This window comes from Rhizobium sp. RCC_161_2, assembly GCF_041355235.1.
GTDB lineage: Bacteria > Pseudomonadota > Alphaproteobacteria > Rhizobiales > Rhizobiaceae > Rhizobium.
Map to the genome: position 1 here is coordinate 1 of NZ_JBFUPL010000017.1, position 56032 is coordinate 56032.

The 56032-nt window shown below is 61.5% G+C and carries 57 protein-coding genes and 1 other RNA gene (1 of these 58 cut by a window edge); 37 read left to right on the forward strand and 21 right to left on the reverse strand.

From position 1 onward, the window contains the following. Window positions 1-332: 332 nt before the first annotated feature. Window positions 333-539, forward strand: coding sequence for a hypothetical protein (locus tag AB6803_RS29100; RefSeq protein WP_183690545.1), 207 nt, complete (start codon window positions 333-335; stop codon window positions 537-539). Between the two features lie 60 nt (window positions 540-599). Here AB6803_RS29100 and AB6803_RS29105 read toward each other — a convergent pair whose 3' ends face one another. Next, complete coding sequence (locus tag AB6803_RS29105) at window positions 600-1952, reverse strand: ATP-binding protein (RefSeq protein WP_371112144.1); 1353 nt, start codon at window positions 1950-1952, stop codon at window positions 600-602. Window positions 1953-1955: 3 nt separating this feature from the next. Continuing rightward, on the reverse strand, window positions 1956-2675 hold the full coding sequence (locus AB6803_RS29110) for a response regulator (protein WP_371112145.1): 720 nt from the start codon (window positions 2673-2675) through the stop codon (window positions 1956-1958). A gap of 344 nt (window positions 2676-3019) precedes the next feature. Here AB6803_RS29110 and AB6803_RS29115 point away from each other — a divergent pair, with 344 nt between their 5' ends. From AB6803_RS29115 to AB6803_RS29130, 4 genes are all read left to right on the forward strand, one after another. Then, window positions 3020-3856, forward strand: coding sequence for a pseudouridine synthase (locus AB6803_RS29115; protein ID WP_371112146.1), 837 nt, complete (start codon window positions 3020-3022; stop codon window positions 3854-3856). Further along, entirely contained in the window at window positions 3843-4523 is a 681-nt protein-coding gene (locus AB6803_RS29120; protein ID WP_371112147.1) for a phosphoribosyltransferase, read from the forward strand. The genes AB6803_RS29115 and AB6803_RS29120 overlap by 14 nt, the downstream gene beginning before the upstream one ends. Before the next feature lie 113 nt (window positions 4524-4636). Further along, window positions 4637-5578 (forward strand): phosphoribosylaminoimidazolesuccinocarboxamide synthase, encoded by a 942-nt coding sequence (locus AB6803_RS29125; protein WP_371112212.1) that lies wholly within the window; start codon window positions 4637-4639, stop codon window positions 5576-5578. A gap of 350 nt (window positions 5579-5928) precedes the next feature. After that, complete coding sequence (locus AB6803_RS29130) at window positions 5929-7383, forward strand: efflux transporter outer membrane subunit (protein ID WP_371112148.1); 1455 nt, start codon at window positions 5929-5931, stop codon at window positions 7381-7383. A gap of 15 nt (window positions 7384-7398) precedes the next feature. Here the strand turns inward: AB6803_RS29130 and AB6803_RS29135 are convergent, their stop codons facing one another. Further along, complete coding sequence (locus AB6803_RS29135; RefSeq protein WP_371112149.1) at window positions 7399-7566, reverse strand: hypothetical protein; 168 nt, start codon at window positions 7564-7566, stop codon at window positions 7399-7401. Between the two features lie 526 nt (window positions 7567-8092). On the opposite strand from AB6803_RS29135, the gene AB6803_RS29140 reads away from it, so the two are divergent. Continuing rightward, window positions 8093-9004 (forward strand): SH3 domain-containing protein, encoded by a 912-nt coding sequence (locus AB6803_RS29140; RefSeq protein ID WP_371112150.1) that lies wholly within the window; start codon window positions 8093-8095, stop codon window positions 9002-9004. Window positions 9005-9212: 208 nt separating this feature from the next. Here AB6803_RS29140 and AB6803_RS29145 read toward each other — a convergent pair whose 3' ends face one another. Next, window positions 9213-9455, reverse strand: a complete 243-nt coding sequence (locus AB6803_RS29145; protein WP_371112151.1) for a DUF982 domain-containing protein — start codon at window positions 9453-9455, stop codon at window positions 9213-9215. 411 nt (window positions 9456-9866) lie between these two features. On the opposite strand from AB6803_RS29145, the gene AB6803_RS29150 reads away from it, so the two are divergent. The 7 genes from AB6803_RS29150 to AB6803_RS29180 all read left to right on the forward strand — a co-directional run bounded on the left by AB6803_RS29150 (window position 9867) and on the right by AB6803_RS29180 (window position 18974). Beyond that, a complete protein-coding gene (locus AB6803_RS29150) occupies window positions 9867-10079 on the forward strand; it encodes a hypothetical protein (RefSeq protein ID WP_371112152.1) in 213 nt (70 codons plus the stop codon). Window positions 10080-10446: 367 nt separating this feature from the next. Continuing rightward, the gene (locus tag AB6803_RS29155; RefSeq protein ID WP_371112213.1) at window positions 10447-12822 is read left to right on the forward strand and encodes a transglycosylase domain-containing protein; all 2376 of its coding nucleotides are present in this window, start codon (window positions 10447-10449) and stop codon (window positions 12820-12822) included. Between the two features lie 293 nt (window positions 12823-13115). Continuing rightward, window positions 13116-15035 (forward strand): molecular chaperone DnaK, encoded by a 1920-nt coding sequence (gene dnaK / locus AB6803_RS29160; protein WP_371112153.1) that lies wholly within the window; start codon window positions 13116-13118, stop codon window positions 15033-15035. A gap of 83 nt (window positions 15036-15118) precedes the next feature. Continuing rightward, window positions 15119-16267, forward strand: a complete 1149-nt coding sequence (gene dnaJ, locus AB6803_RS29165) for a molecular chaperone DnaJ (RefSeq protein ID WP_371112154.1) — start codon at window positions 15119-15121, stop codon at window positions 16265-16267. 295 nt (window positions 16268-16562) lie between these two features. Further along, complete coding sequence (gene recF / locus AB6803_RS29170; RefSeq protein ID WP_371112155.1) at window positions 16563-17690, forward strand: DNA replication/repair protein RecF; 1128 nt, start codon at window positions 16563-16565, stop codon at window positions 17688-17690. 37 nt (window positions 17691-17727) lie between these two features. Next, window positions 17728-18498 (forward strand): molybdopterin-synthase adenylyltransferase MoeB, encoded by a 771-nt coding sequence (locus tag AB6803_RS29175; RefSeq protein ID WP_371112156.1) that lies wholly within the window; start codon window positions 17728-17730, stop codon window positions 18496-18498. Further along, window positions 18495-18974, forward strand: a complete 480-nt coding sequence (locus AB6803_RS29180) for a GNAT family N-acetyltransferase (RefSeq protein ID WP_371112157.1) — start codon at window positions 18495-18497, stop codon at window positions 18972-18974. Before AB6803_RS29175 ends, AB6803_RS29180 begins: the two co-directional genes overlap by 4 nt. On the opposite strand, the gene AB6803_RS29185 is transcribed toward AB6803_RS29180, so the two are convergent. Further along, window positions 18971-19783, reverse strand: coding sequence for a class I SAM-dependent methyltransferase (locus AB6803_RS29185; protein WP_371112158.1), 813 nt, complete (start codon window positions 19781-19783; stop codon window positions 18971-18973). The genes AB6803_RS29180 and AB6803_RS29185 overlap by 4 nt on opposite strands. Window positions 19784-19868: 85 nt before the next feature. Then, on the reverse strand, window positions 19869-20870 hold the full coding sequence (locus AB6803_RS29190; protein WP_371112159.1) for a 2-hydroxyacid dehydrogenase: 1002 nt from the start codon (window positions 20868-20870) through the stop codon (window positions 19869-19871). Window positions 20871-21060: 190 nt separating this feature from the next. On the opposite strand from AB6803_RS29190, the gene AB6803_RS29195 reads away from it, so the two are divergent. Next, window positions 21061-21600: an SH3 domain-containing protein gene (locus tag AB6803_RS29195; RefSeq protein WP_007690257.1), complete on the forward strand. Its 540-nt coding sequence runs from the start codon at window positions 21061-21063 to the stop codon at window positions 21598-21600. 86 nt (window positions 21601-21686) lie between these two features. Beyond that, window positions 21687-22298 (forward strand): cadmium resistance transporter, encoded by a 612-nt coding sequence (locus tag AB6803_RS29200; RefSeq protein ID WP_371112160.1) that lies wholly within the window; start codon window positions 21687-21689, stop codon window positions 22296-22298. Between the two features lie 98 nt (window positions 22299-22396). On the opposite strand, the gene AB6803_RS29205 is transcribed toward AB6803_RS29200, so the two are convergent. Together AB6803_RS29205 and AB6803_RS29210 are read right to left on the reverse strand one after the other, a co-directional pair. Beyond that, window positions 22397-22813: an SRPBCC family protein gene (locus AB6803_RS29205; protein ID WP_371112161.1), complete on the reverse strand. Its 417-nt coding sequence runs from the start codon at window positions 22811-22813 to the stop codon at window positions 22397-22399. A gap of 148 nt (window positions 22814-22961) precedes the next feature. Next, window positions 22962-23954 carry an adenosine kinase gene (locus AB6803_RS29210; protein WP_371112162.1) on the reverse strand — a complete coding sequence of 331 codons (993 nt, stop codon included), beginning with the start codon at window positions 23952-23954 and terminating at the stop codon, window positions 22962-22964. A 406-nt stretch (window positions 23955-24360) separates the two neighbouring features. Here AB6803_RS29210 and AB6803_RS29215 point away from each other — a divergent pair, with 406 nt between their 5' ends. Together AB6803_RS29215 and AB6803_RS29220 are read left to right on the forward strand one after the other, a co-directional pair. Then, window positions 24361-25305, forward strand: a complete 945-nt coding sequence (locus AB6803_RS29215) for an AEC family transporter (protein ID WP_007690260.1) — start codon at window positions 24361-24363, stop codon at window positions 25303-25305. A gap of 142 nt (window positions 25306-25447) precedes the next feature. After that, window positions 25448-26608, forward strand: a complete 1161-nt coding sequence (locus AB6803_RS29220; protein WP_371112163.1) for a patatin-like phospholipase family protein — start codon at window positions 25448-25450, stop codon at window positions 26606-26608. A gap of 69 nt (window positions 26609-26677) precedes the next feature. Here the strand turns inward: AB6803_RS29220 and AB6803_RS29225 are convergent, their stop codons facing one another. Further along, window positions 26678-27265, reverse strand: a complete 588-nt coding sequence (locus AB6803_RS29225) for a cytochrome c family protein (protein ID WP_371112164.1) — start codon at window positions 27263-27265, stop codon at window positions 26678-26680. A gap of 151 nt (window positions 27266-27416) precedes the next feature. Here AB6803_RS29225 and AB6803_RS29230 point away from each other — a divergent pair, with 151 nt between their 5' ends. Together AB6803_RS29230 and AB6803_RS29235 are read left to right on the forward strand one after the other, a co-directional pair. Further along, window positions 27417-28172 carry a 3-deoxy-manno-octulosonate cytidylyltransferase gene (locus AB6803_RS29230; protein ID WP_371112165.1) on the forward strand — a complete coding sequence of 252 codons (756 nt, stop codon included), beginning with the start codon at window positions 27417-27419 and terminating at the stop codon, window positions 28170-28172. 22 nt (window positions 28173-28194) lie between these two features. Next, window positions 28195-29049 (forward strand): prephenate dehydratase, encoded by an 855-nt coding sequence (locus AB6803_RS29235; protein ID WP_371112166.1) that lies wholly within the window; start codon window positions 28195-28197, stop codon window positions 29047-29049. A 216-nt stretch (window positions 29050-29265) separates the two neighbouring features. On the opposite strand, the gene AB6803_RS29240 is transcribed toward AB6803_RS29235, so the two are convergent. The 5 genes from AB6803_RS29240 to AB6803_RS29260 form a co-directional block, all read right to left on the reverse strand. Continuing rightward, window positions 29266-29634, reverse strand: a complete 369-nt coding sequence (locus AB6803_RS29240; protein ID WP_153370221.1) for a VOC family protein — start codon at window positions 29632-29634, stop codon at window positions 29266-29268. Between the two features lie 123 nt (window positions 29635-29757). Continuing rightward, window positions 29758-29988, reverse strand: coding sequence for a hypothetical protein (locus AB6803_RS29245; protein WP_371112167.1), 231 nt, complete (start codon window positions 29986-29988; stop codon window positions 29758-29760). 84 nt (window positions 29989-30072) lie between these two features. Then, a complete protein-coding gene (locus AB6803_RS29250) occupies window positions 30073-30759 on the reverse strand; it encodes a helix-turn-helix transcriptional regulator (protein ID WP_371112168.1) in 687 nt (228 codons plus the stop codon). A gap of 13 nt (window positions 30760-30772) precedes the next feature. Next, window positions 30773-31732 (reverse strand): NAD(+) diphosphatase, encoded by a 960-nt coding sequence (gene nudC, locus AB6803_RS29255; protein WP_371112169.1) that lies wholly within the window; start codon window positions 31730-31732, stop codon window positions 30773-30775. After that, on the reverse strand, window positions 31729-32139 hold the full coding sequence (locus AB6803_RS29260) for an HIT family protein (RefSeq protein WP_371112170.1): 411 nt from the start codon (window positions 32137-32139) through the stop codon (window positions 31729-31731). The genes nudC and AB6803_RS29260 overlap by 4 nt, the downstream gene beginning before the upstream one ends. A gap of 91 nt (window positions 32140-32230) precedes the next feature. Here AB6803_RS29260 and ffs point away from each other — a divergent pair. The 3 genes from ffs to AB6803_RS29275 all read left to right on the forward strand — a co-directional run bounded on the left by ffs (window position 32231) and on the right by AB6803_RS29275 (window position 34685). After that, window positions 32231-32327, forward strand: an RNA gene (ffs, locus tag AB6803_RS29265) — signal recognition particle sRNA small type. A gap of 47 nt (window positions 32328-32374) precedes the next feature. Continuing rightward, window positions 32375-34255, forward strand: a complete 1881-nt coding sequence (locus AB6803_RS29270; protein ID WP_371112171.1) for a DNA polymerase III subunit gamma/tau — start codon at window positions 32375-32377, stop codon at window positions 34253-34255. 106 nt (window positions 34256-34361) lie between these two features. After that, a complete protein-coding gene (locus AB6803_RS29275) occupies window positions 34362-34685 on the forward strand; it encodes a YbaB/EbfC family nucleoid-associated protein (RefSeq protein ID WP_007690284.1) in 324 nt (107 codons plus the stop codon). Between the two features lie 21 nt (window positions 34686-34706). Here AB6803_RS29275 and AB6803_RS29280 read toward each other — a convergent pair whose 3' ends face one another. Beyond that, entirely contained in the window at window positions 34707-35180 is a 474-nt protein-coding gene (locus AB6803_RS29280; RefSeq protein WP_371112172.1) for an Lrp/AsnC family transcriptional regulator, read from the reverse strand. A gap of 111 nt (window positions 35181-35291) precedes the next feature. On the opposite strand from AB6803_RS29280, the gene AB6803_RS29285 reads away from it, so the two are divergent. The 14 genes from AB6803_RS29285 to AB6803_RS29350 all read left to right on the forward strand — a co-directional run bounded on the left by AB6803_RS29285 (window position 35292) and on the right by AB6803_RS29350 (window position 50854). Next, window positions 35292-35828, forward strand: a complete 537-nt coding sequence (locus AB6803_RS29285; protein WP_371112173.1) for an RBBP9/YdeN family alpha/beta hydrolase — start codon at window positions 35292-35294, stop codon at window positions 35826-35828. A gap of 80 nt (window positions 35829-35908) precedes the next feature. Further along, complete coding sequence (locus AB6803_RS29290; RefSeq protein WP_371112174.1) at window positions 35909-36520, forward strand: LysE family translocator; 612 nt, start codon at window positions 35909-35911, stop codon at window positions 36518-36520. An 86-nt stretch (window positions 36521-36606) separates the two neighbouring features. Next, window positions 36607-37212, forward strand: a complete 606-nt coding sequence (gene recR, locus AB6803_RS29295) for a recombination mediator RecR (protein WP_371112175.1) — start codon at window positions 36607-36609, stop codon at window positions 37210-37212. Window positions 37213-37226: 14 nt separating this feature from the next. After that, complete coding sequence (locus AB6803_RS29300) at window positions 37227-38492, forward strand: lytic murein transglycosylase (protein WP_371112176.1); 1266 nt, start codon at window positions 37227-37229, stop codon at window positions 38490-38492. Window positions 38493-38652: 160 nt separating this feature from the next. After that, window positions 38653-39258, forward strand: a complete 606-nt coding sequence (gene rimP, locus AB6803_RS29305; RefSeq protein WP_007690292.1) for a ribosome maturation factor RimP — start codon at window positions 38653-38655, stop codon at window positions 39256-39258. Window positions 39259-39318: 60 nt separating this feature from the next. Continuing rightward, window positions 39319-40923: a transcription termination factor NusA gene (gene nusA, locus AB6803_RS29310; protein ID WP_371112177.1), complete on the forward strand. Its 1605-nt coding sequence runs from the start codon at window positions 39319-39321 to the stop codon at window positions 40921-40923. Further along, window positions 40920-41609, forward strand: a complete 690-nt coding sequence (locus AB6803_RS29315) for an RNA-binding protein (protein ID WP_371112178.1) — start codon at window positions 40920-40922, stop codon at window positions 41607-41609. Before nusA ends, AB6803_RS29315 begins: the two co-directional genes overlap by 4 nt. 101 nt (window positions 41610-41710) lie before the next feature. Further along, window positions 41711-44431 (forward strand): translation initiation factor IF-2, encoded by a 2721-nt coding sequence (gene infB / locus AB6803_RS29320; protein WP_371112179.1) that lies wholly within the window; start codon window positions 41711-41713, stop codon window positions 44429-44431. 75 nt (window positions 44432-44506) lie between these two features. Further along, window positions 44507-44926 (forward strand): 30S ribosome-binding factor RbfA, encoded by a 420-nt coding sequence (gene rbfA / locus AB6803_RS29325; RefSeq protein WP_371112180.1) that lies wholly within the window; start codon window positions 44507-44509, stop codon window positions 44924-44926. Window positions 44927-44938: 12 nt separating this feature from the next. Beyond that, window positions 44939-45871 (forward strand): tRNA pseudouridine(55) synthase TruB, encoded by a 933-nt coding sequence (truB, locus tag AB6803_RS29330; protein WP_034516916.1) that lies wholly within the window; start codon window positions 44939-44941, stop codon window positions 45869-45871. A gap of 97 nt (window positions 45872-45968) precedes the next feature. Continuing rightward, window positions 45969-46820 carry an alpha/beta fold hydrolase gene (locus AB6803_RS29335; protein ID WP_371112181.1) on the forward strand — a complete coding sequence of 284 codons (852 nt, stop codon included), beginning with the start codon at window positions 45969-45971 and terminating at the stop codon, window positions 46818-46820. A gap of 152 nt (window positions 46821-46972) precedes the next feature. Beyond that, a complete protein-coding gene (rpsO, locus tag AB6803_RS29340) occupies window positions 46973-47242 on the forward strand; it encodes a 30S ribosomal protein S15 (protein ID WP_007690305.1) in 270 nt (89 codons plus the stop codon). Window positions 47243-47622: 380 nt separating this feature from the next. After that, entirely contained in the window at window positions 47623-49755 is a 2133-nt protein-coding gene (gene pnp / locus AB6803_RS29345; RefSeq protein WP_371112182.1) for a polyribonucleotide nucleotidyltransferase, read from the forward strand. An 82-nt stretch (window positions 49756-49837) separates the two neighbouring features. Beyond that, window positions 49838-50854: a class I SAM-dependent methyltransferase gene (locus tag AB6803_RS29350; RefSeq protein WP_371112183.1), complete on the forward strand. Its 1017-nt coding sequence runs from the start codon at window positions 49838-49840 to the stop codon at window positions 50852-50854. 153 nt (window positions 50855-51007) lie between these two features. On the opposite strand, the gene AB6803_RS29355 is transcribed toward AB6803_RS29350, so the two are convergent. From AB6803_RS29355 to fabA, 5 genes are all read right to left on the reverse strand, one after another. Next, window positions 51008-51589, reverse strand: coding sequence for a dienelactone hydrolase family protein (locus tag AB6803_RS29355; RefSeq protein WP_371112184.1), 582 nt, complete (start codon window positions 51587-51589; stop codon window positions 51008-51010). A gap of 226 nt (window positions 51590-51815) precedes the next feature. Continuing rightward, window positions 51816-52406 (reverse strand): GNAT family N-acetyltransferase, encoded by a 591-nt coding sequence (locus AB6803_RS29360; RefSeq protein WP_371112185.1) that lies wholly within the window; start codon window positions 52404-52406, stop codon window positions 51816-51818. Between the two features lie 53 nt (window positions 52407-52459). Further along, entirely contained in the window at window positions 52460-53266 is an 807-nt protein-coding gene (fabI, locus tag AB6803_RS29365; protein WP_371112186.1) for an enoyl-ACP reductase FabI, read from the reverse strand. A 4-nt stretch (window positions 53267-53270) separates the two neighbouring features. Then, window positions 53271-54497 (reverse strand): beta-ketoacyl-ACP synthase I, encoded by a 1227-nt coding sequence (gene fabB / locus AB6803_RS29370; protein ID WP_371112187.1) that lies wholly within the window; start codon window positions 54495-54497, stop codon window positions 53271-53273. A gap of 52 nt (window positions 54498-54549) precedes the next feature. Beyond that, window positions 54550-55065: a 3-hydroxyacyl-[acyl-carrier-protein] dehydratase FabA gene (fabA, locus tag AB6803_RS29375; RefSeq protein ID WP_007690321.1), complete on the reverse strand. Its 516-nt coding sequence runs from the start codon at window positions 55063-55065 to the stop codon at window positions 54550-54552. Window positions 55066-55360: 295 nt separating this feature from the next. Here fabA and irrA point away from each other — a divergent pair, with 295 nt between their 5' ends. Beyond that, the gene (irrA, locus tag AB6803_RS29380; RefSeq protein WP_174015293.1) at window positions 55361-55780 is read left to right on the forward strand and encodes an iron response transcriptional regulator IrrA; all 420 of its coding nucleotides are present in this window, start codon (window positions 55361-55363) and stop codon (window positions 55778-55780) included. Window positions 55781-55793: 13 nt separating this feature from the next. On the opposite strand, the gene AB6803_RS29385 is transcribed toward irrA, so the two are convergent. Continuing rightward, window positions 55794-56032, reverse strand: the 3' end of a protein-coding gene (locus tag AB6803_RS29385) for a trimeric intracellular cation channel family protein (protein ID WP_371112188.1). It continues 397 nt past the right edge of the window; the window shows 239 of its 636 coding nt (coding positions 398-636); its start codon lies beyond the right edge, outside the window; it ends in the stop codon at window positions 55794-55796.

A 56032-nucleotide genomic window follows, 5' to 3' on the forward strand; every position in this document is an offset into this window, starting at 1 on the left:
CTCGATCAAGTCAACACCAACTCTGTAAAAATTCTGACATTTTTATAACTAATTGATTTTACAAAGGGATTTGTCGATCAACAGGGAAGTTGTTCGCTTACTTAGGTCGAGGCTGTGGAAAATCTTGTCCAACTGGTCAAAATTTTCGATTTGCAGCAGCCGAAAGACCGTTCGCAGCCTTTGAAAGGGCGGCGCGGCGCGCTTCCCACCGCCAGATCATAACATTCACCCCCTTTGCCGGAGCGTGCTGGATGACCTGGTCACCGCAAGGGCTTGTAAAAAACGGTATTCCATAAGGAATTTCTGTTATATAAGTGAGGTGGGAGGACATCATGGATACAACAAGCTCAAAGAGCATCGTCGAAGTCAGTGTCGATAGCGCCGCCGGACGGAAGGCGCTCGGTATCATGAACATGCGTCAGGCGCTGGAACTGCCTGACCTGCCGAGCCTGACCTATACCCATCCGGATCCGCGAAAGGCCGCCGCAGGGGTCGTCGTCAGCCGTCGGGAGTTGGAACGCTTCCTGACCTGCCATTGAGCGCTGATGCGCAGATGGCCCAAGTCGCGCATCAGCGCGACCCCTTTGTCGCGCGCTATTTCAAGCGGCAATCCGATCGCTCGCCGCAAGCGGCAGCAATATGATGGCATCAAGCCCGCCGCCGTTACGATCCTCCAGGCATAGCGCACCATTATGTGTATCAAGAATCTGCCGGACGATCGTCAATCCGAGACCACTTCCCCCGAGGTCGCGATTGCGCGATTCCTCCAGCCGGATGAAAGGTTCGAGCACATCCTTGCGCCGCTCTGCCGGAATGCCCGGACCACGGTCGCCGATGACGACGGCGGCATGATCGCCACGACGCTCGACACTGACATCGGCACGGGCGCCATAGCGCAGCGCATTGTCGATCAGATTGTCCACCACTCTCGCCAGCGCCGTCTGCGGTATCGTCACCGCCAGTTCTCGTCCGAGCGGTGAAAACGAGACGAGGCCCTGCGCATCCTGACGCTCGGCGACCAGGGTGCTAACGGCACCGTCGAGATCAGTGATATCTCTCCCCGCGGAAACGACGGTGCTACGGGCAAAGCCCAGCGCCTCCTCGACAAGGCGTTGCATGGCCTCGACATCGGCAATCGCCCGCTCACGATGCGGCGTATCCGGCATCAGCTCCATGCGCAGACGGAAACGGGTGAGATAGGTCCTCAGATCATGAGAGATGGCGCCGAGGATCAGGGTGCGGTTGTTGACAAGTGCGGCGATGCGCAACTGCATGCCGTTGATGGCGCGGATCAGCAAACGCAGCTCGCAGGCACCGCGCTCGGGAATATTGATCGGCTGCAGACCCTTGCCGATGGAGTTGACGGTACGCGACAATCGCGTCAGCGGCCGGGTTTCTCGCGCCACGGCGGCAATGGCAATCACCGCAACCAGCACACCGAGAAGGCCGGCAATGAAGCCCACGGGGACACCGCGCAGTCGCACGGTCGGCGTATCGGCCAGGCTGAAGACGGCAACCTTACCCCCGGCAATGCCGATCGACACTTCGATCGTCCGGTCGGGAGCGCCGACCGAAAACCAGCCCTGCGGCCGTTCGGGGAGCGAGCGCAGGCTGAAGTAGCGGTCGCCAAGCGCGATGCCGGCAAGTTCGCGAGCCAGTTTACGACCAAGAGTCGGGTCGGCCGCGTCCTCGTTTTTCGTAGGCGGCGCACCGTCGACCAGACGCAGCTCCAGACCGATCGCATTCAGAGTCAGCACCGCTTGCTCCCGCGCCTCGGGCGGGACGACATCAAGAAAGCGCACCGCCGACATGATCTGCGTCGCCCGCGATAGCTGGTGGTTGAGCGGCGAGTCCGGTTTTAAACTGGCGGCAACGAGGGCAGCAAGCTGGATGAGGAACAGCGCCACGGCAACGATCATGATGATGCGCGAAACGAGACCGAGTTTCAGCATGGCTCAGACATCCCTTACTTCGGCGGTCAACAGGTAGCCGGCATTGCGCACCGTGGTGATCAGCTGCGCGCCGTCCGGCAAATACTGCGCCAGCTTGGTACGCAGCCGCGAGACGGTCACGTCGATGGTGCGATCGAAGGGATCGGCGCCGCGCCCGCGCGTCCAGTCGAGCAATTGGTCACGCGACAGCACCCGGCGCGGCCGCTCGAGGAAGCAGACGAGCAGGTCGAACTCGGCGGTCGTCAGCCGCAACGGGCCTTCGCCTTCCATCTCGATCGCTCGGCCGTCGAGATCGACGATCAGACCGGCGAAGCTCTTGCGCCGCCGCGGGCCGCTCGGCTCTTCCGATCGCTCCGGCCCGACCCTGCGCAGGATGGCCCGGATGCGCGCCAGGAGCTCACGCGGATTGAAGGGCTTGCCGAGATAATCGTCTGCGCCCATCTCCAGGCCGAGAATGCGGTCGATATCCTCCGACTTCGCCGTCAGCATCAGGATCGGCACGCGGCTGCGCGCCCGGATGCGGCGGCAGGCCGACAGGCCGTCCTCGCCCGGCAGCATCAGATCGAGAATGATGAGATCGGGAAAGCCCCTGGCAAGCGCGCGATCCATGGCGGCGGCGCTTTCGACCGCCTCGACGGCAAAATCCTCGCGGCTGAGGAACTCCTCGAGAAGTGCTCTTATTTCACGGTCGTCCTCGACCAATAGCAGCGATGCGGAAGCCATGACACATCCATGCGAGGCAAAGGGCGTCTTTGACAACAGGGAAACGACCGGCGTTACAAACTGTAACAAATTTCCGCCTTTCTGAAAAATCCAGGAAACAGACGCCAGGCAGGTTGATCGCCGTCCCTCCGGAGCGAGGGGGCGACACCGGCCCCGATGTCGCCCTACCCGACCCCATCGCCGCTCCGGTTCTCCGACAGGGCTCGTGTCGACAAGGCGCGAGCCCTCGCCTGCCATCCTACATTTCCCCATTCTGGGATTTGCGTCGTGGCGATCCTCATGCGAAAGGATTGGCATCGTCGGGCTGGCGCGCCTGACCATGGCGACACAAGGACGAGACAAGGGTGAGCCAAAGGCATTCTCCGCAAAGATCACGCAAGCCGGCAAAGGGCCAGCAGGAGAGCGACGGCAAACGCGTGACCTTGCCGCGAGCGCTGTCGAAGCTCGGCTATTGCTCGCGCACACAGGCGGAGGCGCTGATTGCGGCCGGCCGCGTGACGGTCGACGGCCGGGAGATCACCGATCCCACGGCCTGGATCGATCTCGACCGCGCGCGGATCGCCGTCGACGGCGAGGCGATATCCGCTGAAAAGAAACTCTATTTCATGCTGAACAAGCCGCGCGGGCTGGTGACGACGCGCGACGATCCCGAAGGGCGTCCGACGGTCTATGATTGTCTCGGGGACATCGACGCCCGGCATCTGGCGCCGGTCGGGCGGCTGGACAAGGCAAGCGAAGGGCTGCTTCTCTTTACCAATGATACCGTGCTGGCGCAGGCGCTGCTCGATCCCATCAGCCATGTAGGCAAGATCTATCATGTCCAGGTCAACACCATTATGGAGCAGGAGCTGCTGGACCGGATGGAGCGCGGTGTGATCGATGACGGCGAGCTTTTGACCGCGACCGCGGCCAGCCTGCTGCGCAGCGGCGAGCGCAACGGCTGGATCGAGGTCGAGCTTAAGGAGGGCCGCAACCGGCAGATTCGCCGGATGCTGGAGGTGCTCGGCGTCGAGTGCCTGCGGCTGGTGCGCGTCGCCTTTGGCGATATCGCGCTCGGCGATCTTCCAAAGGGCGCGGTGAGAGCATTGACGGAGGCGGAGGTTCTCGGGCTTCGCCGGCGTGCCGGCATGGAAAAGACCGGACGCAACGGAACGAAGGCGGGACGCAATGCAACCCCATGATTTCTGGCAGGAGCTTCATCCGCCGCGGAGCTTTCCGACATCGGGCGAATTTCGCGATATCTACGTTGCGGAACTGCCCGACGGACGGCAATTGCGCCTGCCGATCCGCGTGCTGGCCGATGGGAAGAATGCGCTGGCGTCGCTGATTATCAATCAGGCCAGCTTTTCCGTGCAGGAGGCGCTGGCGCAAGCGCTGGCGGAACGCATCGCGGCCCATGATGTCGACGTCGTCGCCGGCCTGCCGACGCTCGGGCTGACATTGGCAAGCGCGGTCGCCCGGGCGCTCGGCCATGAGCGCTATGTGCCGCTCGGAACCTCGCGCAAGTTCTGGTACCGCGAGGAGCTGTCGGTGTCGCTGTCCTCGATCACCACGCCAAACCAGGAGAAGCGTCTTTATATAGACCCGCGCATGCTGCCGCTGTTGCAAGGGAAGCGAGTGGCGCTGATCGATGACGTCATTTCCAGCGGCGCCTCGATCGTCTCGGGCCTGGAGCTTTTGAGCGCATGCGCCATCGAACCCTTGGTCATCGGTGCCGCCATGCTGCAATCCGAGCGTTGGCGAGAACGGGTCGATGCATCGGGCAAGATATGGAGCGAGCGGATCGTCGGCGTGTTCTCGACACCGATCCTCCAAAAGGTTGAAGATGGCGGCTGGCGCCGGCCCTGATCGCCTGGTTCCGGATTTGAGGCCGCACTTTACTTGACATCGGCGGAGCACAAATTAAGGGTCCAGTCATGAAGCGTCCGCAGGGCGGATGCACGAGCCTGCTGGTGACCGTGTTGCGAATTCTCTCCGAAGCCCATTTTCCGGAACTGCCCAATTATTACCGCGGCAAGGTGCGTGAGAATTACGACCTGCCGGACGGCAGCCGCATCATCATCAGCACCGACCGGCTGAGCGCCTTCGACCGCATCCTCACCTGCATTCCGTACAAGGGCCACGTGCTGACGCAGACGGCACGCTATTGGTTCGAGGCGACCAAGGACATCTGCCCAAACCATGTCATCGCCTATCCCGACCCGAACGTCGTTGTCGGCAAGCGGCTCGACATCCTGCCGGTGGAAGTCGTCGTGCGCGGCTATCTCGCCGGCACCACCGGTACCTCGATCCTGACACTCTATAAGAAGGGTCAGCGCGAGATGTACGGCATCACGCTGCCGGACGGCATGCGCGACAACCAGATCCTGCCGACGCCGATCATCACGCCGACCAGCAAGGAATTCGACGGCGGCCATGACGAGCCGCTGACGCCGGCGCAGATCGTCGAGGGCGGGCTTCTGACAAGTGAGCAATGGCAGACCCTGTCGGACTATGCGCTGGCCTTGTTTGCGCGCGGTCAGGAAATCGCCAGCAAGCGGGGGCTGATCCTCGTCGACACCAAATATGAATTCGGCACCGATGAAAACGGCACCATCATCCTCGCCGACGAGATCCATACCCCGGACAGCAGCCGCTACTGGCTGGCCGACAGCTACCAGGACAGTTTCGACAAGGGCGCCCGCCCCGCAAGCTTCGACAAGGATTTCGTCCGCGCCTGGGTGGCTGAACGCTGCGATCCCTATAAGGACGAGATTCCGGAGATCCCGCTCGATCTCGTCGAGCAGACTTCGAAAGTTTATATCAGCGCTTACGAGGCGATCACGGGCACACCTTTCGTTCCCGACGACCGCGGCGCAACACCGCGCGACCGGGTTCGCGCAAGCCTCCAGCGCTATTTCTAAGCGCTGGCGGATCGTCGTTGCGACCGCGCCTCAGGCAAGGGGCCGCCCCAAAGTTGCATATGGCGCCAAATTCAAGGCTCCTCACCGCTCTAGGTAGCGGTCGGTAGGGTATGCTTTTTGCAACACTTTATAATTTTTTTACCAAAAGCCTGATATTTGGCACGATCCCCCATATGTTCGCCGACGAGAAATGGCAAAAGGCACTGTGCTATTGCAAAACTCGTTGCTAGATTGGCGCCGACTGCTTCGGGCCATTTGTTGTATTGCGTAGGCAGGAGCGCCGACACATATGGGGTCACGTTGACCCCGTTAATATAGTGATCATGTAAATTGAATTGTGGGATAATGTGATGGTATCCATTCGTACTGCCGCCCCCGCCCTGCTTCTTCTCCTAGCAGGTTGCGTCAGCGGCCCCGATCATAAGCCACCGGAAATGCCCCTCCCGGCCAAGTTCTCGGAGGGCGGTACGAAAATCAACGGTGATCTGGCCGGCTCCAAATGGTGGACCGCCTTCGGTGACGCGAAACTGACTGCGTTTGCCGAACAGGGACTTGCCGAAAATCTTAACATCCTGCAGGCGCTGGAACGCATCAATCAGGCACAAGCTGCGGTCGTTACAGCCGGTGCCGGCGGACTGCCGAGCCTTACGGCTTCCGGCGACCATACGACCAGCGGCCAGAAGGGCAGCCTGCGTACGCAGAGCGAAACGCAAAACACCACCACTGGCGGAGCTTCAGCCTCGTGGCTGCTCGACCTCTGGGGTCAGTATCGCCGTGCCAAGGAAGGCGCCGTCGCATCGCTCGACGCGGCCTATTCCAGCGTCGATGCCGCTCGCCTGACCTATCTGCAGGATCTGGCCAACAGCTATGTCAACGCCCGTTATTACCAGACGCTTGTCTCGATCGCGCAGGAAAACCTGAAGTCTCGCCGCGATACGCTCTCGCTGACCAAGTTCCAGCTCGACGCCGGTGCCGCTTCCCGTCTTGACGTGGTTCAGGCTGAAGGCCTCGTCAATTCGACGCTGTCGACCATTCCGGGTTTCGAGATCAGCTATCGTCAGCAGGTACATCACATTGCGACGCTGCTGAACGTGTCGTCGGCAACCGTGATCGCGCAGATGCAGGGCGGCGGCAAGCAGCCGGTGTTCCGTGGCCGCGTCAATTCCGGCGTTCCGGCCGATCTCATTCGCAACCGTCCCGACATTCGCGTCGCCGAACGCAATCTTGCCTCGGCAACGGCTCAGATCGGCGTGGCGGAAGCACAGCTGTTCCCGACGATCACGCTCAGCGGCGCTATCTCGCCGTCTTATGTCCACACTTCGTCGAGGAGTGGCAGCCTGACGACCTGGTCGTTCGGCCCGACCCTGACACTGCCGATCTTCGATGGCGGCGCGCTCCGTGCCAACGTCAAGACCGCCGAATCGTCGAGCCGCGAACAGTATATCGTCTGGCAGCAGACGGTGCGGTCGGCTGTCGAAGAGGTCGAAAACGCCCTGTCCGCCGTCAGCCGCGATGCTCAGACGGTCGCGGCGCTGCGCGCGCAGGTGAAGTCCTACCAGGAAGCCCTGCAGCTCTCGACGGCAAGCTATAAGGACGGCGCGTCCTCGCTGCTCGACGTTCTCGACGCTCAGCGTAACGTGACCACTGCTCAGCAAAGCCTGGCACAGGCTGTCCAGCAGAGCGCGATCGACTACATTTCGCTGAACGTTACGATCGGTGCCGGCTATGTTCCGGCCGAGAAGGGACCTGTTGCCGCAAAGTCGGCCAAGATCGTCAAGGTCGCCGACAAGAAGGCTGTCAACTAAAGCCTATCGCCCGGCTCAGCCGGGCGCTTCTTTCCATGAAACCGCCGCGGGCAACCGCGGCGGTTTTTCTTTGAGCACAATAAAAGCGATCAAAACAAAAATGGCGCGCTCCGCTTCCGCAAAGCACGCCACCAACAGTCCATAAACAAAAAGGCCGGAACAAACCGGCCTTTCGTCATCCATCCTCACATCAGTGCCAGTACATCCGTGGTCAAAGTGGAAAGATGGAACTGCAGCCAGATTGATCGCGAAAGGTTAACACATGGTCAACGCCACTTTCGCAACATCCAGGTAATACAAACGGCTCGCTTTAAAGCGCGCCAGCATTCATCGGCTGCATGACTGAAGCCTATATCGGGTGGGAATGCGGTGATTTCAAGACCGGCGCAATGAAAACCCCGGCACAGCGCGAAATAGTAAGAAACCCTTCTAAATATTTCCGGAGATTTTAAAGGCGCTGCGCGCACCCGTTCAAGCTGCATTCATGCAAACTCCCATAAAACTCTGGAAAAGATTGAGAGAATGGCGCCGGATCCTCCAAAATCCTATAAACGCGCCGGCTTTGATATTATCGAAACTGGAAACGGTACGCCGGATCCTGTGACCGCATCGAGCGCTTCTTGCCGGATATGCAAAGCAGGGGGCAACCACAATCGGCGCAGCCGCCGGGCAAGTCCGCAAGACCGGCGACGCGCAAGGGAGAGCATTCATGAGACACAAGCTTCTGGCCGCAATCACGCTGACCGCACTCGTTGCGCTGCCGGCGATCGCGGAAGCCGCGGAGGGTTTTGCCACCGCCAACGTCAACATGCGGTCTGGCCCCAGCACGCAATATCCGGCGGTGACCATGATTCCCGTCGGCGCGCCGCTGGAGATCAACGGCTGCCTCAACGAAACGCCCTGGTGCGATGTTTCCTTCGTCGGCGGTCGCGGCTGGGTCGCCGGCCGATACATCCAGGCGAGCTATCAATCGCGCCGCATCTATGTCGGCCCGCAATATTACCGTCCGCTCGGCATCCCCACCATCACCTTTAATTTCGATGACTATTGGGGTCGATATTATCGCGGCCGTGACTTCTACCGCGATCGCGACCGCTGGCGGCGTGGACCGGGCTGGAGCGACCGCCGCCCAGATGCGGGCTGGGATCGCCGTCCGGATCGCAACCCCGGCTGGGATAACGGGTCGGACCGGAACTGGGACCGTAACCGCGACTGGAACAACCAGCAGGACGACAACGGGGATTGGGGCCGGCAACGCCGGGATCGCAATCGTGATTGGGGAAACCAGCAGGACAATAATCAGGATTGGGGCCAACAGCGCCGGGATCGCGACCGCGATTGGAACCGGCAGCCGGACGACAATCAGGGTTGGGGTGGCAACCGGCCGGACCGCCGGCGCGACGACAACCGCCAGGACAATGAGCGGCGCCGTCCAGAACCGCAGCCGCAACAGGCCCAGCCGCAGCCGCAGCCCCAAGCGCAGCCGCAGCCACAGCCACAACGGCAGGACAACCGACGGCCGAATGCCGGCACGCCAGGGCCATACAGCCCCGACCATGTCGATCCCTGCCCGGCGTCGCAACCCGATTGCCGCATGAGCCTCAGAGGCTCCAATCGATAATCGCCTTGGTGGCGTCAAAACAACAAAGGCCAGCGACCGATGTCGCTGGCCTTTTTCGTTGATCCGCGCGGCCCGTCGACAACAGAGGATCAAGTAAAACGGGTGAACTTGGGAGAGGAAACACATGCTCGAAGGTTACGCGACAGCGCCCGGCATCAGCCGGCTCGAGGAGCTTGACGATCAGGCGGCGAGAAGGCGCCGCACTGTCTCAATGGGTTTTCAAATGCGCTTCGCGCATGGCCGAAATGAACATCTCGCGGGCTTCCTCGGCGGATTTCCGTCCGTCGATCGCAGCCCGGCAAACGCTTCTCGCAGCCACATAGAACGGACCGCGCCGATCCGGCCAGAGATTGGCCATGCAATTCAGCGCCTCGGAAGGGCCTGTCACTGTCTGGAAACTGCCTTGAACGAAGCCGATCTCGATCGGATTGCTCCATTTGATGTGTCGCATGAATACTCCTCCTCACGCGCTATCAAGTCCTTGGGACCGCCCGGCAAGACGGCCACAAGGCACCACTATAACCTCAATCAGTGCATTCGAAAATATGGAACATCGTGCGTGCGTCACATGGCAGCGAAATGATCCGAAGAGGGTAAATGCGCGGGTCGAACAGAGCACCGGCATCCTGTCTCACCATTCAAAGGGCAGCCTCGGGAAGGCTGACCTGTTCCTGAAACCGACCTACTTCTCCCGCGCGATGCGCTTGGCGTCATCGGCCGAAAAGCCGGCACGGCGGGCGAGCTGTTCTAGTCCGAAAACTCGGTCCAACATATCAACCAGCCATAATTCAAAGCGTTTCCACATAGTAAGCCTCCACCGCAGCAGACCTTGCCGTTGTAGCGATCCCGGGATGAACATCCCATGAACACCGATGCGGCCTACCAATCCGGTTCAGCGGAACAGGGGAGGCCGCTGCGCGTTCGACAGCAATTCCTGCTTGGTGGCGAAGTCGCCGAACAGCTTTTTCAGCCGGACTTCCTCGTCCTTGCAGATCCTGTGCCGCCGCGCGAAATCCTCGATACTCCAGACTTCCCGCAGCCTGGTCTCGCCGACTTTCTCTATCGCGACATGTGAACTCATTGCGTTCGCCCTCTTGTTTTTTGTGAGAAGAGAATGCCCGAGAAGAGGAAAAGTTCCTTGCACGATCCCGTCATGAAAGGACAGATCTCGCCGCCATGATCGGCGGTTGAGGATTCTTAATCCCTCCTTAAATCGCCGCATTTACAGTTCACTCGGGCTTCGACGTCTTCACGACCACTTCGTGGGCGAATGCCGGCGGCGCATAAGCGCGAAAATCATGTTCGATTTTCACGCTTATGCGCCGGTAGAAAGCGCTGGCTGCGTCCTTTGCGCGTCCCGAACGGATGGGCAGTGCGCGGTCATGACGACGCTGGCATCAATTATCGGTCCATGGAACCATCAGGGGTACGACCAGTCCGCAATGGCAGGCAAAAGCAGATCAGGCCAGAGGGTAGAACCATCCTTTTCAAGCGGTAAGGAACGTAGCGATGATGGTTTCAGCGCCGGGGAACGCATTGCCGGCGGCGGGCGCTCATCGGGACGGGAAAACTCCAGGCGCGACAACACGCCCGAACCCGACAAGCCACGCCGCTCGACCCGCCGGCGCAAGCAGCAGAAACGGCGCTCCGGCGGCGGTTTCTTCGGCTTCATCCGCTCCGCGATCTATTGGGGCATCGTGCTCAGCATCTGGGCCGGCATCGGGCTTGCGGGCCTGGTGGTCTACTACGGATCGCGCATGCCGAGCGCCAGCACCTGGGCCATTCCCGAGCGGCCGCCGAACGTCAAGATCGCCGATCTCGACGGCAGCATCATCGCCAATCGCGGCACGACCGGCGGCGAAGCCTTGGCGCTGGGCGACATGTCGCCCTACATTCCCGAGGCGCTGATCGCCATCGAGGACCGTCGCTTCTATTCCCATTTCGGCTTCGATCCGATCGGGCTTGGCCGCGCGGTGGTCACCAACGTGCTCACCGGCCATGCCGTCCAGGGTGGCTCGACGCTGACGCAGCAGCTCGCCAAGAACCTCTTCCTGTCGCCGGATCGCACGCTGGAGCGCAAGGTGCAGGAGGTGCTGCTCGCCATCTGGCTGGAGCACAAGTTCACCAAGGACCAGATCCTGGCGATGTATCTGAACCGTGTCTATTTCGGCTCGAACGCCTATGGCGTCGAGGCGGCATCGCGGCGCTACTTCAACAAATCGGCGCGTGACGTGAACCTTGGCGAAGCAGCCATGCTCGCCGGCCTCGTCAAGGCGCCGTCGAAACTATCGCCGGCCCGCGATCCCGCCGCCGCCGAAGCGCGCGCCCAACTGGTGCTGCAGGCGATGCGCGACCAGGGCTTCATCAGCGAAGCCGATATCAAGACGGCGATGTCGCAGCCGCCGACACGCGCAAAGAGCTATTGGAGCGGCGCTGAAAACTATGTGGCCGACATGGTCATGGACCAGCTTCCCAAGCTGATCGGCGGCGACGTCAAGGAAGACCTGACGGTCGACACCACCATCGACATGTCGCTGGAAGAAAAGGCCGAACAGGCACTGAACGACGTGCTCGCCAAGGACGGCAAGAAGCTCAGCGCCTCGCAAGCCTCGCTCGTTTCCGTCGACGCAACGGGCGCGATCCGCGCGCTGGTCGGCGGCCGGGACTATGCGCAGAGCCAATTCAACCGCGCCGTCACCGCCAAGCGCCAGCCGGGCTCGGCCTTCAAGCCCTTCGTCTACACCGCAGCCCTTGAAATGGGCCTGACGCCGAATTCGATCCGCAACGACGCGCCGGTGAAGATCGGCAACTGGGCACCGGAGAATTACGAGCAGAAATATAGCGGACCGGTGACGCTTGCCACCGCTGTGGCGCACTCGCTGAACACGGTCGCCGCGCAGGTTGCGACCGAAGTCGGGCCGGATCAAGTGATCAAGGTTGCCCACAGGCTCGGCATCGAATCAGACCTGCAGGCCAATGCCTCGATCGCGCTCGGTACGTCGGAAGTGTCGCTGCTGGAGCTGACCTCGGCCTATGCCTCCTTCATGAATGGCGGCTTCAAGGCGACGCCGCATGTGATCACCAAGGTGACGACGGCCTCCGGCAAGGTGCTTTACCAGGCGAATTTCGACAATCCGCCGCGGGTTCTCAACCCCGATGTCGTCACCAACATGAATGCGATGATGGCCGGCGTCATCAATTTCGGCACCGGCAAGGCCGCCCGCATTCCCGGCTGGCAGGCGGCCGGCAAGAGCGGCACGACGCAATCCTTCCGCGACGCGCTATTCGTCGGCTTCACCAGCCATCTGACGACGGGCGTCTGGTTTGGCAATGACGATGGCAAATCCATGAAGAAGGTGACGGGCGGCGGACTGCCGGCCAAGGCCTGGAAGGAATTCATGGTTGCCGCCCATAAGGGCCTGACCCCGACCCCGATCTTCGGCGGCGGTCAGATCATCGACAACGGCGTGCCCATGGCGCAATCCGCACCCGGCACCAGCCAGCCGGCGACGATCGACGGCATCATTTCCGGTACGCTCGGCGGCGATGGCGGACAGACCACGCAGCACCAGGGCCAGCCGACGCTTCAGCAACGGCCGGTGCAACAGCCGATCCCGCAGCAGAGCAATCAGACCGCAGCGAACGATGACGTCGAAGACCTGCCGCCGGCAAACCTTGCCACTGATAATAATCCCTACAGCTCCGGCCCCTACGACGCGGGTGATATTCCGCCGGCCGACGTCGGCGACAGTGCTCCGACCACGGCAGTGGTCAGGCCGCACCGCACCTCGCTTATGGACATCATTCTGGGCCGATAAGAGAGTGATTCCCGTGATTGCCGCTTGCATGGCCGAAGCAACGCTGATCTGATAGATGGTCGCCTCAATTCCCCAGGGCCGCAGGCGCAATGCGGCACTGTGGGGTTTGAGCGACAAACCATTCGTTTTGCTGGATTCCGGGTGATTTCCCGCCTTGCAGTCAGTAAAACCGCTACTTATATACGCGGCATCACCGCAGTCATGGCTGCGCAATCCTCAAGACCATCCCGTAAGGGGCTGTCAATGGAATGCCTGACAGGGGTTCCGATAGCTTGCTTCAAGGAGAGAATGACATGGCAAAAGTAATTGGTATCGACCTTGGAACGACAAATTCCTGCGTCGCCGTCATGGACGGTAAGGACGCGAAAGTCATCGAGAATGCCGAAGGCGCCCGCACCACCCCCTCAATGGTAGCCTTCACTGAAGACGGCGAACGTCTCGTCGGCCAGCCGGCCAAGCGCCAGGCGGTCACCAACCCCACCAATACCCTCTTCGCTGTGAAGCGCCTCATCGGCCGCCGCTACGAAGATCCGACCGTTGAAAAGGACAAGCACCTTGTTCCTTTCAATATCGTTCGCGGCGACAATGGCGACGCCTGGGTCGAAGCCCACGGCAAGGGCTATTCGCCCGCGCAGGTTTCCGCAATGATCCTTCAGAAGATGAAGGAAACGGCCGAAGCCTATCTCGGTGAAAAGGTCGAAAAGGCCGTCATCACCGTTCCGGCCTACTTCAACGACGCGCAGCGCCAGGCAACCAAGGATGCGGGTCGCATCGCCGGTCTTGAAGTCCTGCGCATCATCAACGAGCCGACTGCTGCCGCACTCGCCTACGGCCTCGACAAGAAGGACGGCAAGACCATCGCCGTTTACGACCTTGGCGGCGGTACCTTCGATATCTCGATCCTGGAAATCGGCGACGGCGTCTTCGAAGTGAAGTCGACCAACGGCGATACCTTCCTGGGCGGTGAAGACTTCGACATGCGTCTCGTCGAATACCTCGTTGCCGAGTTCAAGAAGGACAACGGCATCGACCTCAAGGGCGACAAGCTCGCGCTGCAGCGCCTCAAGGAAGCTGCCGAAAAGGCCAAGATCGAACTGTCTTCCGCACAGCAGACCGAAATCAACCTGCCCTTCATCACGGCAGACGCCACCGGCCCGAAGCACCTGACGCTGAAGCTGACGCGCGCCAAGCTGGAAAGCCTGGTCGATGACCTCGTGCAGCGCACCATCGCACCCTGCAAGGCAGCCCTCAAGGATGCCGGCGTTACCGCTGCCGAAATCGACGAAGTCGTTCTCGTCGGCGGCATGAGCCGCATGCCGAAGGTACAGGAAGTCGTCAAGCAGCTGTTCGGCAAGGAGCCGCACAAGGGCGTCAACCCGGATGAAGTCGTCGCACTCGGCGCCGCCATCCAGGCCGGCGTTCTGCAGGGCGACGTCAAGGACGTTCTGCTCCTCGACGTGACCCCGCTGTCGCTCGGCATCGAAACGCTGGGCGGCGTCTTCACCCGTCTGATCGAGCGCAACACGACGATCCCGACGAAGAAGTCGCAGACATTCTCGACCGCTGACGACAACCAGTCGGCCGTAACCATCCGCGTATCGCAGGGCGAGCGCGAAATGGCTGCCGACAACAAGCTGCTCGGCCAGTTCGACCTCGTCGGCCTGCCGCCGTCGCCGCGGGGCGTGCCGCAGATCGAAGTCACCTTCGATATCGACGCCAACGGCATCGTCCAGGTTTCGGCCAAGGACAAGGGCACCGGCAAGGAACAGCAGATCCGCATCCAGGCTTCCGGCGGTCTGTCCGACGCCGACATCGAGAAGATGGTCAAGGATGCCGAATCGCATGCTGCCGAAGACAAGAAGCGCCGCGAAGGCGTGGAAGCCAAGAACCAGGCCGAAAGCCTGATCCACTCCAGCGAGAAGTCGCTGAAGGACTTTGGCGACAAGGTCACCGAGGCCGATCGCAACGCGATCTCCGAGGCGATTGCAGCGCTGAAGACGGCAACCGAAGCATCCGAGCCGGACGCTGAAGACATCAAGGCCAAGACCCAGACGCTCATGGAAGTGTCCATGAAGCTCGGTCAGGCCATTTATGAGGCCCAGCAGTCGGAAGCTCCTTCCGCTGATGCCTCGGCAGGCGGCCATCACGACGACGTCGTCGATGCCGACTACGAGGAAATCAAGGACGAGGACGACCGCAAGCGGTCTGCATAAGCGCGAACCTTGATGGTTTTGCGGAAACTCAGATCCGGCTGCCTTTTGGCAGCCGGAAATCCATTTCCGGGGTCTAATCCTTAATGGCAAAAGCGGACTATTACGAGACATTGGGCGTCTCCAGGACAGCGGACGAAAAAGAGCTCAAGAGCGCTTTTCGCAAGCTGGCAATGCAATTTCATCCGGACAAGAACCCCGATGACAATGACGCCGAGCGCAAGTTCAAGGAAATCAACGAAGCCTACGAAACGCTCAAGGACCCTAACAAGCGGGCGGCCTATGATCGTTACGGCCATGCCGCGTTCGAGCATGGCGGCATGGGTGGCGGCGGTTTTGGTGGCGGCGGCTTCGGCGGCGGTGGCGGCTTCTCCGACATTTTCGAGGATATCTTCGGCGAGATGATGGGCGGCGGCCGTGGCCGCGCACGCTCCTCCGGCGGTCGCGAACGCGGCGCCGATCTTCGCTACAATATGGAAATCTCGCTCGAGGAAGCCTTTTCCGGCAAGACGGCGCAGATCCGCGTGCCCACCTCGATCACCTGCGACGTCTGCTCCGGTTCCGGCGCCAAGCCAGGCACCCAGCCGAAAACCTGCGGCACATGCCAGGGCTCGGGCCGCGTGCGCGCCGCGCAAGGCTTCTTCTCAGTCGAACGCACCTGTCCAACCTGCCACGGCCGCGGCCAGATCATTCCCGATCCCTGCGGCAAGTGCCATGGTCAGGGACGTATCACCGAAGAGCGCTCACTCTCGGTCAACATCCCCTCGGGCATCGAGGACGGCACCCGCATCCGCCTGCAGGGCGAAGGCGAAGCCGGCCTGCGCGGCGGTCCATCGGGCGATCTCTACATCTTCCTCTCCGTCAAGCCGCATGAGTTCTTCCAGCGTGATGGCGCCGATCTCTATTGCGCGGTGCCGATCTCGATGACGACGGCGGCACTTGGGGGCACCTTCGACGTTGCGACGCTCGACGGCACGAAATCGCGCGTTACCGTTCCCGAGGGCACGCAGGTTGGCAAGCAATTCCGCCTGAAAGCCAAGGGCATGCCGGTGCTGCGCTCCAGCCAGGTCGGCGATCTCTACATCCAGATCCAGATCGAAACGCCGCAGAAGCTGACCAAGCGCCAGCGCGAGCTGCTGCAGGAGTTCGAACAGATCTCCTCGAAGGACAACAATCCCGAATCAACCGGCTTCTTCGCCCGGATGAAGGATTTCTTCGACACCTTCAGCGATTAAGCAGCGAATCACACTGCTTCTCATAAACCGGCCGGTGATTCGGCCGGTTTTTTTGTTTGCAGCCGAATCACCCACCCTTGCGGTTCGAGACGGCCCTGCGGGCTTCCTCGCCATGAGGACTAACCCTCTCGTCCGACTCGCAGTTCACTCCACCCTCATCCCGAGCCCGTCGAAGAAGGACGAGGGTGGCCCCGATGCCGCTCCGAACGACCTCTGGCGAGAACAACCGGCAAAATCCTTGCGCTCGGGCGAGGTTCGGCATACCCCTCGGCATCGACACGAATCCGGATGCCCGATGCCGCACAAGGTTTTCATCTCGCGCCTGAAGCTGACCGACTTCCGCAATTATGCGGCGGCGGCGCTGACGCTTGACGAGCGGCATGTGGTGCTGACCGGCGACAACGGCGCCGGAAAGACCAATCTGATGGAAGCGGTCTCGCTGCTCTCGCCCGGGCGCGGCCTGCGGCGTGCGGCCTATGCGGATGTCGTGCGAGTCGCCGCGCCGAACGGCTTTTCGATCTTCGCCGAGCTTGAGGGCATGGAGGACAGTGTCGAGATCGGCACCGGCATCGACGCCTCCGACGAGACGACGGCGCGCAAGCTCCGGATCAACGGCACGCCGGCCAAGACTGTCGACGAGCTGACTGACCATCTGCGCGTCCTCTGGCTGACACCGGCCATGGATGGGCTGTTCACCGGCGGCTCCTCCGAGCGCCGCCGTTTTCTCGACCGGCTGGTACTGTCGCTCGATCCGGCGCATGGCCGCCGCGCCAGCGATTTCGAGCGCGCCATGCGCAGCCGCAACAAACTGCTTTCCGAAAGCCGCTTCGACCCTTCCTGGCTTGCCGGCATCGAGGAGCAGATGGCGAGCCTCGGCATTGCCATGGCGCTAGCCCGGCAGGAGATGCTCGGCCTTCTCACCCGGCTGATCGCCGAGACGCGCGAGGCGACGCCCTTCCCGTCGGCGGCGCTCGAGCTCTCCGGCTTTCTCGACGGACAATTCGACCGCCCTGCCGTCGATCTCGAGGATCATTATGCCGGGATGCTGCGCGACGGGCGCTATCGCGATGCGGCCGCAGGACGCACGCTGGACGGCCCCCACCGCACCGATCTCCTGGTACGCCATCGCGAGAAGAACATGGAGGCGGAACGCTGCTCGACGGGCGAGCAGAAGGCGCTGCTGGTCGGCCTCATCCTCGCCCATGCCCGCCTCGTGGGTAATCTCACCGGCCACGCGCCGATCCTTTTGCTTGACGAAATCGCGGCACATCTGGACGAAGGCCGTCGCTCCGCCCTTTTCGACCTGATCGACGGGCTCGGCGGCCAGGCTTTCATGACCGGCACCGACAAGGCGATGTTCTCAGCACTTGGCGAGCGGGCCCAATTCTTTACCGTCGCGCATGGCGGCATTACAAAATCGTAGCGGCGAATTTTCCGCGGAGCGTGATATTATCATTGCCATGGACCCTTTGACCCCAGACGAAATCGCCCGTTATCAGCGCCATATCCTGCTTCCCGAAGTGGGCGGCGTGGGCCAACAGAAATTGAAGGCGGCGCGTGTTCTGGTGATCGGCGCCGGCGGGCTCGGCGCGCCGGTGCTGCAATATCTCGCCGCCGCCGGCGTCGGCACCATCGGCATTGCCGATGATGACCGCGTCTCGCTTTCCAACCTGCAACGGCAGGTAATCCACGATACCGGCACGATCGGCGAGCTGAAGACGCAAAGTGCGGCCGACGCCATTGCGCGCCTGAACCCGCATGTGCGTGTGATTCGTTTCGAGGAACGCTTTTCGACGGAGACCGCCGCACGGCACCTCGCCGGCTTCAGTCTCGTCGTCGACGGCTCCGATAATTTTGATACGCGCTATGCCGCAGCCGACGCCGCTGAGCTGGCCCACCTGCCGCTGGTGACCGGCGCGGTTGGCCGGTTCGACGGATCGGTGACGACGTTGAAGCCCTATGAGGCCCATGCGGACGGCACGCTGAACCCAGGCTATCGCGATCTCTTCCCGACGCGCCCGCCCGAAGGGCTCATTCCCGCCTGCGCCGAGACCGGCATTATCGGCGCGCTCACCGGCGTCATCGGCACGCTGATGGCGATGGAAGCGATCAAGGTGATCACCGGCACCGGCGAACCGCTGATCGGCCGGCTGCTGCTCTATGACGGACTTGCCGCCCGCTTCGACACCATCCGTTATCGCCGCAAGCGCGCCAGGGCCGCAGCCGAATGAGCGATGTTACCGTTCAACGCCTCGATGACGGCTTCGACCGTTGGGACGAACTGCTCACGCTCATCCTCGCCTCCTTCGCCTATATGAACGGCCGGATCGACCCGCCCTCCTCGGCGCTATCGCTGACACCGCAATCGCTGAAGGAAAAGGCGAGGACCGAAATCGGTTTTATTGCGCTCGATGGCAATCAATTAGCCGGCTGCATATTCTGCCGCCCAGAGGCGGAGAGCCTCTATATCGGCAAGCTTGCCATCCTGCCGTCGGAGCAGGGCAAAGGGATCGGCCGGCGGCTATTGACGCTTGCGGAGACAACGGCGCTGGAGCGCGGGCTCAACGCATTGCGGCTGGAAACACGGATCGAACTGACCGGTAATCACGCGACTTTCGCACGCTGGGGTTTCCGGAAAACCGCCGAGAATCGCCATGCCGGTTTCGATCGCACCACGTCGATCGAGATGCATAAGGCTTTGATTTAGACCACAGCCACGATGACGTGTGCCTGAATTTTGGCGGCAACCTCGCCGCTGCCGTGCCTGTCCGCAATCACGGATGTGGCATAGTCGGTTGCGGCGTCCAGTTTTCCCGCCTCCCTCGCCTCGATCTCGTTGCGAAGAAGAGTTCCCTGACAGTAAGCAACGGCCGGAATGCGTGGCGAGGATGCACGGCTTTGTTCGGCTCTCGTCTCGATCACCACGCGGGAGAAGCCTGCCTGCTCCAGCTCGCTGCGGATCAATGCCGTATCATGGTAGCCGTGCGGCGTGCGTGCGAGAAAGCGCGGCGGATCGTTTGGAAACATCTCGGCGAGAGCATTCGTCACGTCATTCGCAAATACGTTCTCCTCAATCCGATCCCATACGTTGAACAGAAAATGCCCTCTGGGCTTCAGGACCCGCTTTGCTTCGCGGTAGGCAGACACGCGGTCGGGAAAGAACATTGCGCCGAACTGACAGCAAACGAGATCGAAGGCCGCATCTTCGAACGGTAGTGCCATAGCATCCGCCTGATGCCATTGGATGCGACTGTCGGGGCCTTGTCGCGAAGCGGCATAGTCGAGCATCGGCTGGTTGAGATCGCTGACGATATAGCTAGCGTCGGAGGATAGTTTAGGCGCCAACAAGCGAGTGACGACCCCTGTGCCCGCAGCGATTTCCAAGACAGCACTTGGCGCCAGGGACGCTGCTCGTCGTGCAAGATCCACGGCGAACGGCTCGAAAATCAACGGCACCATATAGCGGTCGTAGTTTTCCGGGATAGAGCCGGCGAATACCTTGTCCGTTTCCAGCATTGCCATCACCCGTCGTGCGTTTGATAGCCCGCGAGTATAGCACATAATTGTCCGCTTGGTCGTTTTCGACCGAAGGCGATCTAGCTCACCGGAACGGCAGAACGCGATTCGGCGGGCGGTGGCCGTCGATGAAGGTGCGGATGTTGATGATCACCTTGTCGCCCATGTCGATGCGGCTTTCGAGCGTGGCCGAGCTCATATGCGGCAACAGGACTACCTTGCCCTCGTTGGCGAGCTTCACCAGCTTCGGATTGACGGCCGGCTCGTTCTCGAAGACGTCGAGGCCGGCGCCGGCGATCTTGCCCTCGCGCAGGATCTTGATCAGCGCCGTCTCGTCGATGACGTCGCCGCGCGAGGTGTTGACGATGTAGCTAGTCGGCTGCAGCAGCGCGAGCCGCCGCGCCGAGATCAGGTGGAAGGTTGCAGGCGTCGACGGGCAATTGACGGAAACGATATCGACGCGGGCCAGCATCTGGTCGAGGCTGTCCCAATAGGTCGCCTCGAGCTCGTCTTCCGTTGCCGCGCTGACGCGCTTGCGGTTGTGATAGTGGATGGCAAGGCCGAATGCCTTGGCGCGGCGGGCGACGGCGGTGCCGATGCGGCCCATGCCGACAATGCCGATGCGCTTGCCGTGAATGCGGCGGCCGAGCATCCAGGTGGGCGACCAGCCGGCCCATTCGCCGGGCTTGTCCGTCAGCACCCGCGCACCTTCGGCAAGCCGACGCGGCACGGCGAGGATCAGCGCCATGGTCATATCGGCAGTATCCTCGGTCAGGACATTCGGCGTGTTGGTGACCGTAATGCCCTTGCGGGCGGCGGCCTCGACGTCGATATGGTCTGTGCCGTTGGAAAAGCTGGCGATCAGCTTCATCCGCGGTCCGGCTTCCTCGATCAGCGCGGCGTCGATACGGTCGGTGACCGTTGGCACCAGCACATCGACCGTCCGCACGGCTTCGGCAAGCTCCGCCTGTGTGCGCGGCACGTCGTCAATGTTGAGTTCGGCATCGAACAGCTCGCGCATCCGCGTCTCAACCGCATCGGGCAGTTTGCGCGTGACGTAGACCTTCGGTTTTTTCTTCGTCGTCATGGCGAGCGCGGGTGCCTTGTTCAGATGTTTTTAACCAAGAAGCAGGATAATTTTCCCGTTCCGGGCATTTCTACCAGACCCGCAGGCGAAGACAAACAAAACTCGCTGGCGGCGCCGAGGATTTGCCGATGGTCGGAGCGAATAGGCAGCCTGACAGCGCCTTGATCATGATGAACGAACGGAAACCCCTATGCGTGGCAAAGTATTGAAGTCCTGCGCTGTTTTCGCGATCGGCCTGATGATGGCCGGCGCCACCGCCGACCTTGCCGCGGCCCAGGCCGCCAAGGGACCGAGCGGATTGCCGCTGCCGCGCTTCGTCACGCTGAAGTCGAAGCGTGTCAACCTGCGCGTCGGACCAAGCGCGGACTATGCCGTCTCGTGGCTCTATCTCAAGCAGGGCCTGCCGGTCGAAATCATCCAGGAATACGACAATTGGCGGCGCGTGCGTGACGCCGACGGCACCGAGGGCTGGGTCAACCAGTCGCTGCTGTCCGGCCAGCGCTCGGCGCTCGCAGCCCCGTGGATGAAGGGCAAGGGCAAGGCGGTGTTCGTCAACATGCGCCGCGATGCCCAACCGTCCGGCACCGTCATCGCCAAGCTTCAGCCGGGCGTAATGATGAACGTCCGCGAATGCACTGGCGACTGGTGCCTTGCGACGGCCGACGGCACCGAAGGCTGGGTGGCGCAGTCCGAGATCTGGGGCGCCTATCCCGGCGAAGCCTTCAAGTAAGCAGCCCTCAAACTCCTTGACAGCTGCGGCTGCGAGACGTTCGCGGCACGGTAATCGCCCGGCATCGTAAGCGGAAAGCAGTGATCGTGGACAACATTGTCGGGATTCTCGGCCTTGCCGTCATCCTGTTCGCATCGACCAATATCGACGACATCTTCGTGTTGCTCGGCTTCTTCGTCGATCCCAAATTCCGCACCCGGCAGATCGTCATTGGCCAGTATCTCGGCATTGCCGCCCTTTGCGGCGTAAGCCTGCTGGCCTCCATGATCTCCCTCGTCATTCCCGTCGCCTATATCGGCCTCCTCGGTTTCGCGCCAATCCTTCTTGGCCTGAAAAAGCTGTGGGAGTGGAGGACGGTTGTCGAGATCGACCACGATCCGGAGGATCACAGCGGGGCATCTATCGGGCACGGGAAGATCGCGGCCGTCGCGATGGTGACGATCGCGAATGGCGGCGACAATATCAGCATCTACACACCAATATTCGCGACGCGCACGATATATGAAATTGCGACGATCGCCGTCATATTCGCGTTCCTGACGGCTATCTGGATCGGTTCCGCCCACTACCTGGTCAATCACCGCATGATTGGCGCACCGATCAGGCGTTATGGAAACCGGGTGACGCCCTTCGTGCTGGTTGCGCTTGGAATGCTGATTCTCCACGAAGCCGGAACCATTGAGTTGCTGCGCCGGTAGTACACATCTGGGAAACATCGGAAACTACTAGCTTCGGTTCCCGCTGGGGTCACGCTGACTGCGATGACATTCATCGACCCTCATCGATCGGTAGTTCTTTAGGCGACGTATTTTGCCAACCTTGCCAGTACGTCCGGAAAATCCGCGCTCACTGCTTCCCCAATGGCCTGAGCGTCTGGCCCTTGGGAGTTGACAGCGTAAACGACCCGGCATTGATCATGCGCCACGGCTTCAATGCTGTGCTCAACCTGAATCAGCGTCTCGCCAACCAAAGTCTCGTCGATAAAACGCTGCGGCGCACTGACATCGATAAGTCTACTACGGATAATTTCGCCGTCAGGCAGCTCCATCGAAAACCAGGTTCCCGTGGCGAAATTCCCATCCAGCTGGGCTGATTTCACGCCGGGATTCCACAGCTTCCAACTGCCGGCGTCGGCGAATGCCTGCCAGATTGCCTGCTGCGAAGCATCGACGTCGCAGCTGTAAAACTTGCTCCAAGATGCATCGCTGTTCATGGGGAACCCATTTTTGAGGCTTTCACTCATGATGTGGGAACTTAGGAAATAGTCAACAGGCCGCATTCGCCTCGAAGGTTCGACAAAAAACCGCCCGCAACGATCTGCCGCAGGCGGTTTGGATTCGATTAGAAGCGCGAACGGACTTTTAGAGAAGCCCGAACTCCTTGGCGGCTTCCGACAATGACTTCATCGGCCGAGGGCCGATCTGCTCGATGACGATCGCGGCCGCAAGGTTGCCGAGCTTGCCGCAATCTTCGAGGCTGCGGCCCTGGGTATAGCCGAAGAGGAAACCGGCGGCGAAGAGATCGCCGGCGCCGGTGGTATCGACCCGCTCCTCGATCGGATGGGCATCGACGACATAGCGCTCATTGCCGCGCACGATAACAGCCCCGTCCTTGCCGGTGGTGACGGCCGCGATCTTGCAGTCGGCGGCGATCAGCGTCAGCGCCTTGTCGAAATCCTCGGTCTCGTAGAGCGACAGGGCCTCGTCACGATTGGCAAAGACGATGTCGACGGTGCCGGAACGCATCAGGTCGAGGAATTCACCGCGATAACGGCCGACGCAAAAACTGTCGGAGAGCGTCATCGACACTTCCCGGCCATGGGCATGGGCAATGCGGGCGCATTCGCGGATCGCTTCCTTGGCGCGCGGCGGATCCCAGAGATAGCCTTCGAAATAGGTGACCTTGGCATCGGCGACGACATCGGGTTCGACATCTTCCGGGCCAAGCTCGACGCAGGCGCCGAGATAGGTGTTCATCGAGCGCTCGCCGTCTTCGGTCACGAAGATCATCGAGCGGGCGGTCGGCGGGAACGTGCCCTTCGGCCTCGTCTCGTAATGCACGCCCTGGGCGCGGATGTCGTGCTCGAAGATCTCCCCGAGCTGGTCTTCCGCGACCTTTCCGAAATAGGCGGCCCTGCCGCCGAAATTCGCCACGCCCGCCGCCGTATTGCCGGCGCTGCCGCCGGAGGCTTCGAGCGCCGGCCCCATGCGCGAGTAGAGAAGTTCGGCACGCTCGGCATCGATGAGATTCATCGCCGCCTTGGTGATCTTGTTGTCGATCAGGAATTGATCGTCGCAGCGCGCGATAATGTCGACGATAGCATTGCCAACGGTCAGTACATCGAAACGAGTCATCAAAAAGGAGCCCCGGTATTGGTGATAGCCGTTAATCGGTATTATCGGTTTTTCGGAAGTTTGGAAGAAGAATCCGCTTTCCGCCAGGCAACTAAATCCCGTTCAGTCATTTGCCTGTCACTTTCCATCTGTAAATTTCTATCAAGCGGCTGGCATGGGACGTTCTCAAGGCATCCAAGGCCAGTCTGGGAAGGTATGATACCTTCCGCCTCACCGGTACGCGCGCTGACCACGGATGAACTGGCAGCTTGTGCACCGGGAGGACTCCGGCAGGAACCGGACGCTGAAAAGCGGGCTAAGCCCGCTTTTTTTGTGCCCGCCTGCTTTTCGGCTTTCCACGATGCAGCAAGCTGTTACAACTCTGGGATCATATCCTTGGATCCCACGCCAGATACTCCTCGCCAGCATGTCCGAAATCTTTTCCGATGTTCTCCCGGTTTTCCTGCTGATCCTTGTCGGCTGGGTGATCGTGCGAACCGGCATATTGACGGCCAGTGTCGGCGAGGCGATGAGCGAGTTCGTCTTCAAGATTGCCGTGCCGCTTCTGCTGTTTCAGACCATCGCGGAAGCGGATTTTCGCGGCGCCTCGCCATTCCGGCTGTGGGCCGCCTATTTCGCCGGCGTTGCAGTCACCTGGACGGCCGGCCATCTGGTGGCGACGCGGCTGTTCGGGCGGGATGCCCGCATCGGGGTGCTCGCCGGCGTGTCCTCCGCCTTCGCCAACACGATTTTCATCGGCCTGCCGCTGGTGGGACGCACGGTCGGCCCCGATGGCATCATGGCGATGTCGATCCTGATTGCCGTGCATCTGCCGACCATGATGATCGCTGGCACGCTGCTGATGGAACAGGCCGAACGCAAGGAAAATGGCGGCGCCGGCCGCAGCACGATCGAGCTGCTGCAACAGGTCGGTAAAAACCTCATCCGTAATCCGCTGGTCATCGGGCTTCTCGGCGGGCTTGTCGTCCACCTCATCGGCATTCCCCTGCCGGCAACGCTTGGTACCGTCGTCGACAACATCGCCAATATCGCCGGTCCGGCGGCCTTGATTTCACTCGGGATGGCGCTCCGGCAATACGGGGTTTCCGGCAATCTCGGCATTGCCAGCGTCATGGCGGCCTTCAAGCTCGTGCTCCTGCCGGCCTGCGTGCTTGCGGCAAGCTATCTTCTCGGCCTCAGCCAGGAATGGCGGGCCGCCCTGGTGCTGACTGCCGCCGTTCCAACGGGCGTAAACGCCTGGCTGATTGCCAATCGCTTCGGCGTCGGCCACAGTCTCGCTGCATCGACGATCACGCTGACGACCGCGCTCGGCGCATTCTCAGTGTCACTTTGGGCCTATTTGCTCGGCTAGGGCATGCGGCAGGGTTACGCGGATTCATCTCCGCCCCAAAGCTGCGACGATATATCTCCGCCTTCGGAGAAGCAGGCAGGAAAATGGTCATATATTTGCGCATCGCCACCGCTAAGGATGGAGCGCAGCAAAGGATGGAACCATGAATATTGCAGCGCCACTGACCACCAATCCGGCTTCGGCCTATGCGCAGAAGGTTTTCGTGCTGCAGGGCGGCGGGGCGCTCGGCTCTTACCAGGCCGGCGCTTTCGAAGCGCTGAGGGAGCAGAATATCGAGCCGGACTGGATCGCCGGCATCTCGATCGGCGCGATCAACGCCGCGATCATGGCGGGCAACGTGCCGGGAGAGCGGCTGGAGAAGCTGCGGTCCTTCTGGAACAAGGTCAGCGTGCAGATGCCGGTCGACCTCCTGATGGAGAAGCAACGCAACACCAATCCCTTTTACCGCACCGTCAGCAGCTGGTGGGTCTCGACCTTCGGCGTGCCCGGTTTCTTTTCGCCCTGGCAGATCCCAGCCTGGTTTCAGGCGCGCGGTTCGGCGGGCGCGACCAGCATCTACGATACCGAGCAACTACGCCAGACGCTGCTCGACCATGTTGATTTCGACCGCATCAACCACGGCCCGGTGCGGCTGAGCCTCGGCGCTGTCAATGTCCGAACCGGCAATTTCGCTTTCTTCGACAACCGGGACGTCCAGATCAAGCCCGAGCACGTCATGGCAAGCGGCGCGCTGCCGCCCGGCTTCCCGGCCATCAAGATCGGCAGCGAATACTACTGGGACGGCGGCCTGGTCTCCAACACGCCGCTGACTTATGTGCTGCGCAATGGCGCCGACGTCGACACCGTGGTCTTCCAGGTCGACCTTTTCAGCGCCGTCGGCCCGCAGCCGCAGGACCTCGAAGAAGTCGAGGAGCGGCGCAAGGACATCACCTATTCCAGCCGCACCCGGCTCAATACCGACCTGTTTCTCGAGCGCCACCGCTTGCGCCGCACGATCTCGGAGCTTTATGCGCGCCTGCCGGAAGAAGCCAAGGCCGATCCCGCGATCCAGAAGCTGAAGGCGCAATGCTCGGACTATAGCGTCACCATCATCCATCTGATCTATCGCAACAAACAGTTCCGCTCGCATTCGAAAGACTACGAGTTTTCGGCGCTGTCGATGCACGAGCATTGGGAGACCGGCCTGCGCGACGCGCGCAAGGCGCTGATGGCAGAGGAGTGGCGCGTGCCGCCCAGCGCCGAGGACGGACTGAAGGTCTATGACCTCGACCAGAGAACGCGGTCGCGCCGGCATTCGGTCTGAACCACAGCGCAAACGGCAAAAGCCCGGCCGAAACGACTGGGCTTTTGGCAATCATTCGCCTGGACTAGCTTAATTCGTCGCGGCCGGTGCAGGCGCTGCATTCGGATCCGGCAACGGCACCGGCGTATCGGCCAGCGTGCGCAGATAGGCGATGAGGTCGGCACGATCCTTTTCCTTCGGCAGGCCGGCAAAGCCCATGGCCGTTCCGGAAATGAACTTTTTCGGTGCCGCTACGAAGTGATAGATGTGATCGTAGGTCCATTTTTCCGTTCCGCCCTTGGAAAAATCCTTGATGGCGGCGGAATAGGCAAAGCCTTCATGTTCGGCGACCGGACGGTCGACGATGCCCCAGAGATCGGGGCCAACCTTGTTTGGCCCTCCCTTTTCCCCGGAATGACAGGCCTGACACTTCTTGAAGATCGTTTCGCCAACCTTGGCGTCTGCCGTCTGCAGCAATTGCGCGATCGGCGTTTCCTTTGCCTCGGCAGCCTTGCCGCCGGCATCCCCGGCCGGTGCTTCGGCGGCGACGATTTCAAAGCCGGGCTTTTCCGGCGTCTCTGAATGGAAAATAAATCCTGACGCGAGCGACACGGACTTCAGCACGAAAAGTGTGGCTAGAAGTGCCCCGACACCCATGTTCACGTAGGATGAATTCATCTGCTATGCTCCCCTCGCCTCCGGCAGTGACTGCCGGCCCATCTTGAATTCGCGCGAAACCTATGTCTTTTGGCTGTTTCTTGCAACTCTGTAAACGGTCTCCACCATGAGACGTTTTGACACTTTTACGGCGAGAATAGAAGGCCCAACGATGACAGATTCCAACTTAGACAAGACGCTGGTGCTCATTCCAGCCCGGATGGCGTCCACACGCCTGCCGGGCAAACCGCTCGCCGATATTTGCGGCCTGCCCATGATCGTACAGGTTGCCAAGCGCGCGCGCGAGGCGGCGATCGGTCGCATCGTCGTCGCCGTCGATCATGACGATACCTATGCCGCCGTTGCCAACGCCGGTTTCGATGTCGTCATGACGGGCATGGATCATCAATCCGGCTCCGATCGCATCCATGAAGCGCTGCGGGCCGTGGATCCGGATGGCCGCGCCGAAATCATCGTCAATGTCCAGGGCGACCTGCCGACCATCGATCCCGAAACAATCCGCGCCTCGCTGCGCCCGCTCGAAAACCCTGCCGTCGACATCGCCACGCTGACCGTCGAGATCAAGGACGAGGAAGAAAAGACCTTGCCGAGCGTCGTCAAGGTCGTCGGCTCGGCTCTTTCCGAAAGCCGGCTGCGCGCGCTCTACTTTACCCGCGCCACCGCCCCTTACGGCAAGGGGCCGCTCTACCATCACATCGGCCTCTATACCTATCGCCGCGCCGCGCTGGAAAAGTTCGTCAGTCTCGGCCCTTCGCCGCTGGAAAAGCGCGAATCGCTGGAGCAATTGCGGGCTCTGGAGGCCGGCATGCGTATCGATGTCGAGATCGTTGACACGATCCCGCTCGGTGTCGATACTGCCGCCGACCTCGAAAAGGCCCGACGCATCCTTTCCGGCGCCTCTCGCTGACATCCCCCTTAAAGGCAGCCCCATGACCACCAAGACCAACAAGATCTCGTTCCAGGGCGAGTACGGCGCCAATTCCGACATGGCCTGCCGCGACATGTTTCCGACGATGGAGCCCCTGCCCTGCCAGACCTTCGAGGACGCCTTCGCCGCCGTCGACAATGGCGAGGCCGATCTCGGTATGATCCCGATCGAAAACACGATCGCCGGCCGCGTTGCCGACATCCACCACATGCTGCCGGAATCGCACCTGCATATCGTCGGCGAATATTTCATGCCGATCCGCTTCCAGCTGATGGTGCTGCCGGGCGTCAAGAAGGAAGAGATTCGCACTGTCCATAGCCATATCCATGCGCTCGGCCAGTGCCGCAAGATCGTGCGCGCCAATGGCTGGAAACCGGTCATCGCCGGCGACACGGCAGGCGCCGCCAAGCTGGTACAGGAAACCGGCGACCGTACGATGGCAGCCCTTGCGCCGCGGCTGGCCGCCGACCTCTACAAGCTCGATATCGTCGCCGAAAACGTCGAGGATACCGAGGACAACGTGACCCGCTTCGTCATCCTGTCGCGCGAGGAGAAATGGGCGGAGCGCAGCTCGCCGGAAGAGAAGATCGTTACCACCTTCGTCTTCAACGTCCGCAACATTCCGGCCGCGCTCTACAAGGCGCTCGGCGGCTTTGCCACCAACAGCATCAACATGACGAAGCTCGAAAGCTACCAGCTCGGCGGCCGTTTTGTAGCGACGCAGTTCTACGCCGACATCGAAGGCCATCCGACCGACGCGAATGTGCATCGGGCGCTGGAGGAACTGCGGTTCTTCTCGGAAAAGGTCCGGATATTGGGGGTCTATAAGGGGCATCCGATGCGGGGGCGGCTTTAAGGGGTAACCAAAGCTGGGGCCAACCTCGTCCTTCGAGGCTTCGCTCTTCGAGCTCCGCACCTCAGGATGAGGTGGAGTGAGTCCCGCGGTAAAGTATAAAATGACCCGCGGCAGGAAAAGCCATGCCGCGGGCACAGAGATTAGTCCTCATGGTGAGGTGCGAAAGCCCAAAGTGCTGTAGCCTCGAACCACGAGGACGGGTGGTGACGAAGCAACTCACTTATCCGGCTCACAAACTCTCAGCCGATGACCATCCGGGTCGAGCACGACGAAGGTCGGGCCGAAATCCAGTGTCGTCAGTTCCTGGGCGACCGGCAGGCCGCGAGCTTTCCAGTCCTTGTAATGTTCCGCGACCGCCCCTTCGCCCTCGACCATGAAGGCGAGTTCGCCGCGGCTGCCGATGGCGGAAGGCTGCGGTTCGACGCTGCTGCGGCGCCAGAGGCCGAGGGTGAAACCATTGTCGAGCGGGAAGGCCGCGAAATTCGGCGCGGCGACAGCCGGTTCACGGCCGAGCAGGTCGCGATAGAAGGGTATGCTTTCGGCCGGGTCCTTGACGTAGAAGATGATGAGGTTCGGGCTGGTCATTGGGATATTCCTTCTGGTGATGGGGGATAAGACGGCGATATCTGTCCCGGCCGACAGGTCATCATTGACCTTGCCGGAGCATATATTTGTCGAAGGGTTAGCTGGGATGCTTCTCAGAAGCGCCTATCGCAGGCGGACGTCCTCGCGATACGGGGCACACCCGTCAAGAAAACCAAGATCGCGTTTCATAAAGTCGGACATTCCATCAAGATCCAGGCCAGGATGCCGGCGCGCGAAACGGTGAAGCGCAACTTGAGCGAGACGATGCCGCCAAACCTGCGCCAAAGACACATCATTGACGCCACCCGCAGAACGATGTGCGTTCTCTCTAGCGATGTGAGCAATGCTTTCCATGATCGGTCCTCCTTCCTATGTGGAATGATGCCGATAATAACCGCCTATGCTGACAGTTTCTGGCAGTAGTCTACTGCTCAGGGATCAATCATGGGCAAGGCCCTGCTGCTTGTGCCATTCCTTCGCCAGGACGACGCGGCGTCGCGGGTAGCGGGTCTCCAGCACCGCGAAGTCGACAATGCGATCGGCGCGGAAGTGACGAAAATCCTCGCGCAATTCGCACCAGCCCATGACCATGCGTACTTCATCGAAATAGCCGAGTGCAAAGGGCCAGATGCGCCGGGTCGAAATGGCGCCGTTCACGTCACCATAGGTCAGCTGCACGATGCGTTCGGAGCGGATCGCCTTGCGCATGAGGGAGAGGTCGGCCTTGTCCTCCAGCGCGCGGCGGGTGGCAACGACGAGCGTCGCCTGCTCGACGGTCTCCCGCATCTCATCGGGCAATACGGCGGCGATTTTGGCGAGCGCATCCGCGCCGGCGGCGGCCAGGCGCTCATCGGCGGCACGCGCGACCCAGCGGGATCCGAGCACTAACGCTTCGATTTCATCCTGAGAGAACATCATCGGTGGCAGCATGAAGCCGGGTTTCAGCACATAGCCGATGCCCGGCTCGCCCTCGATCATCGCGCCCTGCGATTGCAGACTGGCGATATCGCGATAGAGCGTGCGCAGGCTGACGCCGGTTTCACCCGCCAGAACCGCGCCACTGACCGGACGGCGATAGCGCCTCAGTGTCTGCAACAGTGTCAGCAAGCGTTCCGAGCGCGCCATGGCGAACGAGGACCTATCGTTTCCATTCCACCCAGTCGCGCATCAGGCGATGGGCGATGGCGCCCTTGGGTGGAGAGGTGTTGCCGGAAGCCGAGACGCGGTCGAGCATCTCGAGCGTCTCTTCCGGCGTGAACCAGCGGCAGTCGTCGAGCTCGGTGGCGTCGATATGGATCTCCGTCGACTTCGCCTCGGCATAGCAGCCGATCATCAGGGAATGCGGCATCGGCCAGGGCTGCGAGGCATGGTAACGCACGCGGCCGGTCTGGATGCCCGATTCTTCATGCGTCTCGCGGCGCACGGCATTCTCGATGGTTTCGCCCGGCTCGACGAAACCGGCGAGACAGGAATACATGCCCGGCGCGAAATGGTGGCTGCGGCCGAGCAGGCAGAGATTTCTCTCCTCGTCGACCGTCAGCATAATGACGACAGGATCGGTGCGCGGGAAGATCATGTGCTCGCAACCGGTACAGACCCGCTTGTAACCGCCGATGCGGCTTTCCATGACCGAGCCGCAGCGGCCGCAGAAGCGGTTGTCGCTGTTCCAGCGGATGAGGCTTACGCCCTGCGCCGCCTCGCCGAGGATTTCGCCTTCAAGTAGGAAATCGCGCCAGAGCGAGCGCATGTCGGCAGGCTTGTAGTGGCTGGCAAGCTCATCGGCATTGATCCGCACCGGCACGGCCAGCCGCGGCTCGCCGGTTTTGCGGTAGCCGAGCAGCACGGCCGCTTCCCAGTCGGGATCAAGCTCCTGCAATTCGTAGCGCGCAAACAGCGGATCGAGCACCTGACCGTCATGCTTCAGAACCAGCTTGTCCTTGGCAAAAGCCAGGATATGCGTGCCTTCCTTCGAAAGTGCGCGCTGGACCGATTCCTCGTCACGATGCTCAGCGTCCCGGTTAAGCTGGTTTTCCGCAAAGGCGGTGAGGCTGCTGGCTTCCGGGTGAGGCGCATCCGAAGAGAAGATCGAGTGGTTCATTGTGAAAGCGTGTCCCGCAACTTGGCTATGAAGCTGTTCATGTCTTCGTCCGTATAGGGTTCCGCCTTGCCGTGGCCCCAGATCGGACCGGGCCAGTTCGCGTCCCCTTCGAACCGTGCAATCACATGAACATGAAGCTGTCGGACGATATTTCCAAGAGCCCCGACGTTGATTTTTGTCGCGCCGGTCACCGTCTTCAGGGCAGCGGCCACCTTGTTGGTCTCGAAGGTCAGCAGAACCTGATCCAGCGGGGTCAGCTCGAATATTTCGGATATGCCGGACCGGCGGGGCACCAGCACCAACCACGGCCAGCGGCTGTCCTTCGACAGGCGGACGTCGCAAAGGCCGGTGATCGTCACGGAAACGCTGTCATTCGCCAGACGATCGTCGAGCGTAAATTCTTTCAATGGGTGATCCTCCGGTGTTTTTTCAAATGTTTAGCAGTTTTTTTTGACCTTGGCTTGCTTTTGATGACGATATTGCCGATATGTGCCTCCGGGAGGTTGGTGGTGGACGAGCCACTCGCCAACCGGGTCAGGTCCGGAAGGAAGCAGCCCCAACGAGCCCGGCACGGGTCATCGTGCCAGCCTCCCACCCTTTTTGAAAGCAAGGCCCGGCTTTCTGCGGGCAATAAGCAGGGCCATGAGCGACACCGAGCGACAAGCAAAAGATGCCGCTTCGACCGGCACCGGTTACCGGGTGCTGGCCCGCAAATATCGGCCCAAGGATTTTACAGACCTGATGGTCGGCCAGGAGCCGATGGTTCGCACGCTGACCAATGCGTTCGAGACCGGTCGTATTGCCCAGGCCTATATGCTGACCGGCGTGCGCGGTGTCGGCAAGACGACGACGGCCCGTATTCTGGCACGCGCGCTGAACTATCGAACCCCCGAGATCGATCGCCCGACCATCGACCTGCGCGAGCCCGGCGAGCATTGCCAGGCGATCATGGAAGGCCGGCATGTCGACGTCATCGAGATGGACGCCGCCTCCCATACCGGCATCGACGATATCCGTGAGATCATCGAGCAGGTGCGCTACCGCCCGGTTTCGGCGCGTTACAAAGTTTACATCATCGACGAAGTGCACATGCTGTCCACGGCCGCCTTCAACGGATTGTTGAAGACGCTGGAAGAGCCGCCGGAGCATGTAAAATTCATCTTCGCCACCACCGAAATCCGCAAGGTGCCGATCACCGTGCTGTCGCGCTGCCAGCGCTTCGACCTGCGCCGCATCAGCGCCTCGGATCTCGTCGGACTGTTCACGACCATCGCCGGAAAGGAAGGCATCGAGGCGGAGCCGGAAGCGCTCGCCATGATCGCCCGCGCCGCCGAGGGATCGGCCCGTGACGGCCTGTCGCTGCTTGACCAGGCAATCGCTCATGGCAGCGGTGTGGTCGTGGCCGATGCCGTCCGCTCGATGCTGGGGCTTGCCGACCGCGCCCGCATCGTCGATCTCTTCCACCACATCATCAAGGGCGATGTCGCAGCCGCTCTGGCGGAATTCAACAGCCAGTACGAGGCCGGTGCCAATCCCGTCGTCGTGCTGACCGACCTTGCCGATTTCACCCATCTCGTCACCCGCCTGAAATACGTGCCTGACGCCGCCAACGATCCATCGCTGAGCGAAGTCGAGCGCAACAAGGCGGCGGAATTCGCACAGGGCGTGGCCGTGACGACGCTGTCGCGTATCTGGCAGATGCTCCTGAAGGGCATACCGGAGACCGAAAGTGCGGCACGCACGGCCGGTGCCGCCGAAATGGTGCTGATCCGGCTGGCGCATGCCGCCCATCTGCCGGCACCCGAAGATGCGGCGCGGCGGCTTGCCGAATTCTCCGACGGCAATAGCAATGGGGGCGCACGTCCCTCGCCCGCTTCGCCCAATGGCAATGGTGGGGGAACGCAGGTCTCCTATCAGGGCAATGTGATGGCGCGGGCGGTCGAGACAGCCGCGCCACGGCCGACGCCACAGGCACCGGTCGCCATGCTGCGCGCCGTTCCGAACACGCAGCCGGACTCTGCTCCCATCGGCCGCATAGAACAAAAGCCGACGGAAGCGCCGAAGCCGCTGGTTGCCATCAATTCGATGACCGACATCGCCGAACTGGCCGGCCAGAAGCGCGATCCGAAACTAAAAGCGATGGTGCGCAGCTTCGTTCGTCCCGTGCGACTAGAACCGGGCCGGCTCGACGTCAGCCTGACGCCCGGTGCGCCCGCGACGCTCCTGAACGAGCTTGCCGTCAAGCTGAAGGAATGGACAGGTATCCACTGGATCGTCAGCCTCAGCCGCGACGAAGGCGAGCCGACAGTGGTGGAAGCCGAGGCAAACGAGCAGCGGCAGAGAGTCGCCGATGCCAGGCAGGACCCTGATGTCGCGGCGATCCTGGCGCAATTTCCGGGCGCCAAGATTATCGACGTGCGCGTCCGTGCGCCCGATATCGAGGAAGAGGAACAGGTCGCCGCTCCGGCAGCCGCCGAATCCGACGAAGGCGATATCCTGCCGGGCGATGACATCGAATTCTAACGGTACTGTGCGGAATCGAACAGCCACGCGGTAAAATCTGCTGGGTGGCTTTCGAAACATATTGTACTAAATCATAATGAAAGACGCGGAAGAAGGACGAGCGACGATGCGCGACATCATGGGCATGATGGGCAAAGTGAAAGAAATGCAGGCCAAGATGGAGAAGATGCAGGCTGAGATCGCCGACATCCGCGTCGAAGGCAAGGCAGGCGGCGGCCTCGTTACCGTCACCGTCAACGGCAAGGGCCTGATGCTGGGCATCAAGATCGATCCATCGCTCTTCAAGGAAGACGATGTCGAGATCCTCGAAGACCTGATCGTCGCAGCCAACAAGGACGCCCAGGACAAGGCAGAGGCGATCACCGCCGAAAAGACTCGCGAACTCACCGCCGGCCTGCCGATCCCGCCCGGCTTCAAGATGCCCTTTTGATAAGCACACTTCCGAAGAGCTTCAGCGCACCGTCCTGCGGATGAGTTCGCGGCCGATCGGTTTCGCCGGCTCGTTCCGCAGCACCAGCGATGTCGTCACGGCGCCATGTCGGGCGATGGAATCGACGATGGTTTCAAGGTCTGATGGTGTCGGCACAAGCACCTTGAGCAAGAAACAATCCTCGCCGGTCAGCCGCAGGACCTCGATGATCTCCGGCATTTCCGAGAACTGCTTGAGGTAGGGGCGGATATGCTCATGCGTCGTCCGCAGCCGGATGACGGCCATCATGCCGAGGCCGACGGCGGCGGGATCGACGACGGCGCGATAGCCGGCGATGATGCTGCGCTCCTCCAGCCGCTTCAGGCGCTCGGAGGCGGCCGGCTGCGACAGGCCGACACGACGGCCGAGTTCCGAGACGGAAATCCGGCCATCCTGCTGCAATATTTCGATCATCGACAGATCGGTCGGATCCAGGTCTCTCTCGAAGCTTTCCATTTTGAACCTTCAATTCATCGGCGCGCCCAAGTTTTATCCGATGGATTGTAATGTCAATGATGGAAGCGATATGCCAGTTTCTCTCCGTCAACAGACAGCGAGAGGAAAGATATGAGCGATATCATCGTCCTGCCCGGCCTTGGTGGGTCCGGGGAAGGCCACTGGCAAACCCTTTGGGAGCAACAGGACCCGCGACTGCGCCGGTTTCAGCCGGCGAGCTGGGACAGGCCGGAGCTTACCGACTGGATCGCCGCGCTCGATCGCGAGATCGACCGGGTGAAGACACCGCCGATCTTGGTCGGCCATAGCCTTGCCTGCCAGTTCATCGCGCATTGGGCGGTTTCCGCGAAAACTAGAGTCCTCGGTGCATTTCTCGTCGCGGTGCCGGATCCGACCGGCGCGGTCTATCTGAGTGGAGCCCCGAGCTTCGCCAATCCGCCGCGCCAAAGGTTGCCGTTTCCGTCGCTTCTCGTCACCAGCACCAACGATCCCTACGGCCCGTTCGACTATGCCAAGGAAAGCGCTTCCGTCTGGGGCAGCGAGCTCGTCGATGTCGGTCCGCTCGGCCATATCAATGCCGCCTCTGGGATCGGGGAATGGCCGGCTGGGCGAGCGTTGTTCGAACGCTTCTGTGCTCGACTCGGCTGACGAGCGACGCGATCCGTTTGGAAAACAGGCGGAGGGATGCTATGTCACGGCATCCTTCTTGTCTTGATCGGAAGAGCGCGATGAGCCTCACGACATTGCTTGTTTTCGCCGGTGCGCTGTTTATCGCGGCCGGATCGCCGGGACCGAATATCGCGGCCCTGGTCGCGCGCGTGCTGACCAGGGGTGCACGCGACGTCCTGCCCTTTCTCGCCGCCATGTGGATCGGCGAAGCGATCTGGCTGACCTGTGCGGTCGCGGGTCTCGCCACCATCGCCGAAACCTTCCATTGGGCCTTCGTCGCGATCAAATGGCTGGGCGTCGCCTATCTGCTCTATCTCGCCTGGAAAATGTGGTTTGCGGCGGCGGATGCCTCTGAGGAACAGCTTCCGGAGGCGCAGTCGCCGGCACGACTGTTCTTTGCCGGCCTGACCGTGACGATGGGCAATCCTAAGATCATGGTGTTCTACGTGGCGCTGCTGCCCTCGATCATCGATCTCCATGCGGTCACGCTTGCCGGCTGGGCCGAGCTGGTGGCGACGATGTTCGTCGTGCTGATCGTCATCGATCTATCCTGGGCCATGCTTGCGGCCAAGGCCAGGGGCTTCCTCAAAAGCCGCCGCGCCGTGCGGATGGCCAACCGCGCCAGTGCCGGCACCATGGCGGGCGCGGCCGTCGCCATTGCCATGCGATAAGCCTGGGGATCGACAGCCGGAATTTTCATGGGGCGATCATCCCTTCCGTGATTCCGTTCCCGCAACTTATCGGCTAAAAGCCTCCCATGGCAAAGCGAGTCACCGGTCCCGAAATCGAAAAACTCATCCAGCTCCTGGCGAAGGTGCCGGGGCTTGGGCCGCGCTCGGCGCGCCGCGCCGCATTGCACCTGATCAAGAAGAAGGACCAGCTTCTCGGCCCCCTCTCCCATGCCATGGGCGAGGCCTATGACAAGGTGAAGATCTGCTCGCGCTGCGGCAATGTCGACACCGTCGATCCCTGCACCGTCTGCACCGACGGCCACCGCGACCAGTCCGTCATCATCGTCGTCGAAGATGTCGCCGACCTCTGGGCGCTGGAGCGCGCCGCCGCGATGAATGCCGCCTATCATGTGCTTGGCGGCGTTCTCTCCCCGCTCGACGGCGTCGGTCCTGACGATCTCAACATTCGGGGCCTGATCCAGCGTGTCGGCGAAGGCGGCATCCGCGAAATTATCATCGCTGTCAACGCCACCGTCGAAGGGCAGACCACAGCACACTATATAACCGACCAGCTCGCCGGCCTTGAGGTGAAAATCACCCGATTGGCGCATGGCGTACCCGTCGGTGGCGAACTCGACTATCTCGACGAAGGCACGCTGACGGCGGCGCTCAGGGCGCGGACGGCGATTTGAGGGAGGGACTGCCTATGAGGAGAGTGACTGAGGGGGGTATCTCCCGGCATATCCTGGGCCTCCTTATTCTCCTCCTAGCCCTTCTCCCCCTCCCCGCCTTCGCCGCCTCCAAGGCCGATGTCGAAGCCCAATTCCAGGCCTGGATCCAAAAAGACCTCTGGCCGGAAGCAAAAAAAGACGGCATTTCCGAAAAGACCTTCCAGGCCGCCTTTGCCGGCGTGACGCTGAACTGGAGCCTGCCCGATCTCGCCCCGCCCGGCTTTCCGAAGCCCAAGGAGCAGAAGCAGACACAGGCGGAATTCTCCTCGCCCGCGCCCTACTTCAATGAGGGACGTCTGCAGAGGCTGGCGGTGACGGGGCGCGGCTTCGCTTCGCAATATGGCCCGGCGCTGAAAAAGATCGAGAAGGTCTATGGCGTGCCCGGCCCGATCCTGCTTGCCATCTGGGGTCGCGAGACCGGCTTCGGCGCGGCCAAACTGCCGAATTCGGCGGTGCAGGTGCTGGCGACCAAGGCCTTCATGTCGACCCGCAAGGAGATGTTCCGCACCGAGTTGATTGCCGGCTTGCGCATTCTCGAGCATGGCGACGTCGCGCCCGATCAGTTCATGGGATCCTGGGCCGGCGCACTCGGCCAGCCGCAGTTCATGCCGACCAGCTACCTGAAATATGCGGTCGATTTCGACGGCGACGGCCATCGCAATATCTGGACGTCGGTCCCGGATACGCTTGCCTCCATCGCCAACTATCTGGTGCAGAAGGGCTGGCAGCGCGGCCGTGGCTGGGGTTACGAAGTGACGATCCCGGAGAGTGTTTCCTGCGCGCAGGAAGGGCCTGATCTCGCCAAGCCGATTTCGCAATGGACGTCGCTCGGGATCGCCAGGATCACCGGCAAGACATTTCCCTCGGACGAACTGCGCGCCAGCGGCATGATGCTGGTGCCGGCCGGCCGCGATGGGCCGGAATTCATCGTCACGCCGAATTTCTACACCATCAAGGAATATAATAATTCCGACCTCTACGGTCTCTATATCGGCAATCTCGCCGACCGCATCGCCTATGGCTCCGGCGCTTTTCAGGGCCAATGGGGCGATGTCGGAAAGATGCTGCGCTCCGATGTCGCGGGCATGCAGAAGACTTTGGAGCGCAAGGGCTACGACGTCGGCGGCACGGACGGCCTGCCGGGCTATAAGACGAGACGGTCGATCGGCCAATGGCAGGAAAAGAGCGGTATGAAGCCTACCTGCTATCCCGACAGTTCGATGCTTGGCGTGCTGAAATAAGCGGCAGAGCGGGGTTCCGGCGCGAATGCCTTGCAATTTGGCGGGAACGGGATTATATCCGCTTCAAATTCTTGATCGTGTGATGAAGAGTGGGCCGCAAGGACCCGCTCTTTTTTATTACCTCGATCTCCCAATTGCAGCACCCTGCAGGAGTGAACGCTTGTCGGAAGTGACAAACGCAGACAATATCAATGAACCGCGGCTGATCGTCGAAACCGGCCTTGACCAGCGCATCGCCGCCATCATCGAGCCCGTGATCGTCGGCATGGACTATCGCCTGGTGCGTGTTCGCCTCATGAACCAGAACGGCCTCACTTTGCAGGTCATGGCTGAGCGCAACGACGGCTCCATGAACGTCCAGGGCTGCGAAGAGATCTCAACAGCGATTTCGCCGGTGCTGGATGTGGAAGATCCGGTCGATAAGGCGTATCATCTGGAAGTCTCTTCGCCCGGCATCGACCGCCCGATGGTGCGCAAGTCGGATTTCGTCCGCTGGAACGGCCACATCGTCAAGTGCGAGACTTCGATCCTGGTGGACAACCGCAAGCGGTTTCGCGGCAAGATCACCGACGTCAATGACGATGGCTTTACGATCGAGCGCGATCAGGTCGCTTATGGCGAAGAACCGAAGGTCACCATTCCGTTCAGCACGCTGGCCGAAGCCAAGCTGATCCTGACGGACGATCTTATCCGCGATGCGTTGCGCGCCGACAAGCAGGCGAAAGCCGAGGCTGCGAACCAGAACGAAGCGGACGAAGAAGAATAAACCGATCAACGAACCGCCTAACGGGACGGGAACCCCAGGGCAGGAAGACGGAGACTAAACATGGCAGTCAGTGCGAACCGGCTAGAACTTCTGCAGATTGCAGATGCAGTGGCGCGCGAAAAGGTCATCGACCGCGAGATCGTGCTTGCCGCGATGGCGGACGCGATTCAGAAGGCCGCGCGCTCGCGTTACGGCACGGAATCGAACATCCGCGCCGACATCAATCCGAAGACCGGCGAAATCCGTCTGCAGCGTCTGCTCGAAGTCGTCGAAAAGGCCGAAGACTATTCCACGCAGATCCCGCTGGAACTGGCCCGCGACCGCAACCCGGATGCAGCCCTTGGCGACTTTATCGCCGATCCGCTGCCGCCGATGGATTTCGGCCGCATCGCCGCCCAGTCGGCCAAGCAGGTCATCGTGCAGAAGGTGCGCGAAGCCGAGCGTGACCGCCAGTTCGACGAATTCAAGGACCGCGTCGGCGAAATCGTCAACGGCACCGTCAAGCGTGTCGAATACGGCAACGTCATCGTCGATCTCGGCCGTGGCGAAGGCATCATCCGCCGCGACGAAATGATCCCGCGCGAAAACTTCCGCTACGGCGACCGCGTTCGCGCCTATGTCTATGACGTGCGCCGCGAACAGCGTGGCCCGCAGATCTTCCTGTCGCGCACGCATCCGCAGTTCATGGTCAAGCTCTTCACCATGGAAGTACCGGAAATCTACGACGGCATCATCCAGGTGAAGTCGGTTGCCCGCGATCCGGGCTCGCGCGCCAAAATCGCCGTCATTTCCAACGACTCGTCGATCGATCCGGTCGGCGCCTGCGTCGGTATGCGCGGTTCGCGCGTTCAGGCCGTCGTCGGCGAATTGCAGGGCGAAAAGATCGACATTATTCCGTGGTCCAACGAGCCGGCGAACTTTGTCGTCAACGCGTTGCAGCCGGCGGAAGTCTCGAAGGTCGTTCTCGATGAAGATGCCGAGCGCATCGAAGTCGTGGTTCCGGACGAACAACTGTCGCTGGCCATTGGCCGTCGCGGCCAGAACGTCCGCCTCGCCTCGCAGCTGACCGGCTGGGATATCGACATCATGACGGAAGCGGAAGAGTCCGAGCGCCGTCAGAAGGAATTCAACGAGCGCACCAACCTGTTTATGGACGCGCTCGACGTCGACGAGATGGTCGGCCAGGTTCTGGCCTCGGAAGGCTTTGCCGCCGTCGAGGAACTGGCTTACGTCGAACTCGACGAAATCGCCTCCATCGACGGTTTCGACGAAGAGACCGCCCAGGAAATCCAGCAGCGCGCCCGCGAATATCTGGAGCGCCTGGAAGCTGAAATGGACGAGAAGCGCAAGGCGCTCGGCGTTGCCGACGAACTGCGTCAGATCAACGGCATGACCGCGCAGATGATGGTTGCCCTCGGTGAGGACGGCATCAAGACGATCGAGGACTTCGCCGGCTGCGCCGCCGACGATCTCGTCGGCTGGAGCGAGCGCAAGAACGGCGAAACGAAGAAGTTCGAGGGCCTGTTCTCCAAGCTCGAAATCTCGCGCGTCGAAGCCGAACAGATGATCGTACAGGCTCGCCTGGCGGCCGGCTGGATCACTGAAGCCGATCTCGCCACCGAGACCGAAGAGGTCGCGGAGGATGAGACCGAGCAAGAAGCATGACGAGCACCACTGAGCCGAATGCGGCGCCTGAGGACGACGATCTCGGGACTGACGTGAACGGACGCATGTGCATCGTAACACGCGAAAGCGGATCGCCGGATGAGCTGATCCGCTTCGTCGCCGCTCCGGACGGGACGATCGTTCCTGATCTGAAGCGGCAGCTGCCGGGACGCGGCTGCTGGGTCAAGCTCGACCGGGCACTGGTGGACAAGGCAGTGGCGAAGAAATTGTTTGCCCGCGCCCTGAAGGCGGAGGTGACGGTACCGAGCGATCTCGGCGCAACCGTCGACCGCCTTCTCGTGGCGCAGCTTGCCGGGATGATGCACATGGCGCGCAAAGCGAGCCAGTTCGTCAATGGCTCGTCGAAAGTCGATGGCTCCGTTCGCAACGGTTCGGCACTTGCCGTGTTCCATGCGATCGATGCCGCCGATGACGGCGTTCGCAAGATCGACCAGGCAAGAAAGGCCTGGCATCTCGGGATGGAGACCGAAAAGGAAATACCGTCATTCCGTGTCTTCACGGAGGCGGAAATGGAAGAACTGATGGGCCAGAACGCTTTTATCCATGCCGCAGCGCTTGCAGGGCGGGCGGGTGAGGGTGTAGTGAAGCGCGCAAACCTGCTCGAACGGTACCGCAACGGCGGTCAGTCCCGGGCAACGGGCGGCGCTGGCCGGCGAAAACAATGACGCGGTCACCGGTCGATACCGGACGCCTCATTAAGGTACATGCATTGAACGACAGGGTCTAACGGACGTTTCCGAGCCCTGTCCGAAGGAACGGGAACGGAATGACCGACAATCAAGACGACAAGACGCTGAGTGCATCGGGTAAGAAGACCCTCACCCTGAAGCCTTCAGGCGTGAACCAGGGCACCGTGCGCCAGGACATGGGCCGCGGTCGCACCAAGGCGGTCGTGGTTGAGACCCGCAAGCGCCGTCCGCTACGCCCAGAAGACGAAAAGCCGATCGTTGCGACGACTGCCGCCACGCCATCCGTGACGCGGGTTGCCGAACCGACGCCGCAGCCGCCGCGCCCGCCGCAGCCGGCTCCGCGCATTCATCAACCAGGTGGCCAGCAGCAGCGGCCGCAGCAATCCAACCAGAACAACCAGCAGCGCCCGCAGCAGGAACGTTCGTCGCGTCCGGTGGTCCTGAACCATCTGTCGGCTGGCGAAATGGATGCCCGCCGCCGCGCGCTTGCCGAAGCCCAGATCCGTGACGCCGCCGACGCGGTTCGTCGCGCCGAGGAAGAAGCCCGCCGCGCCGAGGAAGAGGCCGCTCGCCGCATCGTCGAGCAGGCTGAAGCCGCTCGTCGCGCCGAGGAAGAGGCCGCTCGCGCCCTTGAGCCCAAGGTCGAGACGCCCGCACCGGTGGAAGAACCGAAGCCGGCAGTCCAGGCAACTGCTGCTCCGGTTGTTGCCCGTCGTCCGGATGCGGCTCCGCAGCCGGCGCGCCCAGGCGCTCCAGCCGCTGAAGCACCGGCCAATCGCCGCCGGGTCAATGAAGAAGAAACCGATCGTGGCCCGCCGCGCGGTGGCGCCCCCGCTCGTGGCAAGGTCGTTCGCGCCGAACCGGCAAAGCCGGTCACCACGCGTCCGAAGACGGACGAAGAGCGCCGCCGCGGCAAGCTGACGGTTACGACCGCCAATGTCGACGAAGACGGTAGCGCCCGTGGCCGCTCACTGTCGGCCATGCGCCGTCGCCAGGAAAAGTTCCGCCGCAGCCAGATGCAGGAAACGCGCGAGAAGATCACGCGTGAAGTCGTGCTACCGGAAACCATCACCATCCAGGAACTGTCGCAGCGCATGTCCGAACGTGCCGTCGACGTCATCAAGTTCCTGATGAAGGAAGGCCAGATGATGAAGCCGGGCGACGTCATTGACGCCGATCTGGCAGAACTCATCGCCGCCGAATTCGGCCACACGGTCAAGCGCGTTTCGGAATCGGACGTCGAACTCGGCATCTTCAATGTTGGCGACGAAGACGGCGAACTGATTTCCCGTCCGCCCGTCGTCACCATCATGGGCCACGTCGACCACGGCAAGACCTCGCTGCTCGACGCCATCCGCCACGCCAATGTGGTGGCCGGTGAAGCCGGTGGCATCACCCAGCATATCGGCGCGTACCAGGTCGAACAGAACGGTCACAAGATCACCTTCATCGACACCCCGGGCCATGCCGCCTTCACGGCGATGCGTGCCCGTGGCGCCCAGGCGACCGACATCGCCGTTCTGGTGGTTGCGGCCGACGACAGCGTGATGCCGCAGACGATCGAATCGATCAACCATGCCAAGGCCGCAGGCGTTCCGATCATCGTTGCGATCAACAAGGTCGACAAGCCTTCCGCCGATCCGCAGAAGGTTCGCAACCAGCTGCTGCAGCACGAAGTCTTCGTGGAATCCATGGGCGGTGAAGTGCTCGACGTGGAAGTTTCCGCGAAGAACCGCACCAACCTCGACAAGCTGCTCGAAGCCATCCTGCTGCAGGCGGAAATCCTTGATCTCAAGGCCAATCCGAACCGCACCGCTGAAGGCACCGTCATCGAAGCCCAGCTCGATCGCGGCCGTGGCTCCGTTGCCACTGTCCTCATCCAGAAGGGCACCCTGCGTCCGGGCCAGATCGTCGTTGCCGGCGATCAGTGGGGCCGCGTGCGCGCTCTGGTCAACGACAAGGGCGAGCATGTGAAGGAAGCCGGTCCGGCGACCCCGGTCGAGGTTCTCGGTCTTTCCGGTGCACCGCAGGCCGGCGACAAGTTCGCCGTCGTCGAAAACGAAAGCCGTGCCCGCGAAATCTCGGAATATCGTCAGCGCCTGACCCGCGACAAGGCGGCTGCTCGTCAGTCCGTCCAGCGCGGTTCGCTGGAACAGATGATGATGACGCTTCAGGCCACGGGGACAAAGGAATTCCCGCTGGTCATCAAGGGCGACGTGCAGGGCTCGATCGAAGCCATTGCCGGCGCGCTGGACAAGCTCGGTACCGACGAAGTTCGTGCTCGCATCGTGCATTCCGGCGTCGGCGGCGTGACCGAATCCGATATCTCGCTGGCCGGAGCCTCCGACGCGGCGATCATCGGCTTCAACGTCCGCGCCAACTCGCAGGCTCGTACGCTCGCCGAGCGTGAAGGCATCGAAATCCGCTACTACAACATCATCTACGACCTGGTGGATGACGTGAAGGCAGCGATGTCGGGCCTGCTCTCTCCGGAACGGCGCGAAACCTTCCTCGGCAACGCCGAAATCCTCGAGGTGTTCAACATCACGAAGGTCGGCAAGGTCGCGGGTTGCCGCGTCACCGAAGGCAAGGTCGAGCGCGGCGTCGGCGTCCGCCTGGTGCGCGACAACGTCGTCATCCACGAAGGCAAGCTCAAGACGCTCAAGCGCTTCAAGGACGAAGTCTCCGAAGTCAACATGGGCCAGGAATGCGGTATGGCCTTCGAAAACTACGAAGACATCCGCGCCGGCGATACGATCGAATGCTTCCGCGTCGAGCATATCACCCGCACGCTGTAAAAGCGCGAAGTTGAAACAATGGGACGGGCGCCGGAACATGCAGTCCGGCGCCCGAATCTTTTGGGACCAAAGCAAATGGCAACAAGACCAACTACTTCCGCGCCTTCGCAGCGCATGCTTCGCGTCGGCGAACAGGTGCGCGCCGCGATCACCCAGGTCCTGCAGCGCGGCGAAGTGCGTGACGACCTGATCGAACGAACCGTGATCTCCATTTCCGAGGTGCGTATGTCGCCGGACCTGAAGATCGCCACCGCCTTTGTGACGCCCCTCGGCGTCGCCGACCACGACCTCATCATCGATACGCTCAATCGCCACACGAAATACATCCGTGGCCGTCTCGGGCAGCATCTCCGGCAGATGAAATTCATGCCGGAAATCCGCTTCAAAGACGATACCAGCTTCGACAACTACAAGAAGATCGATGCGCTGCTGCGGTCGCCGGAGGTCCAGCGCGACCTCAAGGACGACGACACCGATACCGACGAAAACCGATAACAGAGACAGAGAATGTCCAAACCACGCAAGCCCAAGGGCCGCCCGATTTCGGGCTGGCTGATCCTCGACAAGCCGGTTGATTTCGGCTCGACCGAGGCCGTTTCCAAGATCAAATGGCTGTTCAAGGCGCAGAAGGCGGGCCATGCCGGCACGCTCGATCCGCTTGCCTCCGGCATGCTGCCGATCGCGCTTGGCGACGCCACCAAGACCGTTCCCTACGTCATGGACGGCCGCAAGATCTACGAATTCACCGTCAGCTGGGGCGAGGAACGCGCCACGGACGACCTTGAAGGCGAAGTGACGCAGTCTTCGGACAAGCGCCCAAGCGAAGACGAGATCCGCGCGCTGCTGCCAAACTACACAGGCGTCATCAACCAGATCCCGCCGCAGTTTTCCGCGATCAAGATCGCCGGCGAGCGCGCCTACGACCTCGCCCGCGAGGGTGAAACGGTCGAAATCCCGTCGCGCGAAGTCGAGATCTTCCGTCTGACGCTGCTTGCCTGCCCGGATGCCGACACGGCGCATTTCGAAGTGGAATGCGGCAAGGGTACCTATGTCCGGGCACTTGCCCGCGATTTCGGCCGCGATCTCGGCTGCTACGGCCATATTTCCGGCCTGCGCCGCAGCTTCGTCGCGCCCTTCGCCGAGGAGGCCATGGTGCCGCTCGCCGATCTGGTGGCGCTCGAGGAGATCGAGGACGCGGATGAGCGGCTTGCCGCCCTGGACGCGCTGCTGATCGACACCGCCGAGGCGCTGTCATCCCTACCGCATCTCGTCATCAACGACGACCAGGCGCATCGCCTGAAGATGGGCAACCCTATTCTCGTGCGCGGCCGCGATGCGCCTGTTGCCGAAACCGAAGCCTATGCCACGGCGCGCGGCAAGCTGATCGCCATCGGCGAGATCGGCGAAGGCGAATTCCGCCCGAAGCGGGTTTTCGGCTGATCGCTATTCGGCCAGCCGAAAATGGCGGGACTCGCGAGGCAACAGCGATGCGATATGTTTTCCGACGGGCTATGAAGGCCCGTTCAAGGGGGAAGATATGCGCGGAGTTAAAATCGGAATACTGACGTTCTTTTCGCTGTTCCTGACGGTTGCCAGCGCCCATTCCGCCGAGCGGTGGGCCGCACTTCCGGCTTTTCCTCCAATGCCGGAGCCGAAGACGAGCGGCATGGCCGATGTCAACGACATCAAGATGTATTATGCCGAATATGGTGAGGGCACCCCGATCCTCTTCATCCATGGCGGGCTTGGAAATGCCGATGTCTGGGGCCATCAGGTCGCTGATTTCGCGAGGGATCATCTGGTCATCGTCGCCGACAGCCGCGGGCATGGTCGCTCCACGCGCAGCCAGCAACCCTTCGGCTACGATCTGATGACTTCGGATTATGCCGCGCTTCTCGACTATCTGAAAACCGGCAAGGTAACGTTGGTGGGATGGTCGGATGGCGGCATCATCGGCATCGACATGGCAATGAAGTACCCCGATAAGCTGACGCGCGTAATCGCTCAGGCGGCAAATGTCACGACCGATGGGGTGAAACCTGACGTGATGAACAACAAGACCTTCAGCAACTACATCGATGTCGCCGGCGAATATTACAGGAAACTGTCGCCGACGCCGAACGAATACGATGCTTTTGTCAACCAGATCTCGGAGATGTGGGCAACGCAACCGGCATGGACGGCAGCCGACCTTGGAAAGATCGCGGTGCCGGTTACGCTTGCCATCGGTGACCAAGACGAGGCGGTTAAGCTCGACCATACGCAGATGATGGCGAAGGAAATTCCGGGCGCGAAGCTTGTCATCCTGAAAGACGCCAGCCATTTCGCCATGCTGCAGGATCCTGAGGGTTATGATGCGATGATCCGGAATGCCATGGCGGGGCGCTGAAAGCCGCCTGGGGGAGAACCCTCTTTCCATTACCGCTTATTTGGTTTATAGGCAGCGCCAGCATCGGGCCTGCTCGATTGCATTCGCGGCCAATGCTGGACGACATCCCGGCGTTTGGCGACTTATTTCCTCCTCATAGAAAGGACCATCCGATGTCGATTACTGCTGAGCGCAAAGCTGCGCTGATCAAGGAATACGCCACCGTCGAAGGCGATACCGGTTCTCCGGAAGTCCAGGTTGCTATCCTGACCGAGCGCATCAACAACCTCACGGACCATTTCAAGGACCACAAGAAGGACAACCACTCCCGTCGTGGCCTCCTGACCATGGTCTCCAGCCGCCGTTCGCTTCTTGATTACCTCAAGAAGAAGGATGAAGGCCGCTATTCCAAGCTGATCGGTAGCCTCGGCATCCGTCGCTAATGAATTTTCCGGCGGGCGTTCACCTGAACGTCCGCCGGATGCTTTTGGGGCATACCTGCTCCGCCCGAACATGATCCCGAAGAATGCGAAGCAGTTTTCGGACGGGATCATGGTACAATGGAAGACCTGTTTGTGCGGCGCGCTCCGTTTGCGCCAGATAAAACAGACCCGGCAGCCCGGATGGGCCGGTGCTGCCAACAACAACCGTTGACCTGTCATGGGGCAGGATTGCCGGATGCTTTCAGCCGAAGCCGCAAGCTTCGGCCGATCCTTGAAAGCCTCTCGTTGTCTTGCCCGTGATGCGTCACATTCGTGCGGTTGAAGATGTGCCTTGCCGCCCCGGCGACGGCGCCTTTTCCCGCATCACGCAAGGACAAGATATGTTCGATATCCATACCGTCGAAATCGAGTGGGCAGGCCGCCCGCTGAAGCTCGAAACCGGCAAGATCGCCCGCCAGGCTGATGGCGCCGTCATGGCGACCTACGGCGAGACCGTGGTTCTTGCCACCGTCGTTTCGGCCAAGTCGCCGAAGCCGGGCCAGGATTTCTTCCCGCTCACCGTCAACTACCAGGAAAAGACCTATGCAGCCGGCAAGATCCCCGGCGGCTACTTCAAGCGCGAAGGCCGTCCGAGCGAAAAGGAAACCCTGGTTTCCCGCCTGATCGACCGCCCGATCCGCCCGCTCTTCCCGGAAGGCTACAAGAACGATACCCAGGTCGTCGTCACCGTCATTCAGCATGACCTCGAAAACGATCCGGACATCCTGTCGATGGTTGCCACTTCGGCTGCCCTGACGTTGTCGGGCGTTCCGTTCATGGGCCCGATCGGCGGCGCCCGCGTCGGTTACATCAACGGCGAATACGTCCTCAACCCGCATCTCGACGAGATGGACGAATCGAGCCTCGACCTCGTCGTCGCCGGCACGCAGGACGCCGTTCTGATGGTTGAGTCGGAAGCCAAGGAATTGCCTGAAGACGTCATGCTCGGCGCCGTCATGTTCGGTCATCGCGGTTTCCAGCCCGTCATCGACGCGATCATCAAGCTCGCTGAAGTCGCTGCCAAGGAACCGCGCGATTTCACGCCGGAAGATCATTCCGAACTCGAAGCCGAAATGCTCGGCATCGCCGAAGCCGAGCTGCGCACCGCCTACAAGAACACGCAGAAGGCCGAGCGTTACGCTGCCGTCGACGCCGTCAAGGCCAAGGTCAAGGCACACTTCTTCCCGGAAGGCGTCGAGCCGAAGTATTCCGCCGAAGTCATCGGCGCCGTCTTCAAGCACCTGCAGGCCAAGATCGTTCGCTGGAACATCCTCGACACCAAGAGCCGCATCGACGGCCGCGACCTGTCGACCGTTCGCCCGATCGTTTCGGAAGTCGGCCTTCTGCCGCGCACGCACGGTTCGGCGCTGTTTACCCGCGGTGAAACGCAGGCAATCGTCGTCGCCACGCTCGGCACCGGCGAAGACGAACAGTATGTCGACAGCCTGACCGGCATGTACAAGGAGCGCTTCCTGCTCCATTACAACTTCCCTCCCTACTCGGTTGGCGAAACCGGCCGCATGGGCTCCCCGGGTCGTCGCGAAATCGGTCACGGCAAGCTCGCATGGCGCGCTATCCGCCCGATGCTGCCGACGGTCGAACAGTTCCCCTACACGCTGCGCGTCGTCTCCGAGATCACCGAGTCCAACGGCTCGTCCTCGATGGCAACGGTTTGCGGCACCTCGCTCGCACTGATGGACGCCGGCGTTCCACTGGCCAAGCCAGTTGCCGGCATTGCCATGGGTCTGATCCTGGAAGGTGATCGCTTCGCTGTTCTCTCCGACATTCTCGGTGACGAAGACCACCTCGGCGACATGGACTTCAAGGTCGCCGGCACTGCCGACGGCATCACCTCGCTGCAGATGGACATCAAGATCGCCGGCATCACCGAAGAGATCATGAAGGTCGCTCTCGGCCAGGCACAGGGCGGTCGCACCCACATCCTCGGCGAAATGTCCAAGGCAATCACCGAAAGCCGCGGCCAGCTCGGCGAATTCGCACCGCGCATCGAAGTCATGAACATCCCGGTCGACAAGATCCGTGAAGTCATCGGCTCCGGCGGCAAGGTCATCCGCGAAATCGTCGAAAAGACCGGCGCGAAGATCAACATCGAAGACGACGGCACCGTCAAGATCGCCTCGTCCTCCGGCAAGGAAATCGAAGCGGCCCGCAAGTGGATCCACTCGATCGTCGCCGAGCCGGAAGTCGGCCAGATCTACGAAGGCACTGTTGTCAAGACCGCCGACTTCGGCGCTTTCGTCAACTTCTTCGGCGCCCGCGACGGCCTCGTGCATATCTCGCAGCTCGCTTCCGAGCGTGTCGCCAAGACCCAGGACGTCGTCAAGGAAGGCGACAAGGTCTGGGTCAAGCTGCTCGGCTTCGACGAACGCGGCAAGGTCCGCCTGTCCATGAAGGTTGTCGATCAGGCAACCGGCCAGGAACTCGCCGCCAAGAAGGACGACGCGGCCGAATAAGCTGCGCCTCCATTCATGTTCCGGGGCGCGGAATTCGTTTCCGCGCCCTTTTTCTATCCGCTGACCGCACGAGACCAAGACCATGAGCCGCGACGCCCTGAAGACCCTGTTCCATCCCTTTGCCTCCGGCACCGTCGCCACGCCCGGCGAAGGCGAGCGCATCCTGTTTCTCGGCGCGGAAGCGGGCTTTTCCCTGCCGGCCGACTTTGCCGCAGAGCTTTCCGCCGTCCAGGGCTTCCGGCCCTTCTACCGCCAGCTGCAGGCGCAGCGGATCAATGTGACACCGGAGATCGAGGGCGCGGATTATGACGGCGCGCTGGTGCTCTGCACCAAGCACAAGGGCGAGAACGAGGCCTCTATCGCCACGGCGCTGTCGCGCGTGAAGGCGGGTGGGTTGATCGTCGTCGCCGGCAGCAAGGAAGACGGCATCCAGCCGCTGCGCAAGCGCGTCGAAGGCTTCGGCCTCGAGGTCAACCATATGCCGAAATATCACGGCGTCGCCTTCTGGTTCGCCCGTCCGGCCGATATCAGCGCGCCGACCGCGCAGCTGGTGAAGCCCGCCACGCGCGTCGACGGCCGCTTTACCACGACAGCGGGCATGTTCTCGCATGACCGCATCGATGCCGGCTCGGAATTGCTCGCTTCGCGCCTGCCGACCGATTTTTCCGGCGATGCCGCTGATTTCGGCGCCGGCTGGGGGTACCTCTCGGTGGAACTGGCGACCAAGTCGCCACGGATTGCCCGTATCGACCTCTACGAGGCCCACTACGACGCGCTGGAGGCCGCGAGGGCCAATCTCCTTGCAAACTGCCCGAAGGTCGCTCAGCGCTTCTTCTGGCACGACCTGGCCGGCGAGCCGGTCAAGGACAAGTACGACCTGATCATCATGAACCCGCCCTTCCATGAAGGGCACGCCGCCGAGCCTTCGCTTGGCCAGGCGATGATCAAGACGGCGTCTTCGGCGCTGCGCGGCGGCGGCCGCCTGATGCTGGTCGCCAATCGCGGCCTGCCCTACGAGCCGGTGCTGGCTGAGAACTTCAAGGAAAGCGGCGAGACCTGCCGCAATGCGCGCTTCAAGGTGCTGTGGGCGAAGAAGTAAACGGCGGATCGGACGTCAAATCCGGTGATAGACCCTATGCTCGACAAGATTTCGGAGCGTGGCTTCATCATTCGATTTGGTGCCGATCCTCGGCATGAGCCAGAGTCGGTTCACCATAATGACAGCTCGGCCTTTGCTCGAACCGAGCATGGATCAAACGCGATCCAGGAACTCAAGCACTCGGATGGTGAGTAGCGCGGTTGCGTCGGCGTCATATGACGAGAGCGAGCTGTCGGCGAAGTAGTGCTGATCGCCAGGGTACAGGAAAAGCTCCGCGTCCTCGACCTTCTCCACGATCTGGCGGGCGGCGTCGATGTCGCCCTCGCCGACGAAGATCGGGTCGTTGTCCATACCGTGAATCTGGACCGCGACGCCGTCCGGCCAGGGTCCGAAGGCCCACTCGCCACTGATCGGCAGGCAAGAGTGAAAGAGCAGGGCTCCGCGGGCTCCGGGCCGTGTCTGTGCCAGCTTCTGCGCCGGCAGCACACCGAACGAGAACCCGGCGTAGACGATCTCGGGAGGTAGTTCGTCGGCGAAGCGGACGCCGCGCTCCCGCATGTCGTCGAATCCGACCTCACCGATATAGGCGAGACCCGCATCGATGCTCTGGAACGTGCGTCCGTCGAACAGGTCCGGCGTGTGCACGATGTGACCGGTGGCCCGCAAGTCGTCGGCGAAGGCACGCACACCCAGGGTCAGCCCCTGTGCGTGGTGGAACAACAAGACCTCGGCCATACGGAGCCTCCGGGTTGGATGGTCTGGCACACGTTCGGCCACTTTACAGAGTCACCGCCTCGCCGGGAAGAGTGCGGACGCGTTACAGAAATAACGACGGCAAACTGCCAGATGCCCCATTGAATTGCCTTTGAGCAAGCACGGAAGTCCACCAGTCTGAAAAGTGCCGCTGATGTCTTGCTGCATGGGACCGGGCTACCCCTACGACATCGCGAGCGAAAGCCCGCTACGTGCCCGCTCCATCCGCCCATTCGTGGCTGAGAACGGCATAGATATATTCGTCGCCCCAGACACCGTTGAAACGGTCATTTTCAATCAGATGCGCCTCGCGGCGCAATCCCAGCCGTTCGACGACCCCGACGGAAGCGGTATTTTGCGCATCCAGCCGCGCGAAAATCCGGTGCAGGCCGAATGTGCCGAAGCCCAGATCGATGATGGTACGCACCGCCTCGGTCGCGTAGCCTTTGCCGGCAAAGGCCGGATTGAAGATATAGCCGATCTCGGCCTGCAGCGCGGCCTTGCTGGTGAGTTTCAGGCTGACATCACCCAAAAGGGCGCCATCCTCCCGCCGAAGCACCGCCCAGCGCAAGGAACTACCATCTTCCGAGAGACACGAATTCAAGCTGGCGTCGAAACGCTCCCGCAACGCCTCCGCCGACGGCGGGTCGCGGTAGAGGAAACGATAGATGGAAGGCAATGAGCGATAGGCGCTGAAGGCCTCGAAATCCTCGGGCATGAAGCCGCGAAGGATGAGACGTTCGGTGGATGCGAAGGGTTCGGCGTTCGTGAACGTCATCGGGAAGCCCGGCGGGATCATCCAAGAAGATTACCCCTCATGGCTCTTGGCCGCGAGGGGTATCAAATTGCGATTTACTCGACGTCGGCGTTGTTCAGCGCTTCCAGCGTCGGCATCGAGGTGATGTTGTAGCCGGCATCGACGAAGTGGATTTCGCCGGTGACGCCTGCCGACAGATCGGAGAGCAAATAGAGCGACGAGGAGCCGACCTGGTCGATGGTCACAGACTTGCGCAGCGGTGCGTTGCGCTGGTTCCACGACAGGATGGCGCGGGCATCGGAAATGCCGGCGCCGGCGAGCGTACGGATCGGGCCGGCGGAGACGGCGTTGACGCGGATGCCGCGCGGGCCGTAATCGGCGGCCAGATAGCGCACGGAGGCTTCCAGAGCCGCCTTGGCGACGCCCATGACGTTGTAGTTCGGGATCACCCGCGTCGAGCCGTTATAGGTCAGCGTCAGCATGCTGCCGCCGTCCGTCATCAGGTCGGCGGCGCGCTTGGCGATCTCGGTGAAGGAGAAACAGGAAATCACCATCGTGCGGGTGAAGTTGTCGCGCGTGGTGTTGGCGTAGAGGCCCTTCAGCTCGTTCTTGTCGGAAAAGCCGATGGCGTGGACGATGAAGTCCAGCTTACCCCAGCGCGCCTTGATCTCGTCGAACACGGCGTCGACGGAGGCCAAATCCTCAACGTCGCAGGGCAGGAGGAAATCAGAGCCGACTTCAGCCGCGAGCGGCTTGACGCGCTTGCCGAGCGCTTCGCCCTGGAAGGTGAATGCCAGTTCCGCGCCTTCGGCGGCGAGCGCCTTCGAAATGCCCCAGGCAATGGAATGATTGTTTGCGACGCCCATGATGAGGCCGCGCTTACCCTGCATGATACCCGTCATTGCCTTATCCGTTGTAGCGCTGGAATACGAGCGTGGCATTGGTGCCGCCGAAACCGAAGGAATTGGAGAGAGCGATGTCGATCTTGGCATCGTCGATGCGCTTGCGCACGACCGGCACGCCTTCGAATTCCGGGTCGAGTTCGGTGATATGGGCGCTTTCGCCGATGAAGCGCTCCTGCATCATCAGGATCGAATAGATCGATTCCTGTACGCCGGCAGCACCGAGCGAATGGCCCGTCAGCGACTTGGTCGACTGGATCGGCGGGATCTTGCTGCCGAAAACCTCGCGGATAGCGCCGATTTCCTTGCTGTCGCCGACCGGGGTCGAGGTGCCGTGGGTGTTGATATAGTCGATATCGCCCTTCACGGTGGCGAGCGCCTGGCGCATGCAGCGCACCGCGCCCTCGCCCGACGGAGCGACCATGTCGTAACCGTCGGAGGTAGCGCCGTAGCCGACGATTTCGGCATAGATCTTGGCGCCGCGCGCCTTGGCGTGTTCCAGCTCCTCGAGCACCAGCACGCCGGCGCCGCCGGCGATGACGAAGCCGTCGCGGCTGGCATCATAGGCGCGCGAGGCGGTTTCCGGGTGATCCTCGTTGAACTTGGAGGACATGGCGCCCATGGCGTCGAAGAGGTTCGACATGGTCCAGTCGAGATCCTCGTGGCCGCCGGCGAACATCACGTCCTGCTTGCCCCACTGGATCATCTCGGCGGCGTTGCCGATGCAATGCGCCGAGGTCGAGCAGGCCGACGAGATGGAATAGTTGACGCCGTAGATCTTGAACCAGGTGGCGAGCGTGGCCGAGGCCGTCGACGACATCGCCTTCGGCACAGCAAAGGGGCCAACGCGCTTCGGGCTGTTGTTCTTGCGGGTAATGTCGGCGGCTTCGATCAGCGTGCGCGTCGAAGGGCCGCCTGAGCCCATGATGATGCCGGTGCGCTCGTTGTTACTGATGTCGCTCTCTTCGAGGCCGCTATCGGCGATCGCCTGCTTCATGGCGACATGGTTCCAGGCACCGCCCTGCGACAGGAAGCGCATGGCGCGGCGGTCCACCAGATCGGTCGTGTCGATCTTGGGCGAACCCCAGACCTGGCACTTGAAACCATGTTCGGCGAAATCGTTCGAAAACGAGATACCCGACTTGGCTTCGCGCAACGACGCGGTAACTTCTTGCGCATCATTCCCAATGGATGAAACGATACCCAGACCAGTGACAACAACCCGTCTCATGTCGATGACCTTTTCTAAAACGCAGTCTTTGTGGAGGCGGCAGGGCCGCGGTTCAGGCAGCCTTGTCCTTTGACAGGCCGACGCGCAGGTCGCTCGCCTGATAAATAACTTCACCATCAGCCTTCAAGTAACCGTCGGCAGTGCCGAGGACGAGGCGGCCGCGCATGACGCGCTTGAAGTCGATGCCGTATTCGAGGAGCTTGGTGTCCGGACGAACCATGCCCTTGAACTTCACTTCGCCGGTCGACAGCGCCATGCCGCGGCCGGGCTCGCCGAGCCAGCCGAGGAAGAAGCCGGTCAGCTGCCACATGCCATCCAGGCCGAGGCAGCCCGGCATGATCGGATTGCCGGCAAAATGGCAGGGGAAGTACCAGTCGTCGGGACGCACGTCATATTCGGCGCGGATGTAGCCCTTGTCGAAGGCACCACCGGTTTCGGAAATATCTGTAATGCGATGGACCATCAGCATCGGTGGCAGGGGAAGCTGCGCATTGCCCGGGCCGAACAATTCGCCGCGGCCGCAGGACAGGATTTCCTCATAGTTGAAGCTGGATTGTCTCGTCGTCATAAAAATTCCGTTCCCCCGCATGGATGCCGTGGATGTGAAGCTTTAGTGCAAGATCGAGGGAAAATGAAGCGTAAGCATGACACGCCCATTTTGCCGCCCGATGGCCGCACTTCACTATATGTGGTCGTCGCATACAGGAACGCTAGGGCTGCTGCCAGTGGCAAATGCGGCAAGAGCCCTATTTTTCCGGCGATTGACAGCCTTCCCACCCCATCGAAACTATTGAAAGCAATCCGTGCAAAAGTTATATGGCTTAATCAAGAATTACAGAGATCAGGAATCCGGAGTTCCCTGAATGGCGGAAGAAGCCGAAATCGCGATCGAAACCAGGCTGCGCAATGCCGGCCTGAGGCCGACCCGACAGCGCATAGCGCTCGGCGATCTGCTTTTTGCCAAGGGTGACCGCCACCTGACCGTCGAGGAGCTTCACGAGGAAGCCGTCACCGCCGGCGTGCCGGTCTCGCTCGCCACCGTTTACAACACGCTGCATCAATTCACCGAGGCTGGCCTGATCCGCGTGCTGGCCGTCGAAAGCGCCAAGACCTATTTCGACACCAACGTCTCCGACCACCACCACTTCTTCGTCGAAGGCCATAACGAAGTGCTGGATATTCCGATCAGCAATCTGACGATCGCGAACCTGCCGGAGCCGCCGGCGGGCATGGAAATCGCCCATGTCGACGTCGTCATCCGTCTGCGCCGCAAGCAGCGGTAAGCTATAAGCTAGCTCACATCACATCGTCGGGATGCCGGCCGGGCTTATGATGATAGGTCGGGAAGGTCCAGCCGAACCAGAGCGCACCACCGCGCACGGCGAAGGCGGCGGCAACGCCGAGCCCTGCCGAGGCATAGAGTGGCATCGTCGTCGCGTTGGCCGCGGTGAAGACGCCGGCGCCGATGAGGGCGGCGGTCACATAGATTTCCGGCCGCAGCAGCACCGAGGGCTCGTTTGCGAGCAGATCGCGCA

Coding starts and splice junctions, on each gene's coding strand:
- AB6803_RS29100 (WP_183690545.1), top strand. CDS start 333: ATGGATACAACAAGCTCAAAGAGCATCGTCGAAGTCAGTGTCGATAGC.
- AB6803_RS29105 (WP_371112144.1), bottom strand. CDS start 1,952: ATGCTGAAACTCGGTCTCGTTTCGCGCATCATCATGATCGTTGCCGTG.
- AB6803_RS29110 (WP_371112145.1), bottom strand. CDS start 2,675: ATGGCTTCCGCATCGCTGCTATTGGTCGAGGACGACCGTGAAATAAGA.
- AB6803_RS29120 (WP_371112147.1), top strand. CDS start 3,843: ATGCAACCCCATGATTTCTGGCAGGAGCTTCATCCGCCGCGGAGCTTT.
- AB6803_RS29130 (WP_371112148.1), top strand. CDS start 5,929: ATGGTATCCATTCGTACTGCCGCCCCCGCCCTGCTTCTTCTCCTAGCA.
- AB6803_RS29135 (WP_371112149.1), bottom strand. CDS start 7,566: ATGGATGACGAAAGGCCGGTTTGTTCCGGCCTTTTTGTTTATGGACTG.
- AB6803_RS29140 (WP_371112150.1), top strand. CDS start 8,093: ATGAGACACAAGCTTCTGGCCGCAATCACGCTGACCGCACTCGTTGCG.
- AB6803_RS29145 (WP_371112151.1), bottom strand. CDS start 9,455: ATGCGACACATCAAATGGAGCAATCCGATCGAGATCGGCTTCGTTCAA.
- AB6803_RS29150 (WP_371112152.1), top strand. CDS start 9,867: ATGAACACCGATGCGGCCTACCAATCCGGTTCAGCGGAACAGGGGAGG.
- AB6803_RS29155 (WP_371112213.1), top strand. CDS start 10,447: ATGGCAGGCAAAAGCAGATCAGGCCAGAGGGTAGAACCATCCTTTTCA.
- dnaK (WP_371112153.1), top strand. CDS start 13,116: ATGGCAAAAGTAATTGGTATCGACCTTGGAACGACAAATTCCTGCGTC.
- dnaJ (WP_371112154.1), top strand. CDS start 15,119: ATGGCAAAAGCGGACTATTACGAGACATTGGGCGTCTCCAGGACAGCG.
- recF (WP_371112155.1), top strand. CDS start 16,563: ATGCCGCACAAGGTTTTCATCTCGCGCCTGAAGCTGACCGACTTCCGC.
- AB6803_RS29175 (WP_371112156.1), top strand. CDS start 17,728: ATGGACCCTTTGACCCCAGACGAAATCGCCCGTTATCAGCGCCATATC.
- AB6803_RS29180 (WP_371112157.1), top strand. CDS start 18,495: ATGAGCGATGTTACCGTTCAACGCCTCGATGACGGCTTCGACCGTTGG.
- AB6803_RS29185 (WP_371112158.1), bottom strand. CDS start 19,783: ATGCTGGAAACGGACAAGGTATTCGCCGGCTCTATCCCGGAAAACTAC.
- AB6803_RS29190 (WP_371112159.1), bottom strand. CDS start 20,870: ATGACGACGAAGAAAAAACCGAAGGTCTACGTCACGCGCAAACTGCCC.
- AB6803_RS29195 (WP_007690257.1), top strand. CDS start 21,061: ATGCGTGGCAAAGTATTGAAGTCCTGCGCTGTTTTCGCGATCGGCCTG.
- AB6803_RS29205 (WP_371112161.1), bottom strand. CDS start 22,813: ATGAACAGCGATGCATCTTGGAGCAAGTTTTACAGCTGCGACGTCGAT.
- AB6803_RS29210 (WP_371112162.1), bottom strand. CDS start 23,954: ATGACTCGTTTCGATGTACTGACCGTTGGCAATGCTATCGTCGACATT.
- AB6803_RS29215 (WP_007690260.1), top strand. CDS start 24,361: ATGTCCGAAATCTTTTCCGATGTTCTCCCGGTTTTCCTGCTGATCCTT.
- AB6803_RS29220 (WP_371112163.1), top strand. CDS start 25,448: ATGAATATTGCAGCGCCACTGACCACCAATCCGGCTTCGGCCTATGCG.
- AB6803_RS29225 (WP_371112164.1), bottom strand. CDS start 27,265: ATGAATTCATCCTACGTGAACATGGGTGTCGGGGCACTTCTAGCCACA.
- AB6803_RS29230 (WP_371112165.1), top strand. CDS start 27,417: ATGACAGATTCCAACTTAGACAAGACGCTGGTGCTCATTCCAGCCCGG.
- AB6803_RS29235 (WP_371112166.1), top strand. CDS start 28,195: ATGACCACCAAGACCAACAAGATCTCGTTCCAGGGCGAGTACGGCGCC.
- AB6803_RS29240 (WP_153370221.1), bottom strand. CDS start 29,634: ATGACCAGCCCGAACCTCATCATCTTCTACGTCAAGGACCCGGCCGAA.
- AB6803_RS29245 (WP_371112167.1), bottom strand. CDS start 29,988: ATGGAAAGCATTGCTCACATCGCTAGAGAGAACGCACATCGTTCTGCG.
- AB6803_RS29250 (WP_371112168.1), bottom strand. CDS start 30,759: ATGGCGCGCTCGGAACGCTTGCTGACACTGTTGCAGACACTGAGGCGC.
- nudC (WP_371112169.1), bottom strand. CDS start 31,732: ATGAACCACTCGATCTTCTCTTCGGATGCGCCTCACCCGGAAGCCAGC.
- AB6803_RS29270 (WP_371112171.1), top strand. CDS start 32,375: ATGAGCGACACCGAGCGACAAGCAAAAGATGCCGCTTCGACCGGCACC.
- AB6803_RS29275 (WP_007690284.1), top strand. CDS start 34,362: ATGCGCGACATCATGGGCATGATGGGCAAAGTGAAAGAAATGCAGGCC.
- AB6803_RS29280 (WP_371112172.1), bottom strand. CDS start 35,180: ATGGAAAGCTTCGAGAGAGACCTGGATCCGACCGATCTGTCGATGATC.
- AB6803_RS29285 (WP_371112173.1), top strand. CDS start 35,292: ATGAGCGATATCATCGTCCTGCCCGGCCTTGGTGGGTCCGGGGAAGGC.
- AB6803_RS29290 (WP_371112174.1), top strand. CDS start 35,909: ATGAGCCTCACGACATTGCTTGTTTTCGCCGGTGCGCTGTTTATCGCG.
- recR (WP_371112175.1), top strand. CDS start 36,607: ATGGCAAAGCGAGTCACCGGTCCCGAAATCGAAAAACTCATCCAGCTC.
- AB6803_RS29300 (WP_371112176.1), top strand. CDS start 37,227: ATGAGGAGAGTGACTGAGGGGGGTATCTCCCGGCATATCCTGGGCCTC.
- nusA (WP_371112177.1), top strand. CDS start 39,319: ATGGCAGTCAGTGCGAACCGGCTAGAACTTCTGCAGATTGCAGATGCA.
- AB6803_RS29315 (WP_371112178.1), top strand. CDS start 40,920: ATGACGAGCACCACTGAGCCGAATGCGGCGCCTGAGGACGACGATCTC.
- infB (WP_371112179.1), top strand. CDS start 41,711: ATGACCGACAATCAAGACGACAAGACGCTGAGTGCATCGGGTAAGAAG.
- rbfA (WP_371112180.1), top strand. CDS start 44,507: ATGGCAACAAGACCAACTACTTCCGCGCCTTCGCAGCGCATGCTTCGC.
- truB (WP_034516916.1), top strand. CDS start 44,939: ATGTCCAAACCACGCAAGCCCAAGGGCCGCCCGATTTCGGGCTGGCTG.
- AB6803_RS29335 (WP_371112181.1), top strand. CDS start 45,969: ATGCGCGGAGTTAAAATCGGAATACTGACGTTCTTTTCGCTGTTCCTG.
- rpsO (WP_007690305.1), top strand. CDS start 46,973: ATGTCGATTACTGCTGAGCGCAAAGCTGCGCTGATCAAGGAATACGCC.
- pnp (WP_371112182.1), top strand. CDS start 47,623: ATGTTCGATATCCATACCGTCGAAATCGAGTGGGCAGGCCGCCCGCTG.
- AB6803_RS29350 (WP_371112183.1), top strand. CDS start 49,838: ATGAGCCGCGACGCCCTGAAGACCCTGTTCCATCCCTTTGCCTCCGGC.
- AB6803_RS29355 (WP_371112184.1), bottom strand. CDS start 51,589: ATGGCCGAGGTCTTGTTGTTCCACCACGCACAGGGGCTGACCCTGGGT.
- AB6803_RS29360 (WP_371112185.1), bottom strand. CDS start 52,406: ATGATCCCGCCGGGCTTCCCGATGACGTTCACGAACGCCGAACCCTTC.
- fabI (WP_371112186.1), bottom strand. CDS start 53,266: ATGACGGGTATCATGCAGGGTAAGCGCGGCCTCATCATGGGCGTCGCA.
- fabB (WP_371112187.1), bottom strand. CDS start 54,497: ATGAGACGGGTTGTTGTCACTGGTCTGGGTATCGTTTCATCCATTGGG.
- fabA (WP_007690321.1), bottom strand. CDS start 55,065: ATGACGACGAGACAATCCAGCTTCAACTATGAGGAAATCCTGTCCTGC.
- irrA (WP_174015293.1), top strand. CDS start 55,361: ATGGCGGAAGAAGCCGAAATCGCGATCGAAACCAGGCTGCGCAATGCC.